The following is a 55,506-nucleotide window of genomic DNA, read 5'->3' on the forward strand; positions in this document are numbered from 1 at the left end:
ATTCGGCACGCGAGCCAACATCCTCGCTTCCTCCTTCAGCATCGACTTCCTGCGCGATGCAGGACGGCATTTGAGCATCGCCGGCGACAAGGTCGACATCGGCCTGCGCGAGCCCGGCTATCTGATCCTGGGCCGGCCGGACCAGGCCGGCATCTTCCAAAGCAAGCACGCCATCCAGCGCGGCTGCGGGCTCAATATCGAGCTGTTGAACGACGAGCAACTGGCGGAACGGTTTCCCTGGCTCAACACTGATGGATTGGCGATCGCCTCTTACGGCCTCGAGAAGGAGGGATGGTTCGACGGTCCGGGATTGCTGCAGGCCTTCAAGCGCGCGGCCCGCACTCATGGTGTCGACTATGTCGCGGGCGACGTCACCGGACTGACGATGCACGGCCGGACCGTCGCGGCTGCCCTGCTGCAGGGCGGCGATCGGCTTTCCGCCGGCACATTCGTCAATGCCGCCGGTGCATGGAGCAGCGCCATTGCGCTGATGGCCGGGTTCTCCTTGCCGGTGGTGCCGCGCAAGCGCTGTGTCTTCGTGTTCGACAGTCCGGAGAAGCTCGGGGACGCCCCATTCCTCCTGGATGCGAGCGGCGTGTTCATGCGGCCCGAGGGGCATCTGTACATTTGCGGCGTCACGCCGCCCAACGAGAATGCCGATGACGACTTCAGTCTCGACGTCGACTACGATCTCTTCGATGAGCTCATCTGGCCCGCTTTGGCGCATCGCGTCCCGGGCTTCGAGCGGCTGAAGCTGCTGCGCGGCTGGGCCGGTCTCTACGAGTACAACAAGTTCGACCACAGCGCGATCATCGGCTGTCACCCCGAGGTCAGGAATCTAGTGCTGGCCACGGGCTTCAGCGGCCATGGCATGATGCATGCGCCGGCGGCGGGCTCGGGTGTCAGCGACCTCATCCTCCACGGAGAATATCGCAGTATCGATCTGTCGGATTTCGCCTTCGAGCGCGTGGCGCAGAATCGACCGATCGCGGAACACGTCTATTGACATCGGTCGCGGCGCGGCTGAAACGATATTGGATACAATTGCCCCTGGGCGAGACGAGGATAGATGGCGGAAGCGGTTCTTCGAAAGCAAACCATTTCGGCGCAAGTGGCCGACGTCATCCGCTCGCGCATCCTGTCAGGCGCCTATGCCGGCGGGTTCCAGCTGCGCCAGGAGCATATCGCGGCCGAAATGGGCGTCAGCCGGATTCCGGTTCGCGAGGCCTTGCATCAATTGCATTCGGAAGGCTTCGTGACCCTCGTCTCGCACAAGGGGGCCGTCGTATCGGAACTGTCGCTCGATGAGATCCTCGAGCTGCATGAATTGCGGGCGCGGGTCGAGACATGGCTCTTGTCGCTCGCCATTCCCAATATGACCGAGGTCGATCTGGCGCGGGCCAAGGAAGCCGCCGAACGCTTCGGCGCGCTTAAATATTCGCATGATCTCAATTGGGAGTTTCACGCTCTCCTTTACGCGCCGTCGAAGCGCAAATCGACCATCGAGCTCATCGGCAAGGTCTATCAGAAGATCGAACGCTACACGAAGCTGATGATCGCCTTCGCCACCGAGAATCAGGAAAGATCCCACAAGGAGCATCTCCAGCTCCTCGAGCTGTGCCGATCCAAGGATGTCCTGCGGGCGGTCAATCTCCTGGACATGCATATTCTCGACAATGGCCGGCTTCTGATCGAGCGCCTGACCCAGATGCGGGAAGAAGAGACTCCGACCGGTCGCTGATCAGCCCGAGCAAGCAAATCCCTTGTGTTTTTCCCAAGATAGCTCTTGCCCGATTAAAATGGATATATTATCCATTATTCGGGCAACAGGCGGAGCGTTTCGTGAAGCATAAGGACAAGGTCGTCGTCGTGACGGGTGCAGCGCAGGGGCTGGGACTCGCCTGCGCGGAACGCTTCTATCAAGACGGCGCACACGTGCTCCTCGTCGATATCCAGGAGACAAAGCTCAAAGCCGCTGCCGAAAGGTTCGGTGCGCGCGGTGCCTGGTGGGCGGGAGACCTGAACCGCATCTCGAAAGCCATGGCGGTCGAGATCATCGCCAAAGCGCTCAAGAGCTTTGGCCGGCTCGATATCCTGATCAACAATGCCGGCATCATCCATCTCGCCGACTTCGTCGATTTTCCCGAGGAGGAATTCGACCGCATCCAGCGGGTCAACCTCAAGGCGCCGTTCCTGATCGGACAATCGGCTGCTCGGGCGATGATCGATCAAGGCCAGGGCGGCGCCATCGTCAATATGTCGTCGATCAACGCCATCCTCGCCATTCCGAACTCGGTCGGTTATGCGGTGTCCAAGGGCGGCATCAAGCAGCTCACCGCCGTGATGGCCGTCGGCCTCATTCGCCACGGCATCAGGGTCAATGCCATCGGACCGGGAACGATGCTGACCGAGATGGTAAAGAGCTCGGTGATGGCGAGCCCGGAGCAGCGGCGCATGATCCTGTCGCGTACGCCTTCGGGACGCTGCGGCGATCCCTCCGAGGTCGCAAGCGTCGCCTCCTTCCTCGCCAGTGACGATGCCTCCTATATCGTCGGCCAGACGATCTATCCGGACGGCGGCCGCCTGGTGCTGAACTACACCGTTCCCGTCGCCGAGGCGGTCTTGGATGGCTGAGAGCTGAGCGACGGAGATGCCGGTGCCGCCGGACATTGTCATTAAAGCCGCGGGCGCGAATGCGCTCCTCATCGATGCGGCGCAGGACAGTTTCAGCGAGGACACGCAGGAGAGGATCTGGGTCCTTGCCGCGCAATTGCGCGACATGCCGGGAATCAGCGAGACTGTTCCCGGCATGAACAATTTGCTTGTGCTCTACGATCCCTTGGCGCTCGATCACATCACATCGGAGAGAGCGCTTCGCCTTCTGTGGGCAGATCCCGTCATTGTGCCGAAGGCCGGGAAAGTCGTCGACATCCCGGTCATTTATGGCGGTCCGAGGGGCGAGGATCTCGGGCTGTGGGCACGCCATTGCGGCCTCTCCCGAGAGGAGGCCGTGCAGCGGCACGCACGCGCCACTTATCGTGTTGCCGCCTTGGGCGCCATGCCGGGCTTTCCCTATCTCTCCGGCCTTCCGCCGGAACTGGCGATGGACCGGCGCGATGTGCCGCGCGTTGCGGTCGCCAGGGGTGCCGTGATCATCGGCGGTGCGCAAGCGGGGGTGATGCCGACGGCGGCGCCCTCCGGATGGCATGTGGTTGGGCATGCCGATATCGCGCTCTTCGACATCGAGCGTGTCCCGCCGGCGCTGCTGGCACCGGGCGATCGCGTGCGGTTTTCGATCGCGGGGCTCGAAGATGATTGAGATCCTGAGCAATGGCGCCGCCAACACGGTCCAGGATCTCGGCCGCTTTGGCCATCTGGATATCGGCGTCAGCCGCTGCGGCGCCATGGACGCGGCAGCGCTCACGGCGGGCAATGCGCTCCTGGGCAACGAATCTTCGGCGGCGGGACTGGAGATCGCGATCTTTCCCTTCCGGCTGCGCTTCCTGTCGGACATCGACGTCGCCGTGACGGGCGCCGATTGCGCCGCCGCTCTCGATGGATGGCGGTTGCCGCCCTTCTGGGCCATATCGGCGCGAAGCGGCCAGGAACTCAAGCTGTCGCCGCCCATTGCCGGCGCGCGCGCCTATGTCGCTTTTGCCGGCGGCATCGATGCCGCCGAAATTCTGGGCTCGCGCTCGACCGACCTCAAAGGCGGCTTCGGCGGCCATAAGGGGCGCGGCCTCGAGCGCGGCGACAGGCTCGGCCTCGCGAAAATCGATGGCCGCCGCCGCAAGCTGCCGCCCGGCGGACTGGGTGCGCTTCCTCTTGATTTCCCGAACGCCGGCGAGAAGACGGTCGATGTGCGCGTCACGCCGGGCGCCGAGTTCGATGCTTTCGCGCAAGCATCCATCAATTGTTTCTTCGCCGCGCCCTGGACCGTGTCCGCGGCGTCGAACCGGATGGGCTATCGCTTGTCCGGTCCCCTTCTCACGCTCACGCGGCGGCGGGAATTGTTCTCGCACGGCATCCTGCCCGGCACGATACAGGTGCCCGCCTCGGGCCAGCCCATCATCCAGCTCGCCGATGCGAATACCTGCGGCGGCTACCCCAAGATCGCCCATGTCATCGAGCCCGACCTGGCGAAGCTCGCCCAGACGCCGGCCGGGGCGCGCATCCGCTTCCATGCGGCGACCATCGCCACGGCTCTGGAGGAAGCAGCGAAGTCGAAGGCGCTCCTGGACGATATCAGGGCCACGGCGGCGCTGATCTGCGGCTAATCCGCAAAGGATCTGATCCGCACCCCGGCCTCTTCCAAGGTCTCCCGCACCCGCCGAGCGATCGCGACGGCACCGGGCGTGTCGCTATGCACGCAAATGGAATCGATTTGTGTCGCGAGCGATCTTCCGGAAATCGTCTCGATCGCGCCCTGTTCGATCATGCGCTGGATGCGTTGCGCCGCCTGATCGGCATCATGGATGACCGCGCCTTCGATCTGGCGCGACACGAGCTGGCCCTGATCGCCATAGGCGCGGTCGGCGAAGATCTCGGATTTGACGGTGAGGCCCATCTCTCGCGCGATGAACGTCTGCTCGCCGAGAGCGATGGTGAGGCAGATGAGGGTGGGATCGACGGCCCGGATGGCGCGCGTCACCGCGCGCGCGACGCTCGCATCGGTCTGGGTGAGGTTGCCGAGGGCGCCATGCGCCTTGACATAGGACAACCGGTGCCCGGCATAGGCGGCGAGCGCCTGCGCCGCGCCGATCTGATAGGCAACGAGCCGTTCGATCTCGCTGGCCGAGAAGGGCATGGGCCGGCGGCCGAAGCCCCAAAGATCGGGAAAACCCGGATGCGCCCCGACGGCGACCCGGTTCTCGCGCGCCAGGCTGAACGTCGCCGCCATGATCTCGGGATCGCCGGCGTGGAATCCGCAGGCCACATTGGCCGAGGTGACGATGCCGAGGATCTCCGCATCCCGCCCCATCGCATAGGCGCCATAGCCTTCGCCCATATCGGAATTGAGATCGACGGTGAGGCTGGAGGACGATGCGGCCATGAGCTAGAGGACCGATTTGAGGAAGGCTGCGGTTTCCGGGCGCGCCGGAGTCCCGACCACCTGCTGCGGCGGACCGATCTCATGGATCTTGCCGTCCTTGAAGAAGGCCACCCGGTCCGACACCTCGCGCGCGAAGCGGATTTCATGCGTGACCACGATCATCGTCATGCCCTCTTGCGACAGCATGCGCAGCGTATCCAGCACTTCGCCGACGAGCTGCGGATCGAGGGCGGAGGTCACCTCGTCGAACAGCATATAGTCGGGCGACATGGCCAGCGCCCTGGCGATCGCCATGCGCTGCTGCTGGCCGCCGGAGAGCCGGCTCGGAAACACGCCGAGCTTGTCGGCGAGCCCCACATGGGTTAGCTGCTTCACCGCGATCGCCTCGGCCTCGCCGGAAGATTTCCTCAGCACCTTGCGCAGCGCGAGCGTCACGTTTTCGAGGACGGTGAGATGCGGGAAGGCGTTCCATTGCTGGAACACGATGCCGATCTTGCGGCGCAGCCGGTTGATATCGGTCTTCTTCGCATGGACATCGGTGCCATCCACCATGATCCGCCCGCTCTGTATGGATTCGAGCCCGTTGATGCACATCAGCATGGTCGATTTGCCAGACCCCGAGCCGCCGATGACGGAGACGACCTCGCCCTTGCTCACCGTCATGGAGACGCCGTCGAGGACCTTGATCGTGCCGTAGGATTTTTCGATGTCGTGGATTTCGATCATTGCGCGGTCCATTTCCTCTCGAGCCACATACCGAGCCTGCCTAAGGGAAAGCTCATGGCGAAATAGATGGCGCCGGCGATCGCCAGGACGAGCAGCGGCTCCTGGGTGCGGGTGATGATCGTCTGCGAGGCGCGCAGGAGCTCGGTGATGCCGATCCACAGCACCAGCGACGTATCCTTCATCACGCCGAGCGTCAGGCTGATCCAGTTGGGCAGCGCCACCTTGAGGGCGATGGGGAAGACGATGTTTGTGAGATCCTGGAAGTAGGACAGCCCGAGCGAGCGCGCCGCGCGCCGCGTCGTCTGCGGCACCGCCAGGATGCCGGCGCGCACGATCTCGGTGCAGTAGGATGCGGTATAGATCGCCAGCACCACGCAGGCGATCGCAAAGACGGGCAGGTTCGTCGCGAACATGGAATTGGCCGCGTTGAACAGCACGAACTGGATGAGGAGCGGGACCGAGCGGAAGATGTCGAGGAAGAAGCCCAAGGGCGCGCTCAGGTGCCAGGGGCCTTCCGAGCGCACGACCCCGAAACAGAGGCCGAGCAAGGTGCCGAAGGCCACCGACCAGAAGGTGATGGCGAGCGTCACGCCGGCACCCTTGAGCATGAAAATGATGTCATTGGCGCCGAACGACATGTGCAGCATGGCAATCCTCAATAACGGAACAGGCGGCCGGCCATGAGGCGCGCCGTGACGGTTACGGATTTCGCCAGCAGGTAATAGAGCACCGCGGCGATTGTGAAATATTCGAAGGTTCTGAAGGTGACGACATTGAGCTGCTGGGTGACGCCCATCAGGTCGTCGGTGAGGCCGACCACGACGCCGAGCGAGGTCATCAGGATCGCCCAGACCATCTGATTGGTGATCGGATAGAAGACGATGCGGAAGAGCTGCGGCAGGACGATCGAGACGAACACTTGCGGCGCCGTCATGCCGAGCGAGCGCGCCGCCCTGACCTGCGTCTCGGGGATGGCGCGGAGGCCGCCGCGAAAGGCTTCCGCCAGATAGCCGGCATTGTTGAAGGTGACGCCGGCGACGAGGGACGGGAAGGAATCGAGCTGGAGACCGAGCGAGCCGAGGCCGAAATAGACCATATAGACCTGGAACAGCGCCGGCGTGTTGCGCGCGATCTCGACCCAGGTCACATGGATGGCCCTGAGGATCGGATTATGCGATTGGGCGAAGAGCGCCAGCATGATGGCGAGCGCGATGCCGAAGATCATCGACAAGGCGGCGATCTCGAGCGTCGTTGCGGCGCCCCAGAGGAGTTGCGGCATCGCTCTGATCGCGGGATCCCAATGGAAGGTGTAGTGCATCGCTCGCGCAGAAACTTCCCGATGTGAAAAACTGGGCCCGGCAGGCCCAACGCGGTCGCCGCGGGGCTTGCCGGGACTCCGCGGCCCGCGCGATCAGCGATAGACGCCCTTGACGGTCAGATCGACGACGTCGCCTTCGCCGATCCACTTCTTGTAGAGCTCGGCATAGCGCCCGGTGCGCACCTGCTGATTGATGAACAGATCCATGTAGTTGATGAGGCCTTGCTCGCCGCGCAGCGTCACCAGCGCGACATAGTCCGGCACATAGGGTGTGTCGCCGGCGACGAGGAGGTCGGGATATTTGCCTGACTTGATCAACTCATTGGTCATGGTCGAGATGACCGGCGTCGCGTCGATCTGCCCCTGGCTCAGCGCCAGGATGGCGTCGGCTTGCGACTGATAGGCGCGGAATGTGGTGTTGGGATCGTTGAGCTTCTTGACATCCGCTTCCCATTGCAGGCCTTCGAAGGTGCCGGCGACGGCGCCGGTCTTGTGGCCCTTGATGCCGTCATAGCTGGTGATGCCGGTATCCTTGCGGGTCAGGACCACTTGCTTGTAGGCGAAATAGGGAATCGAGAAGCCGATCGTCTTGGCGCGCTCGAGCGTGTCGGAGGTCGAGGCGACGGCGATATCCGCCCGGTTCGACATGATGGCCGGGATGCGGTCGGGCAATTGCGTTTCCACGATCTCCGGCTCGACGCCCAGCACCTTGGCCAGATCGCGGCAGTAGTCGACATCGAAACCCGAGGGCTCGCTCTTGTCGTCGCGAAAGCCATTGGGCGGGATATCGAGCGTAACCGCACAGCGCAGCTTGCCGGAGGAGATGATGTCGTCGAGCTTGTCGGCCTCTGCGGGCAGGATCGTGGCGACGAGGGCGCAACAGGCGGCGAAGGTCGAAATGGTGCTTTTCATGGTCCATCCCCTAGATGTCTGAAGGCTTGTTTTTGAATATTGGATAACATATCCAGTTTCTATTTTCCATTAAACCACTCGTCAGTCAAGCCAGTTCCGGTAATTTTCTGCTTTGGGGAAGTCAAATTGGGGAGATCGCCATTCGTTGACGCCGTAAATAGAATATTGTATCCAAAACAAAGAAAGGGAGATGAGTTTTGAAAGTCACCGCCCCGCGCCTCGATGTCATCAAGCCCAGCCCGAGCCTCGCCGTCACCGCCAGGGCCGCAGCGCTGCGGGCATCGGGACTCGACGTCATCAGCCTGAGCCTGGGCGAGCCCGACTTCGAGACGCCGCCCAATGTCGTCGAGGCGGCAATCGTGGCGATGCGCCAGGGCGAGACCCGCTACACCGCGGCCGACGGCACCACCGCCCTGAAACAGGCGATCGGCGTGAAGTTCGCGCGCGAGAACGACCTGGCCTACGGCATCGATGAGATCACCGTGGCTTCGGGTGCGAAGCAGATCATCTACAACGCCCTTCTGGCGACGCTGGCGCCGGGCGATGAGGTCATCGTGCCTGCGCCCTATTGGGTTTCCTATACCGACATCGTGCTGTTGGGCGAGGGCGTGCCGGTGATCGTGCCGTGCCCCGCAGCCTCGGGCTTCAAGCTTCGTCCCGATTCTCTGGCGGAGGTCATCACGCCGCGCAGCAAATGGCTGATCCTCAACTCGCCGTCCAATCCGACGGGCAGCGTCTATAGCCGCAGTGAGCTCGAAGCCTTGGGTGAAGTCCTGATGCGCCATCCGCGCATCCTTGTCATGACGGATGACATCTATGAGCACATCCTTTTCGATGGCCGCCGCTTCCATACGATCGCGCGGGTCGTGCCGGAGCTGAAGAGCCGCACGCTCACGGTGAACGGCGTATCCAAGGCCTATGCGATGACCGGCTGGCGCATAGGCTATGCCGGCGGCCCGCGCCAGATCATCGAAGCCATGGCCATGCTGCAGAGCCAGAGCACCTCGAACCCGTCCTCGATCTCGCAAGCCGCGGCCATTGCCGCTTTGCTCGGACCACAGGATTTCCTGGCATCGCGCTCTCGGCAATTCCAAGATCGCAGGGATCTCGCTCTTGGCCTCCTCGGCGGCATAGCAGGCCTTTCATGCCGCTCGCCCGAGGGCGCGTTCTATCTTTACCCGGAATGTGGCGCGCTCATCGGCCGCTTGAGGCCCGACGGCCGGCCGATCGAAAGCGACGACGATGTGGCTCTCTACCTTCTCGAAGAGGCCGGGGTTGCGGTCGTGCAAGGCTCGGCCTACGGGCTTTCGCCGCATTTTCGCATTTCTTTCGCGACCTCGCCCGACAATCTCGAACGTGCCATCACGCGCATCGCTGCGGCCATCGCCCGGCTGCGCTGAGGCCTTCCATGGACAAGGACTTCATCGCCGGCCTCATCGCTCTCGTCGAAAATGCCGATATTGCGGAACTCGAATTCTCGCAAGGCGAGGAACGCATAAAGATCATAGGCCGGCAGAGCGAGGCCTATCCGTCGCAGCGTCCAGCCGCGCCGCCAGCCGTGGCGCCCAACGACAGCGAGAAGGAGCATGCGATCATCGCCGGCATGTCGGGACTCTTCCATCGCTCGCCGGCGCCCGGCGCCGAACCCTTCGTTTCCCTGGGCGACGCCGTGGCGGAAGGCCAGACACTTGCGCTTCTCGAGGCGATGAAGTTGCTCACCCCGGTCGAAGCCAATTGTGCCGGCCTGATAGCGGGAATCGATGCGGCGGATGGCGCGACCGTCGAGCGGGGGACACGGCTCTTCACCATCCGCCCGCGGGAGGGATGATGTTCGACAGTGTACTGATCGCCAATCGCGGCGAGATCGCCTTGCGTATCCTGCGCGCCTGCCGTGCGCTTGGCTTGCGGACGATCGCCGTGTATTCCGAAGCCGACAAGGATCTGCGCCATCTGGCCCTTGCCGATCAGTCGCTGTGCATCGGACCGGCAAGAGCGGCTGAGAGCTATCTCGACGGCAATGCCATTATCCTCGCGGCCCGGCTCACCGGTGCCGGGGCCATCCATCCGGGCTATGGCTTCCTGTCGGAGAATGCCGGTTTCGCCGAGGCCGTCGAAAGGTCTGGGCTCACTTTCATCGGACCTTCATCTGAGGCCATCCGTCTGATGGGCGACAAGGTCTCGGCCAAGCGGACGATGCGCGCCGCGGGCGTCCCTTGCGTGCCGGGCTCTGAGGGCGCCCTGCCGGACGATCCCCTGGCGATCGCCGATATTGCCGAAGCGGCGGGCTACCCGGTCATCGTCAAGGCGGCAGGGGGTGGCGGCGGGCGCGGCATGCGCATCGTCCGCGATCCCACCGAGCTTGCCCAGGCGGTCGCCGTGACGCGCGAAGAGGCGGCGCGCGCCTTCAACAATCCGGCGCTCTATATCGAGAAATTTCTCGAGGCTCCTCGCCATATCGAGATCCAGATCCTCACCGACAAGCACGGCAACGCCGTGTGGCTCGGCGAGCGTGACTGTTCGATGCAGCGCCGGCATCAGAAGGTGATCGAAGAGGCGCCCGCTCCGGGGATAGCGCGCGAGGAGATCGCGGGGCTCGGCCGGCGCTGTATCGAAGCCTGCCTGAGTTTCGGCTATTGCGGCGCCGGCACTTTCGAATTCCTCTATGAGGACGGCGCCTTCTATTTCATCGAAATGAATACCCGGGTGCAGGTCGAGCATCCGGTCACCGAGCTCATCACCGGCGTCGATATCGTGCGCGAGCAGATCAACATCGCGAGAGGCGGCGCGCTCGCCATCACCCAGTCCGATATCCGCATGCATGGCCATGCCATCGAGTGCCGGATCAATGCGGAGGATCCTTTCTCCTTCACGCCGGCACCTGGATGCGTCGAACGGTGGACGCCGCCGGGCGGTCCGGGCATCCGCGTCGAATCGCACCTCTATTCGGGCTATGTCGTCCCCCCGCATTATGATTCGCTTATTGCCAAGCTCCTGGCGCACGGCCAGACGCGCGCCGAGGCGATCGCCCGCATGAAAGGAGCGCTCGAGGAGATCGAAACCAGGGGTTTGACCACCAATGTCCCGCTGCATGTCCGCCTGTTGTCTGAAGAGGGCTTTGCTGCGGGCAGTTTCGACATTCATCATCTCGAGACCCTGATCGCACAAGGATGGCTCAAGCAGGAGGCTAGGCCATGACGCTCGCCGAGATCGCGGAGATCGTCGCGGTGGCCCGCGCCATGGGCCTGACGGCGGCCGAATACCGGACTGGACCCGGCCTGCTGCGGTTTCGGCTAGCCGCCGTGGGGGGAGATCCGGCGCCTGGGCCGGCATTTGCGCCAGTGAAAGCCCCATGCGCCGGGGTGTTTCTCCCTGTGCATCCGACACCCACCAGCATCGGTGCTCCGGGCGACATCATCGCGTTCCTGAAGATCGGGCCGTGCCTGCGGGCCATTCAAGCGCCTCGGCCAGGAATCCTGCGCCGCCGGGCCGAGGAGGGGAGGCTGGTCGGCTATGGCGAGATTCTATTCGAGATTGAGCCGCGCGGCACGCCGTCACAGAGATAAGATCTTCCGGGCGAATCCTGTTGCAATTGCTGGTGAAACCGCCACAAGCTGTTGCCTTGTCCGATTCCGAAGGTCGTAAACCTTCGAGGGCAGCGGACTAGCCTGGGACGGCAAAGTGGCAACGGGGCCGAAAGAGACGCTTCGCGGTGAAGGCGGGAACAGGAAGGCTGTTCCGGCCAAGTCCTTCATTTTGCCCATTATTCCCACGTCCGCGCAGTTGCTGGAAGCCATCCAGCGGATGACGCCCAACGAGGCGCAGCAGGCTTTCCGCCACCGCGTCCTGCCCATTTCCTGGGAGCCCGGCAAGACCGGCTATGTGGCGGCGGGCGAACGCGCCAAGGCCTATGCCAAGGAACAGGGGCTCGAGGTCACCGCCATTACCAATGAGCGCACGGTCTTGCGCGAATTGCAGCGCGGCCAGGAAAACGAGCTCAGCCAGAACGCGCTCTGGGGCCTCAAGACCCGCTTTCCCCTCCATTCCGCTGCCCAGCCCTTTACCGCCCAGCAGGCGCTGTGGCTGATCTTCGCTGTGGCCTTCGTCGCCTTCGCCCTGATGTGGGACAGGGAGCCGAGCCTCGTCGCGGGCTTCACGGCGATGCTGGCCCTGTTCGCGCTTTTGGGCGGCTTCCACATCTGGTGCATCCTGCCGGTGAAGCTCCCGCACGCACCGATCTCCAAGCTCATCCCGGATGCCGAATTGCCGGTCTATAGCGTGTTCGTGCCCTTGTTTCGCGAGAGCAAGATCGTCGAGCAGACGATCGCGAGCCTGAAGGCGCTCGACTATCCGGCCGCCAGGCTCGACATCAAGCTCATTCTCGAGGCGGAGGACGGGGCCTTGAGCAAGAGCCTCGAGGACATGCGCCTGCCGGCGCATATGGAAGTGATCGCCGTGCCGAAGCTCGGCCCCCAGACGAAGTCGAGGGCCTTGAGCTATGCCTTGCCCTTCGCGCGCGGCGAATTGCTTGTCGTCTATGACGCCGAAGATATTCCGGCCGCCGATCAGCTGCGCCGCATCGCCGGCGCTTTCGCCGTGGCGCCGAAGACCGTTGCCTGCCTGCAGACCCAGCTCAGCTTCTGGAACCGCAATGAGAACTGGCTGACGCGCCAGAGCGCCCTCGAATATGCCTTCCAGTTCAAGCTGCTGTTTCCGCGGCTCGCGAAAACCGGGGTACCTCCCCTCTTCGTCGGCTCCTCCAGCCATTACCGGATCGCCACTTTGCGCCATGTCGGCGGCTTCGATCCGCATAATGTCGCGCGCGATTCAGGCTTGAGCTTGCGCCTCGCCCGCTTCGGATTCCGCACCGTTCTGTTTCCATCGCCGACGCGCGAGGAGGCGACGACACGTCTCAGGGACTGGATGGCACAACGCATCCGCTGGATCAGAGGCGCGCTCCAGACCACGATCGTCAACAGCCGCTCGCCCTTCCGCATGTCGCGCGAGCTCGGTCCGCGCAACTTCTTCCTGACGCAGATCGTCACCAGCGTGAGCCTCGTTGCCGCTCTGGCGCATCCTTTGTTCCTTCTCTGGGTGGCATCGAGCGTCGCCCTTCTGCTGCTCGACCTGCCGCAACCCGGCCAGCTCTGGCTGTTTCTGCAAGGTCTCTATGTGATCGTTGCCGTCTTCGCCTTCCTGGCGGCGATGGCGGCGGCCATCAGGACATCCTGGTTCTTGGGCAGCGGCGCGTGGGTCTTCACCATCCTGACTCTTCCGGTTTATTGGCTGCTGATCTCGATCGCGAGCTGGGTCGCGGTGGTGCAGTATTTTTCCGGCGTCACGAGTTGGGCCAAGACGCCGCATGGCGTGAGCCGCGTCAAGCCGCAGATCGTGGCGGAGAAGAAACCCGACAAGACGCCGGCCATCAAGCCGTTGATCGCCAAACCTGTGGCCAACAGCCCGCTGGCCGTCAAAGCTGCGGCCAACGGTCCATTGGCTGTCAAAGCTCCGGCCAACAATCCACGGGCCGTCAAACCTTCAGCCAACACGCCGTCGGCCGTAAAACCGCTGACTGCTCAGCCGCGGCCGACAAAAGGCATCTGATTGGCCATCACGGTCATGAACAGCACATTCACATCGAGCGGCAGTGACGCCATGTGGACGACGGCGTCGACCACATGGCGCACATCCATGGTCGCTTCGACGGCGGTCGATCCGTCGGCCTGAAACACGCCGGTCTTCATCTTGGCCGTCATGTCGGTTGCCGCATTGCCGATGTCGATCTGGCCGCAGGCAATATTGTGGATGCGCCCGTCGAGCGAAGCGGCGCGGGTCAAGCCGGTGATGCCATGCTTGGTGGCGGTATAGGGCGCCGAGAAGGGGCGCGGCACATGTGCCGAGATCGATCCGTTGTTGATGATCCGCCCGCCTTTCGGGTCTTGCGCTTTCATGAGCCGGAAGGCTTCCTGGGTGCAATAGAAGGCGCCCGACAGGTTGGCATTGACGACCGCTTGCCACTGCTCAGCGGTTAGCTCGTCGAGCGGGATGGCCGGCGCATTGACGCCGGCATTGTTGAACAGGACGTCGAGGCGGCCGAAGGCCGACTTGATCTCGGCGAAGAGCCGGGCGACGGATTGCGGGTCGCCGATGTCGGCGGCGACGGCCAATGACGATCCGCCGATGCTCTTCTTCGTCTCCTCGAGCGCATCCTTGCGACGTCCGGTCAGGACGACGCTGTAGCCGGCCTTGCCGAGCCCGATCGAAACGGCGCGCCCGATGCCGGAGCCCGCGCCTGTGACCAATGCGATCTTGGATTGAGCCAATGAAACCTCCGTAAGATGAATGTGCCCGTGTCCTATCCCGGCCGCGGATAATAGGTGCCGGCACGCGGCGAACAAGCGGAAATCTGCCGACATGGCTCATGCCGGTACAATGCTGTTTCAGCATCGGAGCTTCGCGCAATCAAGCCTTGTCATCGGTGCCGACGGCTGTTCCACTGGCGAGAATCGCTTGCCAGACAAACGGGGATCAAGGGGGAGTATGATGGCGGAAACGGTTTTTCTTGCCGAGGTGAGCTGGCCGGAATTCGCCCGGCGCATCGCCCAGGGCGCCCCGGTCTTCATCCCCGTCGGCGCCACCGAGCAGCATGGCCGGCATTTGCCCTTGAGCGTCGATGCCATCATCCCGACATGGATCAGCGCCGAGGTCGCCAAGCACTGCGGCGGACTCGTCGTGCCGCCGATCGCCTATGGCAATCGCTCGCAGCCGCGCTCGGGCGGCGGTCCGGCTTTTCCCGGCACTATCAACATCACCGCCACCACTCTGTCATGGCTGCTGCGCGACATCATCACCGAGCTCCATCGCCATGGCGCCCGCCACCTGGTCGTGGTCAATGGCCATTATGAGAATATCTGGCCCTCGGTGGAGGGGATCGAGCTCGCCCTCGATCATATCGGGCGTGAGCGCACCCAAGGGCTGAAAATCCTGCGCATCGATCACTGGGAGCTGGTGAGACCCGAAACCCTGGCGCGCGTCTTTCCCGAGGGCTATCCCGGCATCGAGCTCGAGCATGCGAGCGTCATCGAGACCTCGATCATGCTGGCGCTGAAACCCGAGCTTGTCGATCTCGCCCAGGCTGCCCATGATGGGCCGGCACGGTTCAAGCCCTATGACCGCTTTCCGGGACCTGTCGCCGAGGTGCCGGCCTCGGGCGTGCTCTCCGAGACCAAAGGCTCGTCGGCGGAAAAGGGGCGGTGGCTCCTGGCCGACGCGGTGGAGCGGATCAAGCAAGCCGTCGCCGAGGAATTCGGCAAAGAAGTTGGGTGAGGAAGCTATGCGCCTGTGGATACGCAGTCCCTTGGCCTGTCTCGCCGATGATGCGGGCGGCGGTATTGTCGTCGAAGACGGCAGGATCGTCGAACTCGTCGCTTCCGGCGCGCAGCCGGCGAAGCCGGTCGACGAGACATTCGACGCCCATCGCCATGTCGTGCTGCCGGGTCTCGTCAATGCGCATCACCATATGTATCAGACGCTGACGCGCGCCCATCCGCAGGCGATCAACAAGGAGCTCTTTCCCTGGCTCAAGACGCTCTATGGCTACTGGTCGCGGCTCACGCCCGACGCGCATTGCCTCGCCACAAGGCTCGCCTTGACCGAGCTTCTGATGTCGGGCTGCACCACCGCTTTCGATCATCACTACCTTTTCCCGCGCGGCTGCGAGGAGGCGATCGACATCCAGGTCGATGAGGCGAAGAAGCTCGGCCTGCGCATGGTGGTAAGCCGTGGCTCCATGGATCTCTCCGAGCGCGATGGCGGCCTGCCACCCGACAGCGTGGTGCAGGACCGCGACGCCATTCTCGCCGACAGCGAGCGCGTGATCGGGCGCTACCATGAGAAGGGCGAGGGCGCGATGATCCAGATCGCGCTCGCCCCGTGCACGCCCTTCACCGTCACGCGTGAATTGATGGCCGAGACAGCGACGCTGGCGCGCCGGCATGGCTGCCGCCTTCACACGCATATCGCCGAGACGCGCGATGAAACCCAATATTGCGAGGAGCGTCTGCACTGCCGGCCGGTCGATTATCTGGAACAGACGGGCTGGCTCGGACCCGACGTCTGGCTCGCCCATGGCATTCATTTCAATGACGACGAGATCGGCCGGCTCGGCCGGCATGGGCTCGCCGTCTGCCATTGCCCGACCTCTAACATGGTGCTCGCATCCGGTCATTGCCGGACCCGCGATCTCGAAGGAGCGGGCGTCGCGGTGGGCCTTGGTGTCGACGGCTCGGCCTCGAACGACAATTCCAATCTGATCGAGAGTGTCCGGCATGCGCTGATGATCAACCGGCTGACCTATGATGCGACGATCACCCATCGCGATGCCTTTCGCTGGGCGACGGAAGGCTCGGCCCGCTGCCTCGGACGCGACGATATCGGCAGGATCGCGGCCGGTTGCCAGGCGGATCTGGCGCTCTTCACCCTCGATGAATTGCGCTTTTCCGGCGCCGGCGATCCGCTCGCGGCACTGGTCCTGTGCGGCGCCCATCGTGCCGACCGCGTCATGGTCAAAGGCCGCTGGCTGGTCACGAACGGCATGCCGGTGGGCATCGATATCGAGCGGCTGCGCCATGAGCACGGGGCCGCGGCGCGGCGCTTTGTCGATTAGACTGCCGCCTCGCGGGAATTCGGTGCTTTGCAAACAAGGCGGGCACGGGGCCAATCGCCCTTACCGATGGGGACTCTCCTCTTGGACTGGTTACTTTACTTTTCGCTCTTGAGGGCTCGGTGAGCCGGCGGAGCCGAGGCGATCTTCTTCCCCGAGTCAACGAACCGTTCTTCGGATTCGTCGCAGCCTAGGACTAGCGCCTTGCCAACTGTCCGCAGGGACGAGGAGTGGTCTTAGTCTAATTCGCGGGGCTTCCGCTGCCTGGCTACAATATCGGTCGCAGCAACTCGCGCCCCATCACCGTCTCCAGCATGGCGCGGCACGGACAACCAGGCGTGTGCAAAAAAGCGGGCCGCCTATAACCGCCTGGACGAGAAAGCACAGGCTTACGAGCAACCCGGCTGATCAGGAGTTTGAACGGCGTGCCGGCGCTTTATTTCAGTGGTTGGGAGCACACTGAGTAATGTTTAACACTTTACACCAGGAACGGATGACTGTCTTTCGCACTTCGCTCTGCAATTCGTCCGTGCAGTGTCGCAGCTTTGCTGGCTCCGACCGCCCTTCGCGGCTTCGTCACTGCACTTCACATGCTCATCATCACATTTGGTTGGGCATTTCGGGTCGACATAATAACATTGAGCCACCGCTAGTGTCCCTCCCAGCAGTAGGAGAGCAGCGCTCATCAACACGACATTCTTCATCTTGCCCTCCTCTAGTGCGCAGAAGCGCTTATGCCAATCGTTCAGTGTTATTGACCGACGTATGGCAATTCGGTGCCAAGAAAGACTTTGCTGAATTTCAAGCTAGGTCGTGTACACAAACCTCATCGGGCCCCTGACACCGCTACCTCCACACCAAGCTTTGACCGACGTCCATGCCTAACTACGACTAGGCGGTACATCTGTGGGTCATATTGGAGTAGTTGCACCGACCTGCTATCGTTGTGCTTAGGTCCGCCAAGTCGCAGGGACTTGAATGTCCTCACTGTCGTACCTGCCGACGATTCGATTGATATGTCCACTGATGCGGCCACTTTTCCACCTCGATAGCCGGACCAAGATTCGTTGTCCGCATCCACGTTCTTTTGCTTTACCAGCTGTTTCGCACTCGCCAGCCAAAATGTGAAGTCGCCCTGATAGGAATCGATGTTTTGTCGGAGAATTTCGCGCGGATCGCAATCCGCAGCGACAGCTGATTGTGACAAAGGTAGGAGAATCAGTACTGCTAGCAACACAGGCCTCGATCTCATAAACTCCCTCCGACTGAAAAATGGAAAGACAGCATTCCTCGCGCAGCATCATGCCTAAGTAGGCTGATTGCCCCACATCCAAAATGACACACATGAACATGCTCCCCGTTTCGCCTAGTCAGGGCGTGCCGGGTGTGCTCGACGCTATTGCAAATAAGGCTGCGCGGCCATTTTCGTTTTAATTTTCCGACATGCCGCTAGGTAATCATGGACTCAGATTTCAGAAAGAGTCAATGGGCTTCGACCACGATCTCTTTAGATCGAGAGGTCGAGCAACAGCTTGCCGGAGACGTTCCGCGATTCGAGGAGCTTGTGCGCCTTGCCGGCATCGGCGAGCGGCAGGATGGCTTCGATCGGCATGCGCAAGCTGCCATCGGCCAGAAGACCGAGGATCGCCTTGATGCCGCGCCGCCAGGCGGGCGATCCGGGTCCCGCCTGCAGGAACTCGAAGCCGGCAAGCGACGTCGAGCGTTCATAGAGCTTGGCGCGGATATCGAAATCGGGATAGCCCGCCGCCTCGCCGATGTTGATCACCCGGCCGAAGGGTTTCAGCGCATCGAAGCTCTGCTCCAATATCTCAGCACCGAGTGAATCGATGACGAGATCGACGCCGCGCCCTTTCGTCAGGCGCATCGCCTCGGCGACAAAATCCTCATTCGAACGGTCGATGACATGATGGGCGCCGAAGGCGAGCGGGCGCGAGGCCTTGCCGGCGGAGCCCACAGTGCCGATCACTTGAGCACCCTTGAGATGGGCGAGCTGCGTCAGCATCAGCCCGACGCCGCCGCCGATCGCATGGATGAGGATGGTCTCGCCGCGGCGCAGCCGATGCGCGCTGTGGAGGAGGTGCCATGCGGTGATGGCGGCCGCCGGCATGGCGGCGGCGAGATCGAGGGGGATCGTGTCCGGCAACGCGATCGCATAGTCCTGAGGCACGATGCAGCGATCGGCATAGCCGCCGAGCATTTTTGGCCCGGTGATCGCCGCGACCGGCTGGCCGATGCGCAAGCCCCGCACTTTGGCGCCCTTCGCCTCGACATGGCCCGAAACTTCGAGCCCGATGACGGCCGGATAGTCGATCGGAACGGGATAGACACCCTGCCGCTTCTGGATGTCGCCCCAGTTCACACCGGCATAGCGCACCGCGATCCTCACCTCATCGGCGCCGGGCTCGGGCGTTGCGAGCTCCTTGAGCTCGAAACGATCGATATCGCCGGGCTCCGAAAGGACGAGCGCCCGCATCACGCGCGGTCCCAGGACCGGACTTTGCCGGCCTTGCCCGCCGCGAGGCAGGTGATCGCCTCGGCCATCAGCTTCGCGGCGAGGGTCGCGGTATGGCCGCTCTTCGAATCATAGTCGGGCGAGACCTCGACCACATCGAAGCCGGCGAAACCGCGCTCGCAGCCGAGCCTCACCCCATTGATGATCTCGCGCGCGGTAAAGCCGCCGGGCTCGATGCTGTTCGTGCCCGGCGCGAAGGCGGGATCGATCACGTCGATATCGACGCTGACATAGGGCGGCTGGCCGTCCGGCGAGACGATGCCGAGCGCCTCCTCGACCACCGCTTCGATGCCGCGCTTCTGCACGACGCGATCGGGATAGATGGTGATGCCGAGCTCGCGCGCGAGCGGCGTCCAGTCGGCGAGGTTGCGCGCCCCCTTGGGCCCGATGATCCCCATGCGCTTGGGATCGACCTCGGGCAATTCGCAGATGCGCAGGACCGGCGAGGCACGCGTCAGCCGGTCGTTGTTGAAGCTCTCCGAGAGATCGAGATGGGTGTCGAAGAGGAGAAAGCCCAAAGGCCCGCCTTGATGCGCCGCCACCGCCTTGACCGCGGGATAAGTGACGCCGTGATCGCCGCCCATCATCAAGGGCACGGCGCCGATCTTCAGGATCTCGCCGATCTTCTTTTCGAGCCGCCGATAGCTCTCGGGCGTGTCGCCCGGCACGACATCGATATCGCCGCAATCGGCGATCTTCACATGGTCGTCGACATTGAGGTCCCAGTCGAAATGATAGGAGCCGAAGAGCAGCGAATATTTGCGGATCTCCTGCGGCGCGCGCCGCGTGGCGCCGCCGCGGAAGGTGGCGATGCCATCATAGGGCATGCCGATGACGACGGCGTCGGGCGATCCGCATGTCGCGAGATCGCGCGCGTAAGTCGAGGCCATGAAGGCCGGCACGTCGCCGAAGATCTTCGGGACTTCCGAAGGCGAAAGGGCCATGTCGTCTCACCTCCCTGTTCAGTGGCCGGGCTTGCGCAGCATGGGCGAGGGCGGCGGCGAGGGGATCTGGAGCTTGTCGTAATAGGGCAGCTTGTCGACCCGCGCCTGATAGGCGCCCTTCTTGCGCTGCGCCTGGACATGGCTGGCGATGTCCTCGAGCCGCGCGAACCACACATCGCCGGTGTTCAGCATATATTCGATCATCTTCTCGATCCGGAGCCAGCGCGACAGGCGGCCACTGACGAAGGGATGCCACACGCCGATCCACAGGCCCCCACCGGCGCTCCGCATCGCCTCGAACTCGGCCATGAAGGTCTCCATGGCGCGGTCCGGCGACATGATCTGGAACATGTAGTTGAGATCGATCGAATGGACATAAGGCGGCCAGTCGTCGAGCGCCCAGCTCGACGGCAGTTCGACGATTTCGCCTTTGCCGTTGTCGAGGATATAGGGGACGTCATCGCCCATCAGCGATGAATCATAGAGGAAACCTTCCTCCACCAGGAGGTCGGTGGTGTGCATGGAATAGTTGTAGAGCGGCGAGCGGTTGCCGCGCGGGCGCTTGCCGGTGTGCTTCTCGATGACGCCGATCGAGCGCTGCATCCAATAGTGCTCTTCATCGCGCGACAGCGCATTGGGCGCCTCGTGGATATAGCCGTGGAAGCCGACCTCATGGTCGTCCTTGATCATGGCGTCGACCGCTTCCGGATAATGCTCGATGCACCAGGCAGGCACGAAGAAGGTTTGCTTGAGGCCGTAGCGGCGATAGCCTTCGAGGATGCGCGGCACGCCGACCTGCGGCCCGTATTTCAGCATCGAGATGGTCGAGACGCGGGTGATCGAATCCTGCGGATGCTCGATATGGACGAGGCTGTCGGCATCCATGTCGAAGGTGATGGCGACGGCGACTTTGGCGCCGTTCGGCCAGGGGACGGGTCGTCTGATCATGGGATCATCCTTAAGAAAGAATCTGGTAGTGCGCTTCGACGGTCTTGCCCTTGTTGATCGGCAATATGTCCTGCGGGCAGGCCGACATGGCGACGATGCAGTCCATCTTGGCGCGCAAGATCACATAGTCGCCGGCTTTCGAGACGGGCTCGCCCCAGCCGGTCTTGCCCTCCTTGTCGACCGGAATGTTCATCCACAGATTGAGCGGTGACGGCACTTCCGGCGGCTCGAGGCCGATCTGGCGCATGCCGGCATGGAGATTGTCGGTGCAATTGTCGTGATATTCCGTGCAGCCGAGCAGCCCGTAGCGATAGTCGTCGCAGGCCGCGAGCAGCGTGTCATGGATGCCGGGCGATGTGTCTTCCTCGAAATGGAGGATGGCGCGTCTGCGGTTGGTGAAGAGGTCGTGCCCCTTCCTGGGGAAGATCGTGCCGATGGTCGGGCGCATATGCTCCATCGACATGAACTCATGCAGGTCCTCGGCGCTGAAGGCCCAGGTGTCGACCACCTGATGGCCGTGGGTATTGATGATCTTGATCGCCTGGCCTTTGCTGAGGCGGCAGGCCCGGCCGCGACGCGCCGGAAGAGTGAAGATTTCGGATGTGGACATGATGCCTCCGTTATTGGTTCGACGTGACTGAGGTGAGCGCGATATCGCTCGGCAAAAGGGTGCGGAGCTCGCCTTTGAGGACGAAGTCCTTCACCGCCGCGATATCGGGCGCGAAGAACCGGTCTTCCTCATAAGCGGGCGCGAGACGCCTTATCCGGGCATGGACATCCTCGAGGACGTGGCTCGATCGCCGCGGTCTTCTGAACTCGATGCCCTGGCAGGCGGCGAGGAGCTCGATCGCGACGATCGTTGCGACATTGTCCGCCATGTCGGCGAGGCGGCGGGCCGCGAAGGTCGCCATGCTGACGAAGTCCTCGTGATTGGCGGTGGTCGGGATCGAATCGACGCTTGCCGGATGGGCGAGCGACTTGTTCTCGCTGGCCAGCGCTGCCGCCGTGACCTGCGCCACCATGAAGCCTGAATCGAGCCCCGTCTCCTTGACCAGGAAGGCGGGCAGCCGGCTGTGCTGCGCATCGGTGAGCATGGCGATGCGCCGCTCCGCCATGGCGCCGGTCTCGGCGAGCGCCAGCGCGATGCCGTCGGCCGCGAGGCCGACCGGCTCGGCATGGAAATTGCCGCCATAGATGATGTCGCCGCTTTCCGCGTCGACCATCGGATTGTCGGTCCAGGCGTTGATCTCGGCGGTGAGGATGGTCACGGCCTGGCGCAATTGATCGAGACAGGCGCCCATCACTTGCGGCTGGCATCTGAGGCAATAGGGATCCTGCAGCCGCCCGTTCTGCCGCGCCTCGCCACGGATTTCGCTTCCCGCGAGGAGAGAGCGGAAGAAGCGCGCTACGGCGATCTGGCCGGGCTGGCCGCGCGCCTCATGCAGCCTTGCATCGAAGGCCATGTCCTGGCCATGGGCGGCCTCGACGCTCAAAGCGCCGGCGATGAGGGCTGAAGCCAGCATGTCCTCGGCGGCGAAGAGGCCAGTGACCGCGAGCGCGGTCGAGGCCTGGGTCCCGTTGACCAGCGACAGGCCCTCCTTGGCTTCGAGCACGAAGGGTTGGAGACCCTCGAGACGCAAAGCCTCGGCCGCCGGCAGGATGCGCCCTGCATGGATGACATCGCCGGTGCCGATGAGGGCCGCCGCCATATGGGCGAGCGGAGCGAGATCGCCCGATGCGCCGACCGATCCCTTGCACGGCACGAGCGGCGTGATGTCATGGTTGAGCAGGGCGAGGAGCGCCTCGGCGAGCTCGGGCCGCGCCCCCGAATAGCCGCGCGCCAGGGCCGAGGCCTTGAGCAGGATCATGCGGCGCACATCGGCGATGCGCATGGGCTCGCCCGTTCCCGCCGCATTGGAGAGGACGAGGCGGCGCTGCAGGTCGGCAAGATCATGCGCGCCGATGAGATGCGAAGAGAGCGTGCCGAAGCCGGTATTGACGCCATAGGTCGGCGTGCCGCTCGCGATGCGCTCTTCGACGATCCGGCGTGTGCGCGCCATCTCGGCGCGCTGCTCGAGGCTGAGCTCGAGCTTGAGCCCATTGCGCGCGAAGTCGCGCAAGTCTTCGAGGTCGAGATCGCCGGCTCTGAGATACATGATCAGGTCTTCGATTCGCGCCGATAGGGCAGGCCCACCGCGGCCGGCGGCTTGACCCGGCCATAGAGGCCGATGAGGGCGAGGATCGAGGCCACATAGGGGAGTGCGGTGAAGATCTGATAGGGCACGGACGGATTGGCGAATTGCAGGCGCAGTTGCAGCGCGTCGCAGAAGCCGAAGAACCACGAGGCGAGGAGGGCGCCCAGCGGATCCCAGCGCCCGAGAATGATGGCGGCGAGCGCGATGAAGCCTTTGCCGGCGCTCATATGCTCGGTGAAGACGAAGACCTGCGACACGACGATATAGGCGCCGCCCAAGCCCGCGAGGCCGCCGCTGATCAGCGTGCACAGGAAGCGCACGCCATAGACCGGCACGCCGGCCGAGTCGGCGGCGCCGGGATTTTCACCGGTGGCGCGCACGTCGAGGCCGAAGGCGCTGCGATAGAGCAGCCAGTAGAGGAAGGGCACCAGCAGATAGAGCAGATAGATGAGCGGATCCTGGTCGAAGAAGACCGGGCCGATGACGGGTATTTTGGAAAGACCCGGTATCGCCCAGGGCGTGAAGCCGGGCAACGTCTTGGTGGTGGCGTTGAGGCCGAAGATGAGGCGCGCCAGGAAGGCGGTGAGGCCGATCGCCACGAGATTGATGGCGATGCCGGTGACGATCTGGTTGACATTGAGGCGGATCGACAGGATGCCGAGGATGGCGCCGCCGAGCGCGCCGAGCGCTATGCCGACGACGACGCCCATCACCGGGCTGCCGGTGAGGAACGTGCCGAGCGCCGCCCCGAAGGCGCCCGACAGCATCATGCCTTCCATGCCGACATTATAGACGCCGCCCCGCTCGCAGATGACGCCGCCGAGCGCCGCGAAGGCGATCGGCACCATCAGGCGCAGGCTGGTGCGCAGCACGTCGGTGATGAGCGCCAGATCGAGCCATTCAAGCATTCTGTTTCTCCCCAGGTGCTATGGCCGCTTCCATCGCCCGGCGCTGCGCCAGGATCCTGCCCAGCGCGAGTCGCTGAATTTGATCGCGAGGCTCGCGGCGACAAAGATGACGACGAGGCCCTGGATGGCGTCGACCACGGTGCTGTCGACGCCCGAGGCGCGCTGCATGAACTGGGCGCCAGACCGCAGGCCGGAGAAGAACAAAGCCGCGACCGGCACCAGGATCGGATTGGCGGCGGCCATGAAGGCGACGACGATGCCGTCGAAGCCGTATCCCGGGCTGAACATGTGGAAGAGGCGGTATTTGACGCCGAGGATCTCGAAGGCGCCGGCGAGGCCGGCGAGCGCGCCGCCCAAAGCCATGGTGGCGACCATTTGCCTCTGCACCCAGATGCCGGCATAGCGCGCCGCCTGCGGGTTGCTGCCGACGGTCGTCACCGCGAAGCCGAAGGTCGTGTATTTGAGAGCGAGCGCCAGGACGATGGCAAGCAGCACGCCGATGATGGCGCCGATATGGGCATCGGTCGGGCTCATGATATGGGGCAGGAACAGGCTCGCCGGGATCTCCGCCGAATAGGGATAGGGTGCTCCTTCCTCCATCATCGGACCGCCTGCCGCATAGCTCACGATATTGATGCCGACATAATTGAGGAGCAGCGTCACGATGACTTCATTGATGCCGCGATAGGCCTTGAGGTAGCCCGCGATCGCCGCCCAGAAGGCGCCGCCCAAGGCACCCGCCAGGGCGCAGATCAGGAGGTGCAGCGGCCAGTACATTTCCGGGAGGTAGAGTGCGGCGATGGCGCAGAACAGCGCCCCCATATAGATCTGGCCCTCGGCGCCGACATTGAACAGGCCGGCTTTCAGCGGCACGGCGACGGCGAGGCCGGCCAGCAGGATGGGCGAGAATTTCACCAGCGTGGCGCCAAAGCCGTAATAGTCGAAGAAAGCTTCGCCGAAGAGCGAGCGATAGGCGGCGATCGGGTTGGCGCCCGCCATCAGCATCAGGATCGAGCCGACGAGGAGCGCCAGGATCACCGCCCAGACGGTCTTCGTCGCATAGAGGAGCTGCATGGCGCGCGCCATCACACGACCTCGCTTCCGACACCCGCCATCAGCTCGCCGAACCGCTCAGGGCTCGCTTCATCGGGCGTGAGGATGCCGGTGATGCGGCCGCGATACATGACGGCGATGCGGTCGGCGATATCCATGACATGCTCAAGCTCGGTCGACACATAGAGGACGCCGACGCCCGATTTCTTCAGGTCGAAGATGGTGTTTTGCACGAATTCGATGGCCCCGATATCGAGCCCCTTGCAGGCCTGCATGATGATGAGGAGGCGGGGCTTCGCTTCGATCTCGCGCGCCAGGATGACCTTCTGCTGATTGCCGCCGGAGAGGAAGCGCGCCGGCTGCTGCGGCGAGCGCAGGCGCACGTCATAGTGCTTGACGAGCAGGGCGGCATTTCTCGCCATATAGGCGAAATCGAGAATGCCATGGCGCGAGGCGGGCGGGCGGTCATAGTCGCGCAAAATGAGATTGGTCGCGACCGGGTAATCGAGGACGAGGCCGGTCGTCTGCCGGTCCTCGGGCACGAAGCCGATGCCCGCTTCGTTCTTGCGCGCCTTGACGCCGAGCGGACCGATATCGCGGCCGCCGACCAGGATCCGGCCGCCATCGAGCGGGCGCAGGCCCGCAATGACCTCGCCGAGCTCGCGCTGGCCGTTGCCGTCGACGCCGGTGACGCCCAGCACCTCGCCCGCGCGCAAGTCGAAGCTGAGATTGTCGAGGGCGCGCACGCCCCGATCACTGGTGGCGATGAGGTTCTCGGCCGTGAGCAGGATGTCGCCCAGGGCGTTCTTCACCCGCTTCAGATTCATGATCACGTCGCGCCCGACCATGCGCCGCGCCAGTTGCCGCGGTGTCGTGTCTCGGGCGTCGATTTCGTCGGTGACCTTGCCGTGGCGCATCACCGTCACCCGGTCGGCCACTTGCATCACTTCCTCGAGCTTGTGGGTGATGAACAGGATGGTGTGGCCGGCGGAGCGGAGCGCCTTCAGGCTGTCGAGGAAGGAGCCGATCTCGCCCGGCGCCAGCACGCTGGTCGGCTCGTCGAGGATGAGGACCTCGGCCTTGCGGTAGAGCGCCTTCAGGATCTCGACGCGCTGGCGCATGCCCATGGGCAGCGTCCAGATCTCAGCCTGAGGATCGATGTCGAAGCCGATGCTCTTGCTGAGCTCGCGGATGCGCTTCTCATGCGTCTTGAAATCGACGGTATCGAGGCCGCGATCGAGGCCGAGCACGATATTCTCGGTGACGGTGAGCGAGCTCACCAGCATGAAATGCTGATGGATCATGCCGATGCCGTGCGCGATGGCATCGCGCGGCGACGCCAGTTTGAGGGTCGCGCCGTCGAGCAGGATCTGTCCCTCGTCGGGCCGGTAGAGCCCGTAGAGGATGTTCATCAAGGTCGTCTTGCCGGCGCCGTTCTCACCCAGGATCGCATGGATGGCGCCCTTGGCGATGGTGATCGAAACATCGTCGAGCGCCTTGAACGCGCCGAATGACTTCGTGATCCCATCAATGACAATGTGATCCATCGACCTGTCCGCTACTTTCGTTCACTCTCCCTCCGCCACGCCGCAGGCGTGGGGAGGGTGGCGCGCGTCAGCGCGACGGGTGGGGTGCCCCCTGAAGGGAGGTCTCTCAAGCAAGGTCTTTGCAGTCTCCATAGCCATTCGTTAAGTACCTCCTGGTGGAGAGACCCCACCCGTCGCGCGTTCCGCGCGACACCCTCCCCGCGCTTGCGCGCGGCGGAGGGAGCGTAGGCCAATGGCTCAGGGCGTGAGCTCGCCCGACTTCATCTTCTCGGCGAGCGCCAGGACCTCTTTCTGGACGTCTTCCGGCACGGCCTTGTGGAACGAGCCGATGCGGGCCGCTTCCGGCGTCTTGAGGTCGAAATTGTAGTTCTTGCCCTCGAGCTTGCCCTCCTGCGCGAGCTTGATGTAGTCGAGCATCGCGCCCTTGATGTCGAAGATGGCGGATTGCAGCACGGTGTCGGGCCAGTCGGCGACGGCGTCGTAATAGAGGCCGAAGCCCCACACGCCCTTCTCCTTGCAGGCCTGCAGGCTGCCGATCACCGCATTGTCCATGGTCGGGAAGATGACGTCGGCGCCTTGCGAGATCTGGTTGAGGGCGGCTTCCTTGCCCTTGGCGATATCGTCCCAGTCATTGGTATAGGCGGTGAACACTTCCGTGCCGCCCGCCGCCTTGAAGCCCGCCTCATAGGCGGAGTTGAGGTCGAGCGAGAATTTGATCTTCTGCCCGCCGATCCAGCCGGCCTTGCCGCTCTTCGACATCTTGCCGGCGAGATAGCCCATGAGATAGCCGAACTGGCGGAAGTTGAAATCGGCCGAGGCGATATTGCCGCCGCCCAGCTGGCCGTTGTTCACCACGAAGATCGTGTCGGGATATTTGGGACCGACGCGCTTGGCGGCGTCCTGGAATTCGCCGCCATGGCCGATCACCACCTTGTAGCCGCGCCTGGCATAGTCGGCCATCGCTTCGGCCTGATCGGCCTGCGCCACCTTTTCGCTATAGGCGACATCGAGGCCGAGCTTGTCCTTGGCCTGCATGATGCCTTCATAGCCGGACTGGCTCCACGACTTGTCGGTGATGTTGCCCGGCATGACGATCGCCACTTTGAACGCGTCCGCCCAGGCGGGCTTGAGCATGGCGACGCCGGCAGCCGACCCGCAAATGGCAATGAAAGACCTTCTGCTGATGATCATGTCTCTCTCCCTTGTTGGCCGCAGCTTCGCCGCGGCTCGTTCTTCATTGGCAAGGGACAGTCTTGATCAGGAATTACTTTTGTTCGATATTAAATAAATGAACTTTATTTCCGCTTCAGGTTAAGTATGCCGCGCGAAGCCAAGCCGCAGATCACCCTCGACGGCATCGACGTCAATCTCTTGCGCATGTTCTGCGTCATCGTCGAGAGCAACGGCTTTTCCGCCGCCCAGGCGCGCATGAACATTTCCGCCGCCTCGATCTCGAGCAAGATGGCGGCCCTCGAGGACCGTTTGGGCTTGCGCCTGTGCCAGCGCGGGCGTGCCGGCTTCAGCCTGACCAGCGAAGGCCAGAAGGTCTATGAGGCCGCGACCGCCATCTTCAAGTCGCATGTCGCCTTCGTGCGCGAGGTAAGCCAGTTGCGCCAAGACCTCACCGGCAGGCTCGATGTCGGCATCGTCGATTCGACCGTCACCAATCCCGATATGCGCCTCTCCGATCTGGTGCGCCGCTTCAGCCTGAAGCATCCCAATGTCCATCTGGCGCTGCATGTCATGGAGCCGCCCGATATCGAGCGCGCTCTGCTCGAAGGCAAGCTGCAGATCGGCATCTCCGCCTTCTACCATCATGTGCCGGGGCTCCAGTACCGGCCGCTGCTCGAGGAATTGCACGAGCTCTATTGCGGGCGCGGCCATGCGCTCTTCGACCGCGCGCCGAACCGCATCGAGATGGCGGAATTGCGCGACTGCCGCTATGTCATCCGCAGCCATCTGCCGAGCCATGTCGAGCTCGCCAATGACAGCGTGACCGGCGGGGCCACCGTGACCGACATGGAGGCGATGGCGCATCTGGTGCTGTCCGGCCAGTTCATCGGCTTCATGCCGGTGCATTATGCCGCGATCTGGACCGGGAACGACCGCATCCGCCCCATCCTGCCCGGGCGCTTCACCCACAAATCGACCTTCGAGATCGCGCTCAATTCCGAGCACCGCATGGACCGCACGACGGTGGCGTTCCTGCAGCAGATCCGGCCTTGAACCGGAATCTGAAATGATTACGCTTGGCCGCTGCTAGAGCAAATCCCGCCAAAGTTGAAGACTTTGGCGATAAGGATTTGCTCCAGCATATTGATTTGGCGCGAATCCTTTTCGGCGAAGTGATTCCACTTCGCCGGGATGCGCGCTAGGAGAACGGTCCATGATATTGCGCGTCGTCTTGTTGGTCATCGGCAGCCTGATGGTCCTCATGGGGCTCGTATGGATCGGCCAGGGCAGCGGCTATTTCCCCTATCCCGCCGAAAGCTTCATGATCAGCCAGACGCCCTGGATCTATTGGGGCCTGCTTCTCGCCGCTTTAGGCCTGGTGGTCATCATCCTTTCGCGCAGGCGCGGAAGGTAGACACACCCCTCACATCCGCGCCAGCAGCAGGATTTCCTTGTTGCCGGCATCGAACAGGATGAGCTTGCCGCGCTGATCGTCGATCAGCCAGCGCCGCGCGTCGTTGAGGGCGCCGAGGAATTTGGTCTCCTGGTCCATGATCGCAGGCGGACAGGCCATCTGGGTCGCGACCAGCGGTCCGAAGCTGATCTTGTCGCCGGTGACGGTGGCCTTGCCGCCGAAACCGTTGCAGCCGCCCTTGCCCGTCACCTTGCCGTCCTCGGCGATCTCGATCGTGCTCTGCAGATTGTCGATGACGCCGCCATTGCGGATCGATTCCGCCAGCCATTTGCCTTTCGGGATCGAAGCCTCGGACCCTTGTGCGACGCGCTGGACCAGGACTTCCGGCTGGATGGGGCCGCGGATCTGTTGGCGGGCGCTGGTGGCGAACCACACTTTGCCGTCGACCAGGATGCGTGCCTGGAGCATATAGGTGTGGCCGCGGCGGATGCGTGTGTCGTCGAAGCGCAGGCGATAGGGAATGGGCAGACGATTGCGCGTGCGCACTTGCGTGACGGCGAAAATGCTCTCGGGCGTATCGGGCGCCAGGTCGACGATGCTCACCTCCAGGATCGCATGCCGCGGCAGGGCAATACGCTCGCGATAGGAGACGGTGCCGCGCAGGATCCGCTCCTTGGCATGGGCAGGCAGGGCCGCGGGCAGGGCCAGCGCCAGCGAGGCCAAGCCCAGAAGCCTGCGCCGCGATAAAGGATTGAGGGTTTTGCCGTCGCTCATGGTCGCCTCCTTCAGCGGAACTCTGATAGGGTGGACTTTATGTCCTTATTAGGGAGAAGGCGCCGACCCGCGCAAACGGTGCCGATCTCCGACTACAATCGACCGTCGTTGCGCCTGAAGGTGGAATCTGCAAGACTTTGTCCAGGAAGAACAAGGCCGGACGAACCGGTCTCCCGCTAGAGAACCATCCAGGAGAGCAAACATGGACATGAAGATCGGAAAGCTTGCCGCCACTTTGCGGGTAACCGTCGGCGGTGCGGCGCTTATTGCCTTGATGGCGCTTTCCACGCCCGTCTTGGCCGTCACCCCGGCCGACACGCTGGTCGAGGGCTTCGCGATCGACGATATCATTTCCATGGACCCGGCCGAGGCCTTCGAGCTCTCGACAGCCGAGGTCACCGCCAACACCTACAACCTTCTCGTCCGTATCGATCTCAATGATACATCGAAGGTCAAGGGCGACCTCGCCGAAAGCTGGACGGTTTCGGACGATGGCCTGACCTATACGTTCAAGCTCAAGCCCGGACTGAAATTCGCCTCCGGCAACCCGATCACCGCCGCCGACGTGGCCTATTCCTTCGAACGTGCGGTCAAGCTCAACAAGAGCCCGGCCTTCATCATCCAGCAACTCGGCATCAGTGGTGACAATGTCGCGGACAAGGCGAAGGCCGTGGACGATACGACCTTCCAGTTCGTCGTCGACAAATCCTATGCGCCGAGCTTCGTCCTCAACTGCTTGTCGGCGACGGTCGGTTCGGTGGTCGACAGCAAGCTGGTCAAGGAGCATGTCGCGGCGGTCACGCCGAGCGACGACTACAAGTACGACAATGATTTCGGCAATGCCTGGCTGAAGACCGGCTTTGCGGGCTCCGGTCCCTACAAGCTGCGCGAATGGCGGGCCAATGAAGTCGTCGTCATGGAGCGCAACGACGATTATTTCGGCGAGAAGGCGAAGCTCGCCCGCGTCATCTATCGTCACATGAAGGAAAGCGCTGCCCAGCGCTTGGCGCTGGAAGCCGGCGACATCGATGTGGCCCGCAATCTCGAGCCGAACGACCTCGACGCCGTTGCCAAGAATGCCGATCTGAAGACCACCAGCGCCCCCAAGGGCACGGTCTATTACATCAGTCTCAATCAGAAGAATCCGAACCTCGCCAAGCCCGAGGTGCGCCAGGCCTTCAAATATCTCGTCGACTATGATGCGCTGGGCGCCACCATCCTCAAGGGCATCGGCGAGATCCATCAGACCTTCCTGCCGGATGGCGTTCTGGGCGAGCTTCCCGAGAATCCGTTCAAGCTCGACGTCGCCAAGGCCAAGGAGCTGCTCGCCAAGGCCGGTCTTCCGGACGGCTTCAACGTCACCATGGACGTCCGCAGCTCTCAGCCGGTGACCGGCATGGCGGAATCGATCCAGCAGACCCTGGGGCAGGCCGGGATCAAGCTCGAAATCATCCCGGGCGACGGCAAGCAGACCTTGACCAAGTACCGTGCCCGCAATCACGACATTTATATCGGGCAGTGGGGCCAGGATTATTTCGATCCGAACTCCAATGCCCAGACCTTCGCCAGCAATCCTGACAATTCCGATACGCCCAAGATCTCGACCCTTGCCTGGCGCAATGCCTGGGACATTCCGGAACTGACCAAGAAGACGGAAGCCGCCTTGCTCGAGCGCAATCCGGACAAGCGCGCCCAGATGTATCAGGAGCTGCAGAAGGCCGTCCTCGACGCCAGCCCCTTCGTGATCATTCACCAGCAGCTGGAAGTGGCGGGCCTGCGCGGCAATCTGAAGGACTTCAAGCTCGGCCCGAGCTTCGACACCAATTTCGTCGATACGATTTCCAAAGAATAGTCTTTGGATAAGAGGGCGTGAGCGCGATTGAGACCGAAGCGTCGCGCGGCGGCGCTCGTGCCGTCGCCATCGCCTCGGTGATCGGCCGGTTCATCGTCATCGCGATCACGACCTATCTGGGTCTGCTCGCTGTGACGTTCTTTATCGGCCGCGTCATCCCGATCGATCCGGTGCTGGCGGTACTGGGTGATCGTGCCCGCCCGGATGTCGTCGAGCGCACGCGCCGCGAAATGGGCCTCGACCTGCCGCTCGTCCAGCAGTTCTATATCTATCTGAAGAATGCGCTCAGCGGCGATTTCGGCAATTCGGTCCTGACCACCAATCCGGTGATGACCGACATTCGTCGCGCCTTTCCGGCGACGATCGAGCTGGCGACGCTCGGGACGCTGATCGGCTCCGTGCTCGGCGTGCCGCTCGGCGTGCTGGCCGCCGTCAAGCGCGGCAGCCTCGTCGATCAGGTCGTCAGGCTCATCGGCCTCATCGGCTATTCGGTGCCGATCTTCTGGCTGGCGCTTCTGGCGCTGGTCCTGTTTTACGCCAAGCTCAAATGGGTCGCTTTCCCCGGCCGCATCGACGTCGTCTATGAATACAGCTTCACGCCGGTCACCGGTTTCTATCTTCTCGATTCGGCGCTGCAGGGCCAGTGGGACGTGTTTCGCGATGTCTTTCGCCACATCATCCTCCCGGCTTCGCTGCTCGGCTATTTTTCCCTCGCTTATATCAGCCGCATGACGCGCTCCTTCATGCTGAACGAGCTCGCCCAGGAATATATCGTCGCCGCGCGCGCCAAGGGCCTGTCGGAGACACGGGTCATCTGGGGCCATGCCTTGCGCAACGCGGCGGTGCCGATGGTCACCGTCATCGCGCTCTCTTATGCCGGGCTCTTGGAAGGCTCGGTTTTGACCGAGACGGTCTTTTCCTGGCCGGGCATCGGTCTCTACATCACCAACTCGCTGCAGAATGCCGATATGAACGCCGTCCTCGGCGGCACGATCATCATCGGCTCGGTCTTCATCGGCATAAATCTCCTGTCGGACCTGCTCTACCGGCTCCTCGATCCAAGGACGAAAGTGGGATGAGCGAGATCGGCCAGACGCGGCGCGATTGGCTCCTCAGCGAGCGGCCGCAGTCGCGCCTCCAGGCCAGGCTCGGCCGCGCCTATGTGACATGGCGGCGCTTTTCGGCGAACCGCCTGGCGTTGCTCGGTCTCCTCATCATCATCGCCTTGCTGGTCGTGGCGGCCCTCGCCCCGATGCTGGCGCCCTATTCGCCGGTCGTCGGCGATCTCAAGAACGCGCGGCTTCTGCCGCCGGGTCCTGAGCATTGGTTCGGCACCGACGATCTCGGCCGCGATATCTTTTCGCGCATCATCTACGGCTCGCGCTGGACTCTTTATGTAGTGGTGCTCGTCGCCATCATCGCCGCCCCCATCGGCCTCCTGATCGGCACCGTCGCCGGCTATGCCGGCGGCTGGATCGACGCCATTTTGATGCGCGTGACCGACATCTTCCTGGCTTTCCCGAAACTGATCCTGGCGCTGGCCTTCGTCGCAGCGTTGGGGCCCGGCATCGAGAATGCCGTGCTCGCCATCGCCATCACCTCCTGGCCGCCCTATGCGCGTATCGCGCGTGCCGAGACTCTGACCGTCCGCAACTCGGATTACATCAAGGCCGTCCAGCTCATGGGCGCCTCGCCGGCGCGCATCGTGCTCCGGCACATCATGCCGCTCTGCATCTCATCCCTCATCATCCGGGTGACGCTCGACATGGCTGGCATCATCCTCACCGCCGCGGGCCTGGGCTTCCTCGGTCTCGGCGCCCAGCCGCCGCTGCCGGAATGGGGCGCCATGATCGCCTCGGGCCGCCGCTTCATCCTCGATCAGTGGTGGGTCGCCGGCGCCCCGGGTGCCGCCATCCTCATCGTCAGCCTCGGTTTCAACCTGCTGGGCGACGGCTTGCGCGATGCCCTCGATCCGCGGAGCGGCGATCAATGACGAGCCTCCTCGAGGTCGATGACCTGCGCGTGACCTTCCCGACGCGAACCGGAATCATCGAGGCGGTTCGCGGTGTTTCCTTTGCGCTCGGCCGCGAACGGCTCGGCATTGTTGGCGAGTCGGGTTCGGGCAAGTCGCAGACCGGCCGCGCCATCATGGGCCTGTCGCCGCCGCAGGCGATCGTGACCGCGAAGAAGCTCGCCTTCGACCGCATCGACCTGCTCAGCGTCTCGTCCGCCCAACGCCGGGCGCTGCGCGGCAAGCGCATCGCCATGATCCTCCAGGATGCGAAATATTCGCTCGATCCGGTCATGACCATCGGCCGGCAGATCGTCGAGACGCTGCGCGCGCATGAGAAGGTCGGCAAGGCGGAAGCCCGGGAGCGGGCGCTCGCCATGCTGGAGGCGGTGCAGATCCGCGGGGCGAAGCGCGTCTTCGATCTCCATCCGCATGAGGTTTCGGGCGGCATGGGCCAGCGCGCCATGATCGCCATGATGCTGATCGCCGACCCTGAGCTGATGATCGCCGACGAGCCGACCTCGGCGCTCGACGTCACCGTTCAGCTCGAGGTTTTGAGCATTCTCGACAAGCTCGTCGCCGAGCGCGGCATGGGCCTGATCTTCATCTCGCATGATCTGCGGCTGGTCTCGTCCTTCTGCGACCGGGTGATCGTGATGTATGCCGGCAAGGTCGTCGAGCAGCTCAAGGCATCCGAGCTCGGCAACGCAGAGCATCCCTATACGCGGGGCCTTCTCGACTGCATGCCGAAGATCGGAGCCAACCGCCACCCGCTGCCGGTGCTCAACCGCAAGCCGGAATGGGCGGCATGACCAAAGCGCTTTCGATCGAGAAGCTCGAGGTGATCTATCACGGCTTCCTGGCGCTGAAGGGGGTCAGCTTCGATGTGCAATCGGGCGAATCCTTCGGCCTCGTCGGTGAATCGGGCTCCGGCAAGTCGACCATCCTGCGCGCGATCGCGGGGCTGGCGCCGGTCGCCGCGGGCACGATTGCCGTCGACGGCAAAGAGCTGGGCCGGCATCGCGACAAGACTTTCTACCGGCGGGTCCAGATGGTCTTCCAGGATCCTTACGGTTCGCTGCATCCGCGCCAGACCGTAGACCGGCTGTTGCAGGAGCCGCTCGCCATCCATGGCATCGCCGACGGCGAGCGCCGCATCCTGAAAGCCCTGGACGAGGTCGGCCTCGGCTCGGGCTTCCGCTTCCGCTATTCGCATCAGCTTTCGGGCGGCCAGCGCCAGCGCGTCGCCATCGCGCGCGCCCTCATCCTCGAGCCTTCGATCCTGCTGCTCGACGAGCCGACATCAGCGCTCGACGCCTCGGTCCAGGCGGAAGTGCTGAACCTCCTGGAAGAGGTCCGGCGCCGGCGCGAGCTGACCTATCTGATGGTGAGCCATGATCTCGCGATCATCACCCATATGTGCGAGCGCCTGATGGTGATGCAGAACGGTGAAGCGGTCGAGAATCTGAACGCCGGCGAGCTCGCCGGCCATCGCGTCGCCAGGAACTATACGCGCAACCTCCTCAAGGCGAGCGAAGGCTTCGATCGCAGCGCGCAAGGCCGCGGCTAGAGCCGGATGAGTTTAGTCCGCCTCACTACCCTCACCCTGAGGTGGCCGCGAAGCGGCCCTCGAAGGGTGGCAAGCGGCAAGACCGCTGTTCCTGGATCATGCTTCGAGGCTCGCTTCGCTCGCACCTCAGCATGAGGGGTGTTTCGGCGGGCCGACTCTTTTCAAGTCATCAGGCTCTAGGGATTACAACTGCCTGACCGCCCTCGCTTGCGTCTTGTCGAGTTCGTCCAATGCCCAATCCATCTCGACAAGGTCCTTTTCCCGGGCGTCAGTCAATGAAGACAAGAGTTTCTTGCCTTCGGCACTGTCGACGCCTTGCGCCTCGAGATTCGTGATGACCGACCGCTGGTGTGAAATCAGTTGATCCCGGCGCGCCGCACGCAGACGAGCCTGTACAAAAATGTCCAACAGAACGGTTTTGTTCATGTCGTCACCTCACGAGGTCTGTGAAGAGTCGAGTTTGATTCATGGTCGCGGCGGTTTCATGACCTAAACCATACAATAATGTAAGAATGCCATCGAAAATCAGCGCGTGGCCAAGAGCTACACCCGCAACCTTCTCAAGGCGAGCAACGGCTTCGACCGCAGCGCGCAGGGGCGCGGTTAGGAGCGGTCGTGTCGAGTGGGTGGCTTACGCCTTCTTCAGGAACTCGGTCTTCAGCACCAGGCCTTTGACCTGCTTGGTGTTGCACTCAATTTCACCGGGATTTCCGGTGAGCCGGATATTCTTCACAAGCGTGCCCCGCTTGATGGTCTCCGACGTTCCTTTGACCTTGAGATCCTTGATCAATGTTACAGAATCGCCATCCTTGAGCTGATTGCCATTGCTGTCCCTGACGATGATTTCGTCTGTCATGTTTTTCCTTTGCAGCCGCAGCCATCTGGCTCAGCGGCCGGGCGACCAGCCATTGCTCGGTCCGGCGTGAAAATTTGGAGCGGGCGAAGGGAATCGAACCCTCGACATACAGCTTGGGAAGCTGTCGTTCTACCACTGAACTACGCCCGCTTGCCGGCCATAGGGATATCGATTTCGTGAGGCCCCGTCCAGAGGGGTCAGGATTTCGCCATCTGGTCGAAGCGGGCGCGGGCCTTTTCCACGCGTGAACGGTTGTGTCGGGCCCAATCGCCGAGCGCCCTGACCGGGACCAGGAGGTCACGGCCGAGGCTGGTCAATTCGTAATCGACCCGGGGCGGGATGGTGGGGGTGACGGTGCGGGTGACGAAGCCGTCGCGTTCGAGCCCGCGCAAGGTAGTGGTCAGCATCTTCTGCGAGATGCCGCCGATGAGCCGGCGCAATTCGCTGAAGCGCATCGCCCCGTCGCCGAGCAGGCTCACCACCAGCACGCTCCATTTGTCGCCGACGCGCGCCAGGATCTCGTTCACCGAGCGGCAGTCCGAGGGCATGTCGCCATTGATGCGCGCCTCGGCATAGATCTCCCTGAAGCGTTGGGGTTCGGCGGGGAGTTTCAGGATCCTTGGTTTCACGAAAGTGACTCCGGTTTCGAAAAAGTGCCGTCTTGTGCAGGTTTTGACAGTCACTCATATAGCGCAAGTCACCAATAGATACCATGAGGGAAGCCCATGCGGAATGTCGCGGTATTCGTCGGAAGCCTGCGCAACGGATCGATCAATCAAAAGCTCGCCAAAGCGCTGGCGAAGCTCGGGCGCGGGCAGTTCGCCTTCACCTTCGTCGAACTGGGCGACCTGCCGATGTTCAATCAGGACCTGGAAGCGAACCTTCCCTCGAGCGTCGTGCGCATGAAGGAAGAGATCGTGGCGGCGGATGCGGTCCTGTTCGTGACGCCCGAGCATAACCGCTCCATCCCGGCGGTGCTCAAGAACGCCATCGACTGGGGCACCAGGCCCTGGGGCCAGAATTCATGGGCCGGCAAGCCCGGCTCGATCATCGGCACGAGTCCCGGCAATGTCGGCACCGCCGCAGGGCAGGCGCATCTGCGCAGCGTGATGACCGTGCTCGACGTGGTGCTCTTGGGCCAGCCCGAAGTCTATTTCGTGACGACGCCCGGCCTCATCGACGACAATGACGACATCACCGATGATGCGACGCGCCAGTTCCTCGAAGGCTATCTCGCGCGCTTCGCAACCTGGATCGACCAGGTCACGCAATATGAGGAGAAGGTCCGGCAGAAGGTTGCTTGATTCGCGCTAGCTATTCCGCGGCCTCGAACCTTGCGCGCAAATCTTCTGCCCGGAGCTTTTTCGCGACGGCTGCCTCGCCGCCTGATGTCTCAGTGAACATCGCGAGCGTCTCGAAGTCATCCGCCGCCGGAGGCATGATCGCGGTATCGGTATATACAGCGCGGTTTGGATCGCGCATCACGCGCCGATAAATGCGGTTGGCTTTACGGACCATCATGAGATAGCGATAGGCTTTCGCGATGATCTCGGCGGCATATTTGGGATAGAAGACGAAAGGGCTCTCGAGCGGCAGGCTTGGGCGCCGGTCGATGCGATACTTTCGTCGAAAGAAGCCCCCTTCCAGAGGGTGCAGCCCCTCGATCTGGAACATGAGGGAAAACCACATCATGACGCGCATTTTCCCTCCGGGCCGCCCCTTGGGGACGCAAGCCGCGCGCCGGATCACCGTCTCGAGATGTTCCGGGGTATAATAGGAAGCCCAGGCTTCACGATAGACCTGGTCCCATTCGGCATCCGACATCTTCTCATGATGGGTCACCCGATGATGAAGGTCATATTTGTTGAGATCCGGGTCCATCCACCGGCCATCGCCAAGCAGGTTCTTGTGATCCTCCGAGCCTGGCAGCGGTGTCAGAAAGTTGAACTCCAAAAGATCGATCGGCAATTCGCGCTTGATGATTTCGACGTCGCGCAGAATCGATTCCCGCGTATCATTGGGGAAGCCCAGAATATATCCGGCATAGGTCGTGGCGCCATGAGCTCGCCATGCCTGAAGCATGAGCCGGTAATCGGTGATCTTGTTCTGGCGTTTTTTGGCGGCCAACAGATTATCGGGATTGATGTTCTCGAGCCCGATGAAGACCCGGGTCACCCCGGCACGGCACGCCTTCTCTATGAAGCGCGGAATCCGATGGCACAGCGTGTCGACCTGGATGATGAGCTTGATCTTGAGGCCCTCCCCCTCGCGCAGCGAGATGAGACGATCGAAGAGCGGTTCCCACTCTCTATTGCGGGCGAAATTGTCATCGGTGATGAAGAAACAGTGGATGCCCTGGCGGGCATTGTCGCGAATGATCCTTTCGAGGTCGTCGGGGGTACGGAATCGGCTCTTGCGGCCCTGGACGTTGATGATCGTGCAGAACGAGCATTGAAAGGGACAGCCGCGGCCAAGATCGAAGCTTGAAAAATGCCCGCGCGTGCGCCGCACGGCTTCCGCCGGGAGGATCGGCACGGGCTGACCTTCGAGCGCCGGCAAGTGCTTCATATGGTTGTAGAGGGGCTTGAGCGAACCGGCATGAGCATCGCGCAGCAGTTCATCGAGCGCGCCATCCTCCGCCTCTCCGGCGAAGATCGAAATCCCCATGTCCTGCGCTTGGCGGATTTCGGCGGGCAGCTCGGGCAGCATGGCAAGACATCCCGACACATGAAAGCCGCCGATGGCGACCGCTAGCCCTTCTTTGAGAAAGGGTCTCGCCAGATCGATCGCGCGGTTGAACTGGTTGGATTGCACACCGATCAAAGCGACGAGAGCCTGCCCGCTTTGTCTGCGAATCTTGCGAATGATTGCCTTGGGCTTGATGCGTGTATTGGTTTCATCGAGGGTAACGAGGCGGAGATCGACGTCTGGGCCGAGAACCTGCCGGCGGCGGCAGTCAAGAGCAAGACCGTTGACGGCCGCCAGCGTGTTCGCAGGGATTTCCGAACGGATCCATTGGATCGGATAGCCATCGTCGTCATAGTGCGACGGTTTGATCATCACGAGGTGAAACGACCGCATCGCGACTCCCCTGGAGCTGACTTATGGCCGGAAAAATTGGCAATCGCAGTCGTAGCGTGGGGCCTGTGCAGCCTCGTCTCGCCGGTATCAGCCCGGATTCATTGACGCGCTGCCGTGACAGCCTGATGAACGCGGTGCCTAAGGCACGAACGGCTTGAAGTGCTTGGAGAGCTTCAGGCCCTGGCGCTGGTAGTTCGAGCCGATGCCCTGGCCGTAGACCTGGTCCGGCGCTTCCGTCAGCGGCTCGTAGATGAGCCTGCCGATAATCTGCCCGTCCTCCAGGATGAAGGGCACTTCATGCGAGCGCACTTCCAGCACCGCGCGCGCTCCCTCGCCGCCCCCCGACTGGTGGCCGAAGCCCGGATCGAAGAAGCCGGCATAATGCACGCGGAACTCGCCGACCAGCGGGTTGAACGGCACCATCTCGGCGGCATGCGTCGGCGGCACCCTGACCGCCTCCTTGGAGGCGAGGATATAGAACTGGTCGGGATCGAGGATCAAAGAGCCCTTCTGCCAGATCGGCTCCCAGTAATCGCCGACGTCGAGTGCCCCCACCTTGTCGACATCGATGAGGCCCGAATGCCTTTTGGCGCGGAAGCCGACGGGCTGGCCGTGGGGCTGGCCCGAGAGATCGACCGAGAGCGCGATGCCGTTGTCGATATTGGCTGTCTCGCTCGAGATCAGGGCCTCGCTCTCATGCAGCATGGCGATGATCTCATCGGAGGCGAGCGGCGGGCCTGAGCGGAAGCGGATCTGCGAGAGCCTGGAGCCGGTGCGCGCCAGGATGGAGAAGCTCCGGGGCGAGATCTCGGCATAGAGCGGGCCGTCATAGGCTTCCGGGATCTTGTCGAATTCGCGCGCCTCATCGGCGATGACGCGGGTGAAGATGTCGAGCCGTCCGGTCGAGCTCTTAGGGTTCGCCGCGGCCGAGATGCCTTGCGGCAGCTTCAGGGACTCGAGAAGCGGCACGATATAGACGCAGCCCGCCTCGAAGACCGCTCCCTGGGCGAGGGAGAATTTGTGCAGCTGCAGCTTCTCCAGGCGCTCGGCGACGGTGATGCCGGGACCGGGCAGGAAGGACGCCCTGACCCGATAGGCCCATTCGCCGAGCCTCAGATCGAGGCTTGCCGGCTGGATCTGGCCCTCCGCCAGGGGCCGGCCGGGGTCGATGAAGCCCTTGTCGCAAAAATCGAGAAGCGCCCGCGCGGGCAGGATTCCCCGGGGCAGTTGGGCAGCGGTGGGCTTACGTTGCGGCTGCGGCATGGCGTTATTGAGGGGTTTTGGCGGCTTTAGGCAAGCGTTATCTGAGGCCAGTGGAAAACCCGAAGACATCGTCTAAACTGTCGCCATGTATGAAAGCGTAACCCGCAATATCCGTGTCGTCGTGCGGCCGAAATATCTGCAGAGCCAGTCGCGCCCGGAAGATGACCATTTCGTCTGGGCCTATACGATCGCCATCGCCAATCTGGGCACGGAGATCGTCACCTTGCGCTCGCGCCATTGGCGGATCACCGATGACCGCGGCAAGCTGCAGGAAGTGAGAGGCGAAGGCGTGGTCGGCGAGCAGCCGACCCTGGCGCCCGGCAAGAGCTTCGAATATACCTCCGCCGTTCCGCTGTCGACGCCCTCGGGCTTCATGGTCGGAACCTATCAGATGGAGACGTCGAGCGGCGAACGCTTCGATGTCGACATTCCCGCCTTCTCGCTCGATTCCCCGCAATCCCACCGGCTGATCAACTGACCTCATGACTGCACAACGTTTAACGCCGCGCGACATGCTGGCCCGCCTCGTCGCCTTCAACACCACGAGCCGCGACGGCAACATCCCGCTCATCGAATTCGTCGAGTCCTATCTCGCCGATTGGGGCATCAAGAGCCTGAGGGTCGATTTCGAGGCGGGCAGGAAGACCAACCTCTATGCCACCATCGGTCCCGACATCGCGGGCGGCATCGTGCTCTCGGGCCATACCGACGTCGTGCCCGTCGACGGCCAGGACTGGTCGACCGATCCGTTCGAGCTCGTCGAGAAGGACGACAAGCTCTATGGCCGCGGCACCTGCGACATGAAGGGCTTCCTCGCCACCGCTCTAGCGCTGGTGCCGGATTTCAAGGCGGCGAAGCTCAAGGCGCCGATCCATCTGGCGCTCTCTTGCGATGAGGAGGTGGGCTGCGTCGGCGTGCGCCCGCTCGTCGCCTACATGAAGCAGCATCTGCCCCGGCCCAAGGCGGTCATCGTCGGCGAGCCCACGCTGATGAAGGTGGTGAACGCGCATAAGGGCGCCCATACGTTCTCGACCGAGGTGTTGGGCCATGAAGCGCATTCGAGTTGCACCCATATCGGCGTCAATTCGATCCTGGTGGCGGGCGAGCTCCTGACCGAGATCGGCCGCCTCGCCGCCGAGATGCGCGACAGGGGCGATCCTTCGGGCCGCTTCACCCCGCCTTACACGACGGTGCATGTCGGGCTCATCGAAGGCGGCACCGCCAAGAACATCATCCCGCGCCGCTGTTCGTTCAAATGGGAGACGCGGCTCTTGCCGGGAAGCGATCCCGACGAGGTGCCGGAGAAGTTCAACCGTTTCGCGCGCACGCTCGAGCCCGCAATGAAGGCGGTGGCGGAAACGACCGGCATCAGGACCGAGCGCACCAATGCCGTGCCGGGTTTGCGGCCCGAGCCGGATTCGCCCGCCGAGCATCTGGCGCTGCATCTCGCCGAGGCCAATGGCAGCGAGGCCGTGTCCTATTGCACCGAGGCCGGGCTCTTCCAGGAGAGCGGCATCCCCACGATCATTTGCGGTCCGGGCTCGATCGAGCAGGCCCACAAGCCCGACGAGTTCATCGCCATCTCCGAGATGGAAAAATGCGAGACCTTCATGAAACGCCTCATCCGGCATTGCGCATCGTAATACCCTCGCCCCACTTCCTCCATTTTCCCCTCTCCCATCCTGCGGACGGGAGAGGGGAAAAGTTGAGAGGGCGCAATTCAGTTGCACCAGCCCTTCATCATCCCCATATTTCGGCCGATTATTGACGTGAGGCAGGCATGACCCTGTTGCTGAACATACTGTGGTTCATCCTGGGCGGATTTCTCTCCGGCCTGGGCTGGCTCTTGGCGACCGTGCTGATGGCGATTTCCATCATCGGCATCCCGTTTGTGCGCTCCTGCTTCACGCTGGCGATGTTTTCCTTCTGGCCGTTCGGGCGCGACGTGGTTTCACGCAAGGATCTGACCGGCCAGGACGATCTCGGCACCGGCACGCTCGGCCTCATCGGCAACATCGTCTGGTTCGTGCTGTGCGGCTGGTGGCTCGCGGTCTGGCACATCACCGCCGCGGTCATGCTCGGCATCACCATCATCGGCATACCCTTCGCCGTGCAGCATCTGAAGCTCGCGGTCGCCTCGCTCCTGCCGGTCGGCAAGACGGTCGTCGATTACGACACGATCGAGCGCGCCCGCGCCGGCCGCAATCCTACTGCGTCTGCGCCTGCGCCTCAGGCTCCACTTCCTCCGGCGCGAAGCGGTAGTGTGTAGAGCAGAATTCGCAGGTCACATCGATCACGCCGTCGGCCTTCATCGCCGCGCGGTCGTCGTCAGAGAAGCTCTTCAACAGGTCGCCGATCTTGTCGCGCGAGCAGCTGCAATGGCGCTCGAGCTTGACCGGCCGGTAAACCGTCACACCGTCTTCATGATAAAGCCGATAGAGCAGTTGTTCCGGCGTCAGCGTCGGATCGAGCAGCTCATGGTCCTCGACCGTGTCGAGCAACAGTCGCGCCTTCACCCAATGATCGTCCTCGACGATCTTCTCCTCATGGCCTTCCGGCGCATCGCCTGAATGGACCGGCAAGGGGCTGATGCCGCCGTCCTTGGGCAGATGCTGCACCATGATGGCGCCGGCCCGCCACGATTCCTGGCGCTTGCCCCATTGGGCGAGCGCACCCGCCGCGAGCTTCAGCCGCGTCGGGATCTGCTCCGACTGCTGGAAATAGCCGAGCGCCGCTTCGGTGAGGGTGAGGCCGCCCAGCGCCACGATGCCCTGATAGCGTTCCATGCCCTGGCCCTGGTCGATGGTCATGGCGAGATGGCCCTTGCCGAGCAAGGCCTGGGGCGTCGGCGCCTCGAGCCTGGCCACCATGTCGGCATCGAAGCGGGCATAGCCCCGGATGCCGCTGGGCGATGAGAAATCGGCGACCAGGAGGTCGACCGGCCCGTCGCTGTTCGTCTGCAGGATGAACTTGCCGTCGAATTTGAGCGAGGCGCCGAGCATGGCGGTGAGCGCCACGGCTTCCGCAAGGAGAGCGGAAACCGGTCCCGGATAATCATGCTTGTGCAGGATGTCGTCGACCACGCCGCCTAAGCGCACGATCCGTCCGCGCACCCCCAAGGGCTTGATCTCAAAAGGCATAACGATGTTGTCGGGCAGTTCGGTCATGGAATTCACGTGTTTCCGCTAGGGCAAGACGGGCTCGCCCTGAAGCTAGCTTGATATTTTGACGTCATTCTGCGCCGAGGCACCGCAGCAGAATGCTTTTCTGGATATGGAGACGGTTCTCGGCTTCGTCAAATACTACCGATTGCGGACCATCCATGACATCCGCCGTTACCTCCTCGCCGCGATGGGCCGGCAGGCAGTGCATGAACAGCGCATCGGGCCTGGCCTTCTTCATCAGCGCGGCATTCACCTGGTAGGGCTTCAGCATGTTGTGGCGGGCCTTGGCGTCGGTGTCATGCATGGACACCCATACATCGGCGACGACACAGGAGGCATCGGTGACCGCTTCTTCGGCCGAGGTCGTGACCTTGACCTTGCCGCCCTTGTCCTTGGCCCAGGCGAGCGCGCTGGCGTCGGGCGAAAGCTCTGTCGGACAGCCGAGCCGCAACTCGCCGCCGAGCTTGGTCATCGCATGGATCCAGGACGTCGCGACATTGTTCCCGTCGCCCACCCAGGCGATGGCATGCTTGTCGATCGAGCCCCGATGTTCCTCGAAAGTCATGATATCGGCCATGACCTGGCAGGGATGCGATTTGTTGGTGAGCCCGTTGATCACCGGCACGGTCGCATGCTGGGCGAGCTCGAGCAGATGGTCGTGGCGCTTGGCGCGGATCATGATGGCATCGACATAGCGCGACAGCACCTGCGCCGTGTCGGCGACCGTCTCGCCGCGGCCGAGCTGCATGTCATTGGCCGAGATGACGAGCACCTCGCCGCCCAGCTGCCGCATTGCCACCTCGAAGGAGACGCGCGTGCGCGTCGAAGGCTGCTGGAAGATCATGGCCAGCACCCTGCCTTTGAGCGGCGCATCCGCCTCGACATGGCCTTTGGGCCAGCCCTTGCGTGCGATCTTCATCGCCTGCGACCGGTCGAGGATCTGGCGCAATTCGGCCTGGCTCAAATCGGAAATATCGAGGAAATGCCGCGGGGTGTCAGCCATGGCGAAGAATCTTAAGCGCGCTTGACTTTGAAGGACTGGCAAGTGCGCTCGAGCTTCGCCACGGCTTCGGCGAGATCATCGTCCGACACGATGAGCGGCGGCAGGAGGCGCACCACATTGTCGCCCGCGGCGATGGTGAGGAGCTGCTGATCGAGGGCGTGAGCGACGAAATCGGTGTTCGGCACCTTCGTCTTGATGCCCATCATCAGCCCGTCGCCCCTGACATCCTCGATGATGTCGGGATGGCTGTCCTTCAGCCCAGCGAGCTTCTGCTTGAAATTGAGGCCGCGCTGGCGCACCCGGTCGAGAAAGCCGTCGGCGAGGACGACATCGAGCACCGCATTGCCGACGGCCATGGCGAGCGGATTGCCGCCGAAGGTCGAGCCATGCGTGCCGGCGGTCATGCCTTGTGCCGCTTCCCTGGTGGCGAGGCAGGCGCCGACCGGAAAGCCTCCGCCGATGCCCTTGGCGATCGCCATGATGTCGGGCGTGACCCCCGCCCATTCATGGGCGAAGAATTTTCCCGTGCGGCCGACGCCCGATTGTACTTCATCGAGAAGCAGGAGCAGGCCGTGTTCGTCGCAGATCTCGCGTAGGCGCTTCAGCTTCTTCGGCGGCACCGGGCGCAGGCCGCCTTCACCCTGGATCGGCTCGATCAGGATGCCGGCGGTGGCATCGGTGATGGCGGCGAGAAGCGCCTTCTCGTCATCGAAGGGAACCTGGTCGAAGCCGTCGACCTTGGGGCCGAAGCCTTCGATATATTTTGGCTGGCCGCCGGCGGCGATCGTGGCCAGCGTCCGGCCATGGAAGGCGCCCTCGAAGGTGATGATGCGGTAGCGCTCCGGATGGCCTTTGGCGGCATGAAATTTGCGCGCCATCTTGATCGTGCATTCGAGCGCCTCGGCGCCGGAATTGGTGAAGAAGACGGTGTCCGCGAAGGTCGCTTCCGTCAGGCGCTTGGCGAGCTTCTCCTGGCCCGGGATCACATAGAGGTTGGACGTGTGCCAGACCTTCGCGGCCTGCTCCGTCAGCGCCTTGACCAGATGCGGATGGGCGTGGCCCAGGCTGGTGACGGCGACGCCGGCGCCGAAATCGAGATATTCCTTACCGTCCTCCGTATAGAGACGCAGGCCCTTGCCGTGGTCGAAGGCGAGAGGCGCGCGCTTATAGGTCGGGAGCACGGAAGTGTTCATGGGCCCAGTCCAAATGAAAATGCCGCCACGACTGGCGGCCTTGAGCCCTGCTTATATGTGTTCCCTCCCTAGGGGTCAATCACGCGGGCCCCCGGCGAAAGGTCGGATAGGCTCCACCTGAGTCAAACCGTCGCATGGACCCCTGATTCGCCCGCCTGTTAGGTTTTCCTTAACCGTCCCTCCTTCGCTGAAGCTTCGGAGGGCAAAGGCGGTCCTGCGAAGCGCGCTAGCGCGAAGCAGGAAGAGAGTTGGGGAAAACCTCTTAAAGTGAGTGCCGGATTCTTGATGGTGAGTCACGGTATATTGTATGGTTAGGCCATCAAGCTACGAGATGTAGCGTTCATCTAGTCAGTTTTGGGCAAAGAACGCTGGACATGCGGGTCCAGCGAAGTGTGAGGGATTCGAGCGTGAACAGCGAAATTGGGGCCAGCCACGGAGGCGATAAGATGTCCTGGACGGATGAGCGGGTGGAGCTCTTGAAGCGACTATGGACGGAGGGCCTGAGCGCCAGCCAGATCGCCGGACGCCTCGGCAACGGTGTCACGCGCAACGCCGTCATCGGCAAGGTCCACCGCCTCAACCTCTCGGGAAGGGCGCCCCAGCCCAGAAGCTCCGTGCCGCGGCCGCGCCGCACAAGGGAGCCCAGCCACCCGGGCGGCCGGACCACGCCGTCCATTCATCTGCCCACCACCGGAGCGACGGCGCTCAAGCCGTCCTACCGCGCCGAGGCGCAGCCCCGCCCCTTGCCGGTGCCCGAGCCCCAGCCCTTGCGGCTGGTCGATCTCCCCAAGGACGGGCGGGTGACCATCCTCCATCTCTCGGACAAAACCTGCAAATGGCCGATCGGCGATCCGGGGGCCGAGGATTTCTGCTTCTGCGGACACAAGCCGCGTGACGGCTCGCCCTATTGCGAATATCACGCTCGGCTCGCCTATCAGCCGCTGCAGGACCGCCGCCACCGCCGGGTGTCGAACGGCTGATCCGGGAGAGGGCCGTCATCGCCTTGCGTTCGCCTGTTTTCCCAGGCACAAAGGCAGGCATGTTCGACCTTCGCCCGACGATACGAATGCGTGGGCCCTGCCAGCAGGAGACTAGCGGCAAGGGTTGAGCGCGTCATGCCGCGCTTGTGAGCGTCGAAATCAAGCCCTTCCGTCCTGCGGAGGGCTTTTTTATTGGCTTGAACCGGATTTCGACGCGCCATTCGAAGAACCCGGAGGCCACCATGGCCAAGGCACTGATCACCAGCGCGCTTCCCTACATCAACGGCATCAAGCATCTCGGCAATTTCGCGGGCTCGCTTCTGCCGGCCGACATTCATGCCCGCTTTCGCCGCCAGATCGGCGACGAGACATTGTTCATCTGCGCCACCGACGAACATGGAACGCCGGCCGAACTCGCGGCCGCGCGAGCCGGCATCGACATTAGGGAGTTCTGCCGCGCGCAACATGAGCTCCAGGCCGGCATCTATCAGCGCCTTCATCTGTCTTTCGATCATTTCGGCCGCTCGTCCTCGGTCCAGAACCACGCGCTGACACAACATTTCTTCCTGCGGCTCGAAGCGCGCGGCCTGGTCGAGGAACGCATCGTCGAGCAGATCTATTCGCCTGCCGATGCGCGTTTCCTTCCCGACCGCTATGTCATCGGCACCTGTCCCTTCTGCCGTTCCGAGCGGGCGCGCGGCGATCAATGCGAGAGCTGCACGCGGCCTTTGGATCCGACCGATCTCTTGAGTCCCAGATCGGCCTTGTCGGGAAGTGCTGATCTCGAGCGGCGCCCGAGCCGGCATCTGTACCTCAGGCAATCGGCGCTGGTGGAGGAGCTTGCGGCGTGGATCGACAGCCGCAAGGGCTGGCCGCGGCTCGTGACCTCGATCGCGCGCAAATGGATCGCCGAGGGCATCGCCGATCGCTGCATCACGCGCGATCTTGCCTGGGGCGTGCCGGTGCCGAAGCCGGGTTTCGAGGGCAAGGTCTTCTATGTCTGGTTCGACGCGCCCATCGCCTATATTGCCGCGGCACAGGAATGGGCGGACCTCGATCCTGCGCTGCGCGACTGGCGATCCTGGTGGCTTGCGGGGGAAGAAGTCGACTACATCCAGTTTCTCGGCAAGGACAATGTGCCGTTCCACACCGTGAGCTTTCCCTCGACCTTGCTCGGGTCGGGAGAGAAGTGGAAGACCGCCGATCTCATCAAGGGGGTGAACTGGCTCACTTACGAGGGCGGGAAATTCTCGACCAGCGCCAGGCGCGGGGTTTTTCTGGATCAGGCGCTCGACCTCTTGCCGGCCGATTATTGGCGCTGGTGGCTTGCGGCCAATGCGCCGGAAAGCGGCGACACCGATTTCAGCTTTGCCCGCTTCGCCGTCGATGTGAATCACGATCTGGCCGATACGCTAGGCAATCTCGTCAATCGCGTCCTGAAGTTCGTAAGCTCGCGCTATGGCGGCCGGGTGCCGGAGGGCGGTGCGCCCGCCGAAGCGGAGCAGCGCTTGACGCGCGAGATCGAGCAGCGGCTCACCTCCTTGCGCGCGCATCATGCTGCGGTCGAATTGCGCAAATCCGCCGAGGACGTGCGGGCCATCTGGCGCCTGGCCAACAACTACCTCGCCGCCGAGGCGCCATGGACAGCCTATGGTGACGATCCCGCGCGCGCCGCGATCGTCACCAGGACCGGGATCAATCTGGTGGCTCTCGCGGCGATCGTGGCGGAACCTTTCATCCCGGCGACCGCCGCCCGCATCCTGTCGGCTCTGGGGCTTTCTTCTGCCGCGCTCGGATGGCCCTCTGCCCAAACCGCGCTCGTGGCGATTGAAGCGAACAAAGAGGTCAAGGCGCCGCCCGTGCTTTTCGCCAAGCTGTCGCCGGAATGGGTTGCGGAGAATACGCGCCGTTTCGCCGGAACGGCATCGGCCGAGGCGTGATCGAAACAGTTATCCACTTTTCCCGATCACGCGCTAGTATCGGGGTAAACTCGCCCGGGTGCCCTATGGCTGAAACGCGACCGGTTCGCCGTCTTGCCGCTATCCTCGTCGGCGATGTCGTCGGCTATTCGCGCCTCATGGAGGCCGACGAGGCGCAAGCTCTCGCGGCCCTCAGGGACTTGCGGGCACAAACACTCGAGCCGCTGATCGAATCACATTCCGGCCGGCTGGTGAAGACCATGGGCGACGGCGTGCTGGTCGAATTTGCCAGCGCCGTCAATGCGGTCGCCTGCGCCCTTGCCATCCAGGCACGCATGGCCGAAGCGAGCGGCCCGCTCACCGAAGAGAAGCGCATCCTGTTGCGGATCGGCATCAGCCTGGGGGATGTCGTCGAAGACGGCTCGGACATTTATGGCGATGGCGTCAATATCGCGACACGCCTCGAGGCTTTGTCGCCGCCGGGCGGCGTCTGCATAGCCGCCAATGTGCACGAAGCCGTGGGCGGAAAGATCAATCTGGCGGCCGAAGATCTCGGCGAATGTCACCTCAAGAATATTGCCCGCCCGGTGCGGGCCTATGTCCTGCGCGACGGCGCAAGGATCAGGCCGCAAGCTCAGCCGTTACTGCTGCCGGACAAGCCTTCCATTGCCGTTCTGGCGTTCGAGAATCTGAGCGGAGAACCAGAGCAGGATTATTTTGCCGATGGCATCGTCGAGGAGATCATAACGGCGTTGTCGCGGATCAAATGGCTGTTCGTCATCGCGCGCAATTCGAGCTTTGCCTATAAGGGGCGGATGGTCGATGTGAAGCAGGTCGGTCGCGAGCTCGGCGTCCGCTATGTGCTCGAGGGCAGCGTGCGCAAGTCGGGCAGCCGCATGCGCATAAATGGACAGCTCATCGATGCCTCGACCGGCATTCAGATCTGGGCTGACCGCTTCGAGGGCGCGCTCGCGGACATCTTTGACTTGCAGGATCAGGTCACCATGCGCGTCGTGGGCGCCATTTCGCCCAAGCTGGAGGAAGCCGAAATCGAGCGCGCCAAGGGGAAGCCGACGGACAGCCTTGACGCCTATCAGTGCCACATGCGCGGCATGGCGGCATTTTATCAATTGACTGAAGAGGGTAGTAGAGAGGCCCTCATCCAGTTCTATCGCGCGATCGATATCGATCCGAATTTCGCTTCCGCTTTTGGCATGGCGGCGCGCGCCTATGCTCAACGCAAGGCGTTCGGCTGGCCGCAGACAAGAGCCGATGAGGGCGATGAGGTGGAGCGCCTGGCGAGACGCGCAGCCATGCTGGGCAAGGACGACGCCGTGACCCTCACCATGGCCGGCATTGCGCTCGCCTATACGATCGGGGATCTCGACAGTGGCGACTCGTTGATCAACCGAGCCCTGACGCTCAATCCCAACCTCGCCTCGGCCTGGTTTTTCAGCGGCTGGGTCAAGGTCTGGCTCGGCGACAGTGCTACGGCGATTGATCATCTTTCGCGCGCCATGCGTTTGAGCCCGCAGGATCCGAATATGTACAACATGCACGCGGCGACGGCCGGCGCGCATTTCGTCGCCGGCCGATACGACCAGGCGATGTCGTCGGCGACGATGGCCGTGGAGAACCAGCCGAACTACGCCCTGGCGAACAGCCTCCTGGCCGCGAGTGCTGCTCATTGTGGGCATGCATCGATCGCTCGCCGTGCCCTTGACCGGCTGCTGCAGCTCGAACCCGACCTGCATATCTCCTGGCTCACCGACATGTTCCCTCTTCGGCGCGCCGAGGACATTGCAAGTCTCGCCGAAGGCTTGCGCAAAGCGGGCCTTCAGAGCGATTGAATTGAGAGTGCTGAATGGGTGTCGACGGTGGACAAGGCAGCCAACATAGGTTAATATCAAAAGGTAATACCTAGTGATATTGCGAGTCGCAAATGGCAACATCGATCAAGATTGACGACGACCTGAAGTCCCGCATCCAGCAGCTGGCGGCTTCGCGACGGCGCTCCCCACATTGGATCATGCGGGAAGCAATCGAGCAATATGTTGCGCGTGAAGAGGCGCGTGAAAGCTTCAAGCAGGAGGCTTTGGCATCCTGGGCTGCCTATCAGGAAACGGGTCGGCACTTGTCGGGCCGCGAGGTGCGTGATTGGTTGAAATCGTGGGGCACTGAGGATGAACAGGCGGCACCTGAGTGCCACGAGTAGTCGTCACCGAAGGCGCGTTGCGGGGATTGAGACGCTGCCGTGACTTCTTGGCGGCCCGTACTCCGCAAGCTGCCAACCGTGCGGCCGCAACCATCGAGCGGCACCTACTGCTCCTGGAGACGACACCGGACATTGGCCGGCCTTTCCCTGAGCTGCCAGAGCTGCGCGAGCTGGTGATAGGCTTTGGCGAGTCAGGTTATGTCGCTCTGTATCGCCACGAGCCGGCCGACGATACGGTGTATGTGCTGGCCTTCCGACATCAGAGAGAAGCAGGGTACTGAACGCGTCTACATGGTATTTCACCGCCCGCCTGACACGTCGAGGAGCGCGCCCGTGACATAGGATGAGGCGTCGTCGAGGAGCCACAGGATCGCTTCCGCGACCTCGCTTGCCCGGCCTGGCCGTCCGAGCGGCGTCGTCGCCCCGATGCGCCAGGCTCGGTCGGGCTGGCCGGCGCTCGCATGGATGTCGGTCTCGATCAGCCCGGGCCGCACCGCATTGACGCGCACCCCTTGGGCGCCGAGCTCCTTGGCGAGCCCGATGGTCAAGGTGTCGACGGCGCCCTTCGACCCGGCATAATCCACATATTCGAACGGGGCACCGAGCCGTGCCGCGGCCGACGACACGAGAACGATCGAGCCGCCCTCGCCGCCCCGCTCGCGGGCAAGGCGGCGGGCACTTTCCCGCGCACAGAGATAGGCGCCCAGCACATTGACCTCGAAGACGCGCCTGAGCCGCTCGGCGCTCATCTCGGCGAGCGTCAGCGACGGCGCGACGATGCCGGCATTGATGACGACGCCCGCAAGGCGGCCGAGCGTCTTTTCCGTCGCATCGAACATGGCGATTACATCGGCCTCGACGGCGACATCGCCCTTGACGAGGGCTGCCCGCCCACCGGCTTGGCGCACCGCCGCCGCCGTCTCCTCGGCGGCGGCTTCATTGCCGACATAATTGATGCCGACCGACCAGCCCTTGGAGGCAGCGAGGACCGCCGTCTCGCGGCCGATGCCGCGGCTGCCGCCGGTGATGAGGATGGTCTTCATTGGGCTGTCTTGCGTGCGAGCGGCAGGATGTGGTCCCTGGAGAGGGCGGCGAGCGGCAGGTCAGGCAAAGCAAAGGGATCGACCCAGGCGATTTCCTCGATCTCCGCTGCCGGTGCGACCTCGCTCGTGATCGTCATGTCGAATGTCTCGGCCTCGACGATAAGGTCTTCTTCGCCTGCGGCCGGAGCAACGAATTTTCCGAGATAATGGGGAAGAGCCTCATCGATGCTGAGGCGGAGCTCTTCCCACAATTCCCGCGCCAGTGCCCGGCGCGGCGTCTCCTGAGGCTCGATCTTGCCGCCGGGCTGCATAAAGAAGGATGTGCCGCGCTTGCGCACGAGGAGGACATGGCCCGTCTCGTTGCGGATGAGTGCCGCGGCGATGCGGATGGTGGTCCGGGACGTGCTCATCTTGGCTCGATCAGGTCCCAGCGATTGCCATAGAGATCCTCGAACACCGCCACCATGCCATAGGGCTCCTCGCGCGGCGCCTCGAGGAAGCGGACGCCGCGTTCGCTGAAGGCCGCATGATCGCGCTTGAAATCATCGGTTTCGAGAAACAGGAAAACCCGTCCGCCGCCCTGGTTGCCGACGATTGCGATCTGCCGGCCATTGGCCGCCTTGGCCAGCAGAAGGCCGGTTCCACCACCCTGAGGCGTGACCACGACCCAACGCTTGTCCGGACTCAACTGACGGTCTTCGCTGAGGCTGAAGCCGAGCTTGCCCACATAGAATTCAATGGCCTGGTCATAGTCGTCGACCAGCACCGTGATCAGGCTGAGATGTCGCGCCATCGGGGGATCGATCTCAGCGCCGGGCTTCGGTCGCCATGCGCAAAGCGAGTCCCGCGAGCACCGTTCCCATGAGCCAGCGCTGCGCCACGAGCCAGGCCGGACGGCCGGCGAGGAACACCGCGATCGCACCCGCCAGCGTGACGATCACCGTATTGACACTGACGCTGATGGCGATCTGGGTCGAGCCGAGGATGAGCGATTGCAGGAGCACGCTGCCATGCTCGGGGCTGATGAACTGCGGCAGGAGCGACAGGTACATGACCGCGATCTTGGGGTTCAGCAGATTGGTGAGGAAGCCCATGGCGAACAGTTTGCCGGGACTGTCCTTGGGCAGTGCCTTGACATGGAAGGGCGAGCGCCCGCCGGGCTTGACCGCCTGCCAGGCGAGATAGAGGAGATAGAGCGCGCCGCCGAAGCGCAGCGCGTCATAGGCATAGGGCACCGCCATCACCAGGGCGGTGATGCCGAAGGCGGCGCAGAGCATGTAGACGATGAAGCCCAGCACCACGCCCGCAAGTGAGATCATCCCGGCGACGCGCCCCTGGGTGATGGAGCGCGAGATGATGTAGATCATATTGGGGCCGGGCGTCAGCACCATGCCGAGCGCGATCAGACCGAAGGCGACGAGGCTCGAGAGGTCAGGCATGGGCTAAATTCTCCTCAAGGTAAGCTGATAAGTCGGTGCCGCCGCCCTGACAAGAGCGCCTGGCTCACACGAGCCATGTCATACCCTCTCCCGCAACGGGGGAGAGGGTGAAAAACCGTCAATTCAGCTTACGCTCGACCGTCTCGTTCCATTCGCGCCGGAATATTTGAGCATCGCCCTCGAAGGCCTCGATCAGGCCCCAGATGAGCCAATGGGTGCTGGTCGCTTCATGGCGCGTATAGGTCTCGATCCGGGTGTGCCAGTCGCCGCGCCCGAGCTCTTCGGTCCAGTGGGTCTCCATCCGCGCCGACAGCGGATCCTCCGGCCTTATGCGATAGGTCTTCTCGGCGGCCGAGTGGACGATGAGGCCATGCGGCGCGATCTCATAGCGGCCATTGTCGTCGCGCTCTTCGATGACCGTCTCGCCCGTCTTGTCATCGATCGTTACTTTCCGGCTGGCTTCGGGCTTGGCCAATTCCGTGACCTTGACGGCCTCAGCACCTTCTGCCGGCTTGAAGACGGGTGCGACCTCTCCGTCGATCTCGCGCCGGACCGGCACATGCACGCGCGACGAACCGGCATAGACCGTGAGGGTCACCGGCTCCGGCGCCGGCCACATCAGCGGCCAATAGGTGGTCGAGATCGACACGCGCAAGCGGTGGCCCTTGGGAATGCGCCAGGCGATATCGTCGAGCGCGATCTTCATGCGGTAGCGCTTGCCGGGCTCGAGGGCTGAGGGGCTTTCGCGGCTGTCGCGCTGGCAGAGATTCTGCAGCTGATAGGTGATACGGGTCACTTCGCCCGTTGGCCATACGTCATTGAGCCTGACGGCGACGAAAGCGACGGGCTTGTCGACCGAAAAATCGAGCTCTATGGCGGGCTGGCCGACGATGTCCATGTCGGTGACGAGCTGGGGCGAATCGAAGGTGAGCGATCCGGCATCGTCCCTGACCTGGTTGCCCGGAAAGCCCGAGCCGTTGAACATGATGCAGTAATCGCCGCTGTCGAGGCCGATATCCTGGGGCGATGACACAGTGAGCGGCGTTTCGGGCCGGGCCCCGCCGCCGATGCCGTCGTCATTGAGATACCAGTGCTTGATCTCGGTATTGCCGGCATTCCACACCTGATCCGAGATCCAGCGGCCCGGCCATTCGTCGGGCCCGCTGGTCGGTTTTATTGCGTCCATCACATAGACGCGATAGGGCGCATCGCGCATGACGCCCGTAGGCTCGCCCTTGAGCCAGAAATCCCACCAGCGCAGCGCCTCCTGCAGGAAGCCGATGCGCGGCCCCACCATCGAGAAATGCGGATATTTGTGGATCCAGGGGCCGATGATCGCCTTGCAGCTCGATCTGAGGCCTGCCATCAATCGCGGGATCGCATTGGAATAGGCATCGTTCCAGCCGCCGACCACGAGGCAGGCGGCATCGATGGCGCCGAAATCCTCAGCAACGCTTGCATGTTTCCAATAGGCGTCGCGATGCGGATGCTCGAGCCAGGGCACGATGAGCATCGGCTGGTTCTCGAGCCGCTCCATCCATATCTTCCGCCAGGCCTCGCCGACGATGGCCGGATCCGGCGGGCGCGAGGAAAAGGCGAACATCGTCGCGGCCCAGGCCATGTGCTCGTTGATGACGCAGCCGCCCTTATAGTGGATGTCGTCCTGATAGCGGTCGTCGGTCGAGCACAAGGTCACGACCGCCTTGAGGGCAGGGGGCTTCCTCGCCGCGACCTGGAGGCCGTTGAAGCCGCCCCAGGAG

The 55,506-nt window shown here is 63.1% G+C and carries 57 protein-coding genes and 1 tRNA gene (2 of these 58 cut by a window edge); 28 read left to right on the forward strand and 30 right to left on the reverse strand.

The window, feature by feature from the left end:
- The 5 genes from DS839_RS24875 to DS839_RS24895 form a co-directional block, all read left to right on the forward strand.
- Positions 1-1,006, forward strand: the 3' portion of a protein-coding gene (locus DS839_RS24875) for an NAD(P)/FAD-dependent oxidoreductase (protein WP_119273178.1). Its footprint begins 170 nt before the window's first position; only the last 1,006 of its 1,176 coding nucleotides appear in the window; the start codon falls outside the window, past its left edge; the stop codon is at positions 1,004-1,006.
- Positions 1,007-1,069: 63 nt separating this feature from the next.
- Positions 1,070-1,741, forward strand: coding sequence for a GntR family transcriptional regulator (locus DS839_RS24880; RefSeq protein ID WP_119273179.1), 672 nt, complete (start codon positions 1,070-1,072; stop codon positions 1,739-1,741).
- A gap of 101 nt (positions 1,742-1,842) precedes the next feature.
- Positions 1,843-2,634, forward strand: coding sequence for an SDR family NAD(P)-dependent oxidoreductase (locus DS839_RS24885; protein ID WP_119273180.1), 792 nt, complete (start codon positions 1,843-1,845; stop codon positions 2,632-2,634).
- 22 nt (positions 2,635-2,656) lie between these two features.
- Positions 2,657-3,319 carry a 5-oxoprolinase subunit PxpB gene (gene pxpB, locus DS839_RS24890; protein ID WP_368911899.1) on the forward strand — a complete coding sequence of 221 codons (663 nt, stop codon included), beginning with the start codon at positions 2,657-2,659 and terminating at the stop codon, positions 3,317-3,319.
- Positions 3,312-4,277, forward strand: coding sequence for a 5-oxoprolinase subunit C family protein (locus DS839_RS24895; RefSeq protein WP_119273182.1), 966 nt, complete (start codon positions 3,312-3,314; stop codon positions 4,275-4,277). Before pxpB ends, DS839_RS24895 begins: the two co-directional genes overlap by 8 nt.
- Here DS839_RS24895 and DS839_RS24900 read toward each other — a convergent pair.
- The 5 genes from DS839_RS24900 to DS839_RS24920 form a co-directional block, all read right to left on the reverse strand.
- Complete coding sequence (locus DS839_RS24900; RefSeq protein ID WP_119273183.1) at positions 4,274-5,053, reverse strand: LamB/YcsF family protein; 780 nt, start codon at positions 5,051-5,053, stop codon at positions 4,274-4,276. The genes DS839_RS24895 and DS839_RS24900 overlap by 4 nt on opposite strands.
- A 3-nt stretch (positions 5,054-5,056) precedes the next feature.
- Positions 5,057-5,779: an amino acid ABC transporter ATP-binding protein gene (locus DS839_RS24905; protein WP_119273184.1), complete on the reverse strand. Its 723-nt coding sequence runs from the start codon at positions 5,777-5,779 to the stop codon at positions 5,057-5,059.
- Entirely contained in the window at positions 5,776-6,426 is a 651-nt protein-coding gene (locus DS839_RS24910) for an amino acid ABC transporter permease (protein WP_119273185.1), read from the reverse strand. The genes DS839_RS24905 and DS839_RS24910 overlap by 4 nt, the downstream gene beginning before the upstream one ends.
- A gap of 8 nt (positions 6,427-6,434) precedes the next feature.
- Complete coding sequence (locus DS839_RS24915; protein ID WP_119273186.1) at positions 6,435-7,097, reverse strand: amino acid ABC transporter permease; 663 nt, start codon at positions 7,095-7,097, stop codon at positions 6,435-6,437.
- 93 nt (positions 7,098-7,190) lie between these two features.
- Positions 7,191-8,009 carry an ABC transporter substrate-binding protein gene (locus tag DS839_RS24920; RefSeq protein ID WP_119273187.1) on the reverse strand — a complete coding sequence of 273 codons (819 nt, stop codon included), beginning with the start codon at positions 8,007-8,009 and terminating at the stop codon, positions 7,191-7,193.
- 197 nt (positions 8,010-8,206) lie between these two features.
- On the opposite strand from DS839_RS24920, the gene DS839_RS24925 reads away from it, so the two are divergent.
- The 5 genes from DS839_RS24925 (at position 8,207) to DS839_RS24945 (ending at position 13,610) form a co-directional block, all read left to right on the forward strand.
- Positions 8,207-9,409 carry an aminotransferase class I/II-fold pyridoxal phosphate-dependent enzyme gene (locus tag DS839_RS24925; protein ID WP_119273188.1) on the forward strand — a complete coding sequence of 401 codons (1,203 nt, stop codon included), beginning with the start codon at positions 8,207-8,209 and terminating at the stop codon, positions 9,407-9,409.
- 8 nt (positions 9,410-9,417) lie between these two features.
- Entirely contained in the window at positions 9,418-9,837 is a 420-nt protein-coding gene (locus tag DS839_RS24930; RefSeq protein ID WP_119273189.1) for an acetyl-CoA carboxylase biotin carboxyl carrier protein, read from the forward strand.
- Positions 9,837-11,204 (forward strand): acetyl-CoA carboxylase biotin carboxylase subunit, encoded by a 1,368-nt coding sequence (gene accC / locus DS839_RS24935; RefSeq protein ID WP_119273190.1) that lies wholly within the window; start codon positions 9,837-9,839, stop codon positions 11,202-11,204. The genes DS839_RS24930 and accC overlap by 1 nt, the downstream gene beginning before the upstream one ends.
- Complete coding sequence (locus DS839_RS24940) at positions 11,201-11,572, forward strand: hypothetical protein (RefSeq protein ID WP_119273191.1); 372 nt, start codon at positions 11,201-11,203, stop codon at positions 11,570-11,572. Before accC ends, DS839_RS24940 begins: the two co-directional genes overlap by 4 nt.
- Positions 11,573-11,810: 238 nt before the next feature.
- A complete protein-coding gene (locus tag DS839_RS24945; protein WP_119273192.1) occupies positions 11,811-13,610 on the forward strand; it encodes a glycosyltransferase in 1,800 nt (599 codons plus the stop codon).
- On the opposite strand, the gene DS839_RS24950 is transcribed toward DS839_RS24945, so the two are convergent.
- On the reverse strand, positions 13,583-14,329 hold the full coding sequence (locus DS839_RS24950) for an SDR family oxidoreductase (RefSeq protein WP_368911900.1): 747 nt from the start codon (positions 14,327-14,329) through the stop codon (positions 13,583-13,585). The genes DS839_RS24945 and DS839_RS24950 overlap by 28 nt on opposite strands.
- 220 nt (positions 14,330-14,549) lie before the next feature.
- Here DS839_RS24950 and DS839_RS24955 point away from each other — a divergent pair, with 220 nt between their 5' ends.
- Together DS839_RS24955 and DS839_RS24960 are read left to right on the forward strand one after the other, a co-directional pair.
- Positions 14,550-15,332: a creatininase gene (locus DS839_RS24955; protein WP_119273271.1), complete on the forward strand. Its 783-nt coding sequence runs from the start codon at positions 14,550-14,552 to the stop codon at positions 15,330-15,332.
- A gap of 7 nt (positions 15,333-15,339) precedes the next feature.
- On the forward strand, positions 15,340-16,671 hold the full coding sequence (locus tag DS839_RS24960) for an 8-oxoguanine deaminase (protein WP_119273194.1): 1,332 nt from the start codon (positions 15,340-15,342) through the stop codon (positions 16,669-16,671).
- A gap of 1,504 nt (positions 16,672-18,175) precedes the next feature.
- Here the strand turns inward: DS839_RS24960 and DS839_RS24965 are convergent.
- The 9 genes from DS839_RS24965 to DS839_RS25005 all read right to left on the reverse strand — a co-directional run bounded on the left by DS839_RS24965 (position 18,176) and on the right by DS839_RS25005 (position 27,987).
- A complete protein-coding gene (locus DS839_RS24965) occupies positions 18,176-19,162 on the reverse strand; it encodes a quinone oxidoreductase family protein (RefSeq protein ID WP_119273195.1) in 987 nt (328 codons plus the stop codon).
- Positions 19,162-20,145 (reverse strand): agmatinase family protein, encoded by a 984-nt coding sequence (locus DS839_RS24970; RefSeq protein ID WP_119273196.1) that lies wholly within the window; start codon positions 20,143-20,145, stop codon positions 19,162-19,164. Before DS839_RS24970 ends, DS839_RS24965 begins: the two co-directional genes overlap by 1 nt.
- Before the next feature lie 18 nt (positions 20,146-20,163).
- Positions 20,164-21,093 (reverse strand): polysaccharide deacetylase family protein, encoded by a 930-nt coding sequence (locus DS839_RS24975; RefSeq protein WP_119273197.1) that lies wholly within the window; start codon positions 21,091-21,093, stop codon positions 20,164-20,166.
- Between the two features lie 10 nt (positions 21,094-21,103).
- Positions 21,104-21,703: a DUF1989 domain-containing protein gene (locus DS839_RS24980; RefSeq protein ID WP_119273198.1), complete on the reverse strand. Its 600-nt coding sequence runs from the start codon at positions 21,701-21,703 to the stop codon at positions 21,104-21,106.
- A gap of 10 nt (positions 21,704-21,713) precedes the next feature.
- Positions 21,714-23,249, reverse strand: a complete 1,536-nt coding sequence (gene hutH, locus DS839_RS24985; protein WP_119273199.1) for a histidine ammonia-lyase — start codon at positions 23,247-23,249, stop codon at positions 21,714-21,716.
- A 2-nt stretch (positions 23,250-23,251) separates the two neighbouring features.
- On the reverse strand, positions 23,252-24,196 hold the full coding sequence (locus DS839_RS24990; RefSeq protein ID WP_119273200.1) for an ABC transporter permease: 945 nt from the start codon (positions 24,194-24,196) through the stop codon (positions 23,252-23,254).
- A gap of 18 nt (positions 24,197-24,214) precedes the next feature.
- Complete coding sequence (locus tag DS839_RS24995; RefSeq protein WP_119273201.1) at positions 24,215-25,282, reverse strand: ABC transporter permease; 1,068 nt, start codon at positions 25,280-25,282, stop codon at positions 24,215-24,217.
- Positions 25,282-26,796, reverse strand: coding sequence for an ABC transporter ATP-binding protein (locus DS839_RS25000; RefSeq protein WP_119273202.1), 1,515 nt, complete (start codon positions 26,794-26,796; stop codon positions 25,282-25,284). Before DS839_RS25000 ends, DS839_RS24995 begins: the two co-directional genes overlap by 1 nt.
- Before the next feature lie 237 nt (positions 26,797-27,033).
- A complete protein-coding gene (locus tag DS839_RS25005; RefSeq protein WP_162918782.1) occupies positions 27,034-27,987 on the reverse strand; it encodes a BMP family protein in 954 nt (317 codons plus the stop codon).
- A 126-nt stretch (positions 27,988-28,113) separates the two neighbouring features.
- Between DS839_RS25005 and DS839_RS25010 the strand changes: the two genes are divergently transcribed.
- On the forward strand, positions 28,114-29,022 hold the full coding sequence (locus DS839_RS25010) for a LysR family transcriptional regulator (protein WP_119273203.1): 909 nt from the start codon (positions 28,114-28,116) through the stop codon (positions 29,020-29,022).
- A 160-nt stretch (positions 29,023-29,182) separates the two neighbouring features.
- Positions 29,183-29,383, forward strand: coding sequence for a hypothetical protein (locus DS839_RS25015; RefSeq protein WP_438816546.1), 201 nt, complete (start codon positions 29,183-29,185; stop codon positions 29,381-29,383).
- Between the two features lie 9 nt (positions 29,384-29,392).
- Here the strand turns inward: DS839_RS25015 and DS839_RS25020 are convergent, their stop codons facing one another.
- Entirely contained in the window at positions 29,393-30,157 is a 765-nt protein-coding gene (locus DS839_RS25020) for an META domain-containing protein (RefSeq protein WP_119273204.1), read from the reverse strand.
- 208 nt (positions 30,158-30,365) lie between these two features.
- Between DS839_RS25020 and DS839_RS25025 the strand changes: the two genes are divergently transcribed.
- The 5 genes from DS839_RS25025 to DS839_RS25045 are packed head-to-tail and all read left to right on the forward strand — an operon-like array spanning position 30,366 to position 35,590.
- Entirely contained in the window at positions 30,366-32,009 is a 1,644-nt protein-coding gene (locus DS839_RS25025) for an ABC transporter substrate-binding protein (protein WP_119273274.1), read from the forward strand.
- Positions 32,010-32,026: 17 nt separating this feature from the next.
- Positions 32,027-33,088: an ABC transporter permease gene (locus DS839_RS25030; protein ID WP_119273205.1), complete on the forward strand. Its 1,062-nt coding sequence runs from the start codon at positions 32,027-32,029 to the stop codon at positions 33,086-33,088.
- Complete coding sequence (nikC, locus tag DS839_RS25035; protein ID WP_119273206.1) at positions 33,085-34,002, forward strand: nickel transporter permease; 918 nt, start codon at positions 33,085-33,087, stop codon at positions 34,000-34,002. Before DS839_RS25030 ends, nikC begins: the two co-directional genes overlap by 4 nt.
- Complete coding sequence (locus tag DS839_RS25040) at positions 33,999-34,832, forward strand: ABC transporter ATP-binding protein (RefSeq protein ID WP_119273207.1); 834 nt, start codon at positions 33,999-34,001, stop codon at positions 34,830-34,832. The genes nikC and DS839_RS25040 overlap by 4 nt, the downstream gene beginning before the upstream one ends.
- Positions 34,829-35,590, forward strand: a complete 762-nt coding sequence (locus tag DS839_RS25045) for an ABC transporter ATP-binding protein (protein ID WP_119273275.1) — start codon at positions 34,829-34,831, stop codon at positions 35,588-35,590. The genes DS839_RS25040 and DS839_RS25045 overlap by 4 nt, the downstream gene beginning before the upstream one ends.
- 183 nt (positions 35,591-35,773) lie before the next feature.
- On the opposite strand, the gene DS839_RS25050 is transcribed toward DS839_RS25045, so the two are convergent.
- The 4 genes from DS839_RS25050 to DS839_RS25065 all read right to left on the reverse strand — a co-directional run bounded on the left by DS839_RS25050 (position 35,774) and on the right by DS839_RS25065 (position 36,994).
- Positions 35,774-36,016: a hypothetical protein gene (locus DS839_RS25050; protein ID WP_119273208.1), complete on the reverse strand. Its 243-nt coding sequence runs from the start codon at positions 36,014-36,016 to the stop codon at positions 35,774-35,776.
- A gap of 205 nt (positions 36,017-36,221) precedes the next feature.
- Positions 36,222-36,446: an alkylphosphonate utilization protein gene (locus DS839_RS25055; protein ID WP_119273209.1), complete on the reverse strand. Its 225-nt coding sequence runs from the start codon at positions 36,444-36,446 to the stop codon at positions 36,222-36,224.
- A 75-nt stretch (positions 36,447-36,521) separates the two neighbouring features.
- A tRNA-Gly gene (locus DS839_RS25060) sits at positions 36,522-36,596 on the reverse strand.
- 47 nt (positions 36,597-36,643) lie between these two features.
- On the reverse strand, positions 36,644-36,994 hold the full coding sequence (locus DS839_RS25065) for a winged helix-turn-helix transcriptional regulator (RefSeq protein ID WP_119273276.1): 351 nt from the start codon (positions 36,992-36,994) through the stop codon (positions 36,644-36,646).
- 177 nt (positions 36,995-37,171) lie between these two features.
- Between DS839_RS25065 and DS839_RS25070 the strand changes: the two genes are divergently transcribed.
- Positions 37,172-37,750 (forward strand): NADPH-dependent FMN reductase, encoded by a 579-nt coding sequence (locus DS839_RS25070; protein ID WP_119273210.1) that lies wholly within the window; start codon positions 37,172-37,174, stop codon positions 37,748-37,750.
- Between the two features lie 10 nt (positions 37,751-37,760).
- Here DS839_RS25070 and DS839_RS25075 read toward each other — a convergent pair whose 3' ends face one another.
- Both DS839_RS25075 and DS839_RS25080 read right to left on the reverse strand, forming a co-directional pair.
- Positions 37,761-39,527 (reverse strand): B12-binding domain-containing radical SAM protein, encoded by a 1,767-nt coding sequence (locus tag DS839_RS25075; protein WP_368911901.1) that lies wholly within the window; start codon positions 39,525-39,527, stop codon positions 37,761-37,763.
- A 138-nt stretch (positions 39,528-39,665) separates the two neighbouring features.
- Positions 39,666-40,790, reverse strand: coding sequence for a 2'-deoxycytidine 5'-triphosphate deaminase (locus DS839_RS25080; RefSeq protein ID WP_119273211.1), 1,125 nt, complete (start codon positions 40,788-40,790; stop codon positions 39,666-39,668).
- 85 nt (positions 40,791-40,875) lie between these two features.
- Here DS839_RS25080 and apaG point away from each other — a divergent pair, with 85 nt between their 5' ends.
- The 3 genes from apaG (at position 40,876) to DS839_RS25095 (ending at position 43,059) form a co-directional block, all read left to right on the forward strand.
- A complete protein-coding gene (gene apaG, locus DS839_RS25085) occupies positions 40,876-41,268 on the forward strand; it encodes a Co2+/Mg2+ efflux facilitator ApaG/CorD (protein WP_119273212.1) in 393 nt (130 codons plus the stop codon).
- Positions 41,269-41,272: 4 nt separating this feature from the next.
- Positions 41,273-42,433, forward strand: a complete 1,161-nt coding sequence (gene argE / locus DS839_RS25090; protein ID WP_119273213.1) for an acetylornithine deacetylase — start codon at positions 41,273-41,275, stop codon at positions 42,431-42,433.
- 137 nt (positions 42,434-42,570) lie between these two features.
- Positions 42,571-43,059, forward strand: a complete 489-nt coding sequence (locus DS839_RS25095) for a YccF domain-containing protein (RefSeq protein ID WP_119273214.1) — start codon at positions 42,571-42,573, stop codon at positions 43,057-43,059.
- Here DS839_RS25095 and DS839_RS25100 read toward each other — a convergent pair.
- From DS839_RS25100 to DS839_RS25110, 3 genes are all read right to left on the reverse strand, one after another.
- Positions 42,998-43,957, reverse strand: a complete 960-nt coding sequence (locus DS839_RS25100; RefSeq protein ID WP_119273215.1) for an Hsp33 family molecular chaperone — start codon at positions 43,955-43,957, stop codon at positions 42,998-43,000. The two genes, DS839_RS25095 and DS839_RS25100, sit on opposite strands and share 62 nt — an antisense overlap.
- Positions 43,958-44,021: 64 nt before the next feature.
- Positions 44,022-44,957 (reverse strand): ornithine carbamoyltransferase, encoded by a 936-nt coding sequence (gene argF / locus DS839_RS25105; protein WP_119273216.1) that lies wholly within the window; start codon positions 44,955-44,957, stop codon positions 44,022-44,024.
- A gap of 11 nt (positions 44,958-44,968) precedes the next feature.
- Complete coding sequence (locus tag DS839_RS25110; protein ID WP_119273217.1) at positions 44,969-46,150, reverse strand: aspartate aminotransferase family protein; 1,182 nt, start codon at positions 46,148-46,150, stop codon at positions 44,969-44,971.
- A 446-nt stretch (positions 46,151-46,596) separates the two neighbouring features.
- Here DS839_RS25110 and DS839_RS25115 point away from each other — a divergent pair, with 446 nt between their 5' ends.
- The 5 genes from DS839_RS25115 to DS839_RS25135 all read left to right on the forward strand — a co-directional run bounded on the left by DS839_RS25115 (position 46,597) and on the right by DS839_RS25135 (position 51,545).
- Positions 46,597-47,130 (forward strand): GcrA family cell cycle regulator, encoded by a 534-nt coding sequence (locus DS839_RS25115; RefSeq protein WP_119273218.1) that lies wholly within the window; start codon positions 46,597-46,599, stop codon positions 47,128-47,130.
- A 242-nt stretch (positions 47,131-47,372) separates the two neighbouring features.
- A complete protein-coding gene (metG, locus tag DS839_RS25120) occupies positions 47,373-49,070 on the forward strand; it encodes a methionine--tRNA ligase (RefSeq protein WP_119273278.1) in 1,698 nt (565 codons plus the stop codon).
- Between the two features lie 65 nt (positions 49,071-49,135).
- Complete coding sequence (locus tag DS839_RS25125) at positions 49,136-50,899, forward strand: adenylate/guanylate cyclase domain-containing protein (RefSeq protein ID WP_119273219.1); 1,764 nt, start codon at positions 49,136-49,138, stop codon at positions 50,897-50,899.
- Positions 50,900-50,991: 92 nt separating this feature from the next.
- The gene (locus DS839_RS25130) at positions 50,992-51,264 is read left to right on the forward strand and encodes a CopG family ribbon-helix-helix protein (protein ID WP_119273220.1); all 273 of its coding nucleotides are present in this window, start codon (positions 50,992-50,994) and stop codon (positions 51,262-51,264) included.
- Entirely contained in the window at positions 51,252-51,545 is a 294-nt protein-coding gene (locus DS839_RS25135) for a type II toxin-antitoxin system RelE/ParE family toxin (RefSeq protein ID WP_119273221.1), read from the forward strand. The genes DS839_RS25130 and DS839_RS25135 overlap by 13 nt, the downstream gene beginning before the upstream one ends.
- A gap of 18 nt (positions 51,546-51,563) precedes the next feature.
- Here DS839_RS25135 and DS839_RS25140 read toward each other — a convergent pair whose 3' ends face one another.
- From DS839_RS25140 to DS839_RS25160, 5 genes are all read right to left on the reverse strand, one after another.
- A complete protein-coding gene (locus tag DS839_RS25140) occupies positions 51,564-52,307 on the reverse strand; it encodes an SDR family oxidoreductase (protein WP_119273222.1) in 744 nt (247 codons plus the stop codon).
- A complete protein-coding gene (locus DS839_RS25145) occupies positions 52,304-52,717 on the reverse strand; it encodes an NUDIX hydrolase (RefSeq protein ID WP_119273223.1) in 414 nt (137 codons plus the stop codon). The genes DS839_RS25140 and DS839_RS25145 overlap by 4 nt, the downstream gene beginning before the upstream one ends.
- Positions 52,714-53,100, reverse strand: a complete 387-nt coding sequence (locus tag DS839_RS25150; RefSeq protein WP_119273224.1) for a VOC family protein — start codon at positions 53,098-53,100, stop codon at positions 52,714-52,716. Before DS839_RS25150 ends, DS839_RS25145 begins: the two co-directional genes overlap by 4 nt.
- 13 nt (positions 53,101-53,113) lie before the next feature.
- The gene (locus tag DS839_RS25155; protein WP_119273225.1) at positions 53,114-53,746 is read right to left on the reverse strand and encodes a LysE family translocator; all 633 of its coding nucleotides are present in this window, start codon (positions 53,744-53,746) and stop codon (positions 53,114-53,116) included.
- Between the two features lie 118 nt (positions 53,747-53,864).
- On the reverse strand, positions 53,865-55,506 hold the 3' portion of the coding sequence (locus tag DS839_RS25160) for a CocE/NonD family hydrolase (RefSeq protein ID WP_119273226.1). 371 nt of this gene lie beyond the right edge of the window; the window shows 1,642 of its 2,013 coding nt (coding positions 372-2,013); its start codon lies beyond the right edge, outside the window; its stop codon occupies positions 53,865-53,867.

Source organism: Taklimakanibacter deserti (assembly GCA_003574785.1).

Excerpts from the sequence above, each read along its gene's own strand:
- DS839_RS24880 (WP_119273179.1), top strand. The coding sequence starts at position 1,070 with ATGGCGGAAGCGGTTCTTCGAAAGCAAACCATTTCGGCGCAAGTGGCC.
- DS839_RS24895 (WP_119273182.1), top strand. The coding sequence starts at position 3,312 with ATGATTGAGATCCTGAGCAATGGCGCCGCCAACACGGTCCAGGATCTC.
- DS839_RS24900 (WP_119273183.1), bottom strand. The coding sequence starts at position 5,053 with ATGGCCGCATCGTCCTCCAGCCTCACCGTCGATCTCAATTCCGATATG.
- DS839_RS24905 (WP_119273184.1), bottom strand. The coding sequence starts at position 5,779 with ATGATCGAAATCCACGACATCGAAAAATCCTACGGCACGATCAAGGTC.
- DS839_RS24910 (WP_119273185.1), bottom strand. The coding sequence starts at position 6,426 with ATGCTGCACATGTCGTTCGGCGCCAATGACATCATTTTCATGCTCAAG.
- DS839_RS24915 (WP_119273186.1), bottom strand. The coding sequence starts at position 7,097 with ATGCACTACACCTTCCATTGGGATCCCGCGATCAGAGCGATGCCGCAA.
- DS839_RS24920 (WP_119273187.1), bottom strand. The coding sequence starts at position 8,009 with ATGAAAAGCACCATTTCGACCTTCGCCGCCTGTTGCGCCCTCGTCGCC.
- DS839_RS24930 (WP_119273189.1), top strand. The coding sequence starts at position 9,418 with ATGGACAAGGACTTCATCGCCGGCCTCATCGCTCTCGTCGAAAATGCC.
- accC (WP_119273190.1), top strand. The coding sequence starts at position 9,837 with ATGTTCGACAGTGTACTGATCGCCAATCGCGGCGAGATCGCCTTGCGT.
- DS839_RS24940 (WP_119273191.1), top strand. The coding sequence starts at position 11,201 with ATGACGCTCGCCGAGATCGCGGAGATCGTCGCGGTGGCCCGCGCCATG.
- DS839_RS24945 (WP_119273192.1), top strand. The coding sequence starts at position 11,811 with ATGACGCCCAACGAGGCGCAGCAGGCTTTCCGCCACCGCGTCCTGCCC.
- DS839_RS24955 (WP_119273271.1), top strand. The coding sequence starts at position 14,550 with ATGGCGGAAACGGTTTTTCTTGCCGAGGTGAGCTGGCCGGAATTCGCC.
- DS839_RS24960 (WP_119273194.1), top strand. The coding sequence starts at position 15,340 with ATGCGCCTGTGGATACGCAGTCCCTTGGCCTGTCTCGCCGATGATGCG.
- DS839_RS24965 (WP_119273195.1), bottom strand. The coding sequence starts at position 19,162 with ATGCGGGCGCTCGTCCTTTCGGAGCCCGGCGATATCGATCGTTTCGAG.
- DS839_RS24970 (WP_119273196.1), bottom strand. The coding sequence starts at position 20,145 with ATGGCCCTTTCGCCTTCGGAAGTCCCGAAGATCTTCGGCGACGTGCCG.
- DS839_RS24975 (WP_119273197.1), bottom strand. The coding sequence starts at position 21,093 with ATGATCAGACGACCCGTCCCCTGGCCGAACGGCGCCAAAGTCGCCGTC.
- DS839_RS24980 (WP_119273198.1), bottom strand. The coding sequence starts at position 21,703 with ATGTCCACATCCGAAATCTTCACTCTTCCGGCGCGTCGCGGCCGGGCC.
- hutH (WP_119273199.1), bottom strand. The coding sequence starts at position 23,249 with ATGTATCTCAGAGCCGGCGATCTCGACCTCGAAGACTTGCGCGACTTC.
- DS839_RS24990 (WP_119273200.1), bottom strand. The coding sequence starts at position 24,196 with ATGCTTGAATGGCTCGATCTGGCGCTCATCACCGACGTGCTGCGCACC.
- DS839_RS24995 (WP_119273201.1), bottom strand. The coding sequence starts at position 25,282 with ATGGCGCGCGCCATGCAGCTCCTCTATGCGACGAAGACCGTCTGGGCG.
- DS839_RS25000 (WP_119273202.1), bottom strand. The coding sequence starts at position 26,796 with ATGGATCACATTGTCATTGATGGGATCACGAAGTCATTCGGCGCGTTC.
- DS839_RS25005 (WP_162918782.1), bottom strand. The coding sequence starts at position 27,987 with ATGATCATCAGCAGAAGGTCTTTCATTGCCATTTGCGGGTCGGCTGCC.
- DS839_RS25010 (WP_119273203.1), top strand. The coding sequence starts at position 28,114 with ATGCCGCGCGAAGCCAAGCCGCAGATCACCCTCGACGGCATCGACGTC.
- DS839_RS25015 (WP_438816546.1), top strand. The coding sequence starts at position 29,183 with ATGATATTGCGCGTCGTCTTGTTGGTCATCGGCAGCCTGATGGTCCTC.
- DS839_RS25020 (WP_119273204.1), bottom strand. The coding sequence starts at position 30,157 with ATGAGCGACGGCAAAACCCTCAATCCTTTATCGCGGCGCAGGCTTCTG.
- DS839_RS25025 (WP_119273274.1), top strand. The coding sequence starts at position 30,366 with ATGAAGATCGGAAAGCTTGCCGCCACTTTGCGGGTAACCGTCGGCGGT.
- nikC (WP_119273206.1), top strand. The coding sequence starts at position 33,085 with ATGAGCGAGATCGGCCAGACGCGGCGCGATTGGCTCCTCAGCGAGCGG.
- DS839_RS25040 (WP_119273207.1), top strand. The coding sequence starts at position 33,999 with ATGACGAGCCTCCTCGAGGTCGATGACCTGCGCGTGACCTTCCCGACG.
- DS839_RS25045 (WP_119273275.1), top strand. The coding sequence starts at position 34,829 with ATGACCAAAGCGCTTTCGATCGAGAAGCTCGAGGTGATCTATCACGGC.
- DS839_RS25050 (WP_119273208.1), bottom strand. The coding sequence starts at position 36,016 with ATGAACAAAACCGTTCTGTTGGACATTTTTGTACAGGCTCGTCTGCGT.
- DS839_RS25055 (WP_119273209.1), bottom strand. The coding sequence starts at position 36,446 with ATGACAGACGAAATCATCGTCAGGGACAGCAATGGCAATCAGCTCAAG.
- DS839_RS25065 (WP_119273276.1), bottom strand. The coding sequence starts at position 36,994 with ATGCCCTCGGACTGCCGCTCGGTGAACGAGATCCTGGCGCGCGTCGGC.
- DS839_RS25070 (WP_119273210.1), top strand. The coding sequence starts at position 37,172 with ATGCGGAATGTCGCGGTATTCGTCGGAAGCCTGCGCAACGGATCGATC.
- DS839_RS25075 (WP_368911901.1), bottom strand. The coding sequence starts at position 39,527 with ATGCGGTCGTTTCACCTCGTGATGATCAAACCGTCGCACTATGACGAC.
- DS839_RS25080 (WP_119273211.1), bottom strand. The coding sequence starts at position 40,790 with ATGCCGCAGCCGCAACGTAAGCCCACCGCTGCCCAACTGCCCCGGGGA.
- apaG (WP_119273212.1), top strand. The coding sequence starts at position 40,876 with ATGTATGAAAGCGTAACCCGCAATATCCGTGTCGTCGTGCGGCCGAAA.
- argE (WP_119273213.1), top strand. The coding sequence starts at position 41,273 with ATGACTGCACAACGTTTAACGCCGCGCGACATGCTGGCCCGCCTCGTC.
- DS839_RS25095 (WP_119273214.1), top strand. The coding sequence starts at position 42,571 with ATGACCCTGTTGCTGAACATACTGTGGTTCATCCTGGGCGGATTTCTC.
- DS839_RS25100 (WP_119273215.1), bottom strand. The coding sequence starts at position 43,957 with ATGACCGAACTGCCCGACAACATCGTTATGCCTTTTGAGATCAAGCCC.
- argF (WP_119273216.1), bottom strand. The coding sequence starts at position 44,957 with ATGGCTGACACCCCGCGGCATTTCCTCGATATTTCCGATTTGAGCCAG.
- DS839_RS25110 (WP_119273217.1), bottom strand. The coding sequence starts at position 46,150 with ATGAACACTTCCGTGCTCCCGACCTATAAGCGCGCGCCTCTCGCCTTC.
- DS839_RS25115 (WP_119273218.1), top strand. The coding sequence starts at position 46,597 with ATGTCCTGGACGGATGAGCGGGTGGAGCTCTTGAAGCGACTATGGACG.
- metG (WP_119273278.1), top strand. The coding sequence starts at position 47,373 with ATGGCCAAGGCACTGATCACCAGCGCGCTTCCCTACATCAACGGCATC.
- DS839_RS25125 (WP_119273219.1), top strand. The coding sequence starts at position 49,136 with ATGGCTGAAACGCGACCGGTTCGCCGTCTTGCCGCTATCCTCGTCGGC.
- DS839_RS25130 (WP_119273220.1), top strand. The coding sequence starts at position 50,992 with ATGGCAACATCGATCAAGATTGACGACGACCTGAAGTCCCGCATCCAG.
- DS839_RS25140 (WP_119273222.1), bottom strand. The coding sequence starts at position 52,307 with ATGAAGACCATCCTCATCACCGGCGGCAGCCGCGGCATCGGCCGCGAG.
- DS839_RS25145 (WP_119273223.1), bottom strand. The coding sequence starts at position 52,717 with ATGAGCACGTCCCGGACCACCATCCGCATCGCCGCGGCACTCATCCGC.
- DS839_RS25150 (WP_119273224.1), bottom strand. The coding sequence starts at position 53,100 with ATGGCGCGACATCTCAGCCTGATCACGGTGCTGGTCGACGACTATGAC.
- DS839_RS25155 (WP_119273225.1), bottom strand. The coding sequence starts at position 53,746 with ATGCCTGACCTCTCGAGCCTCGTCGCCTTCGGTCTGATCGCGCTCGGC.